The organism is Sanguibacter sp. Leaf3 (assembly GCF_001425965.1).
Taxonomy (GTDB): domain Bacteria; phylum Actinomycetota; class Actinomycetes; order Actinomycetales; family Cellulomonadaceae; genus Sanguibacter; species Sanguibacter inulinus.
The window spans coordinates 171,699-227,270 of the sequence record NZ_LMRH01000003.1 but is presented as its reverse complement, the minus strand read 5'-3'; the positions used below and the strand labels follow the sequence as shown (position 1 = coordinate 227,270).

The following is a 55,572-nucleotide window of genomic DNA, read 5'->3' as shown; positions in this document are numbered from 1 at the left end:
GAGCGGGTGCAGCCCGGGGCAACGGATTTGTCAGCGACCGGCGAGCGGGTGAAGTGCCTGGTCAGACCCTCATGACCTCCCGGCACCGGTCGATCATGAGGGGACGAGGTACGAGCTGGGAGGCAACCGATGTCCGGGATCCGGATCGAAGCAGGCACGACGAGCGTAGGCACGACAGGCGGCAGCGCGACAGCCACGAGCGGGTCACCCGCGCAGCAGGCGTACGACAGGGCGGTCAAGCAGCTCTCCGCCGCGCAGAAGAAGCTGTCGCAGGACGTCTTCGACAAGGCGCCCCAAGCGACGATCGAGGTGGACCAGGCGGCCGTGGAGGCGGCCGCGCTCTCCCTCGCAGCAGCGACCACTGCCCTCGCCCGAGAGCAGGAGAAGGCTCACGAGGGCCAGACGAGCCGGGCCGCGACGCCCACACCTGCCCAGCAGACCGAGGCCCCGTCGCGGGACCGCAGCCGCACGGGAGACATCGACCTCTACGCCTGACGTCGCCAGGGTCCGACCCGCCGGGGCGCGGTCCCGGCGGTGACCACGCACCCCGCCTCAGCACCTACGGTTAGCCGGTGACCTCACCCCGCGTCCTCCAGGACCTCACCCCCCTCGAGCAGCTGCGCGCCGGTCGCATGCCTCGTCGTCTCGTCCAGCTCGTGCTCGGGCTGGTGCTCTTCGGGGTGTCGCTCGCCATGGTGCTGCGCAGCGGTCTGGGGCTGAGCCCCTGGGACGTGCTGCACCTGGGCATCTCCCGCAGCACCCCGTTGTCCATCGGGACCGTCGTGGTCCTCATGTCCCTCGCGGTCCTGGCGCTGTGGATCCCGCTGCGTCAGGCTCCTGGGCTCGGCACCCTCGCCAACGCCCTGCTCGTCGGGGTGGTCATCGACGCGTCGCTGCGCCTGGTCCCCGAGGTCGACGGCCTCGCGCTCCAGGTACCGATCCTGGTGGCGGGCGTGGTGCTCAACGCCCTGGGCGGAGCGCTGTACATCGGGGCCCAGCTCGGCACCGGGCCGCGCGACGGGCTCATGACAGGGCTGTCGCGCCAGACCGGGCTGTCGCTCCGGCTCGTCCGCACAGGCATCGAGGTCACCGCGCTCGTCGCCGGGTGGCTGCTCGGCGGGACGGTCGGTCTCGGGACGGTCCTCTACGCGATCGCCGTCGGACCTCTCGTGCAGCGCTTCCTGCCGTGGTGCGTCGTCACGGTCACCCCGCCGACGCGACGCAGCGAGGGATAGAGAAGGCTCCAGAGAGGCCACAATCTCCATCACCCGCTACGCCATCTCTCTGCTTTAGTAACACCCTGCGTGTTACTATTGCAGCATGAAGACCGAAGTCGTGGTCCGCGCGAATGACCTGGCTGCGAGCCAGTGGGGTCTTCTCACGTCCGCCCAGGCCCAGGCAGAGGGCGTGACCCGGATGCAGCTGACCCGCCTGGTCGAGTCTGGCATCCTGGACCGCCTAGAGCACGGTGTGTACGCCACCCCCTCGGTCCAGGGGGACCCGCTGCTCTCACTCCGATCCTCCTGGCTGACGCTCCGGCCTTCGGCACGAGCCGAGGAGAGACTCGCCGACCTGACATCTGCGGGCGTCGTGTCGCACGCCTCAGCAGCGCAGCTGCACGGCATCGGCGACCTCTTGGCTGACGAGCACGAGTTCCTCCTGCCGGAGCGGTTCCAGTCACGGCGGACAGGTGTCCGTGTCCGCAGGACCCTGCTCGGCAGGTCCGAGGTGACTCTCTCGTCTGGACTTCCCGTCACGACCGCAGCTCGGACCATCTCCGACCTGCTGGACGACGGTCACGACCTCGACCACATGGCCTCGCTGACCGCCGAAGCGCTCCGCAGAGGACTTGTCGACCGACAGTCGCTCGCGCCAGCCCTGGACCACGTCGCGCCCAGGCGAGGCAGCCGTGACGGTCAGGAGCTGACGGCTCGCCTCATCGACCTCTCCGACATGCCCCCTGCCGAGCTCACCTCAGCCGAGACGACCCGTCGTCCCTCAGGACATGCGATCCCCGACGACATCTTGACGATCCTCAGGACACTCTCGGACCCCGAGCTTCAGCGGATGGCGAAGGAGGTCCAGCAGTCGACTGCGAAGATCACGGCGGGAGTCTTCACGGCCTCGGACGGGCTCTCGGTTGCGCTTGAACCTTCTCGCCAGGCCGTCCAGAGACTTAGCGAACGCGTGTCCAGATGGGCTGAGGTCCCGTCCAACCGCGATGCCATCGCACGACTCCGAGATGTCCTCGGCACCTTCGTGGTGGCGTCCGGCGGGCGCGCCGGAGGCGTCTCGGAGGGCACCTCGGCCGACGGCTCGAGTGTGGAAGCCGCAGCTCGACCGACTGGATCTCGATGAGCTCCTCGGGGTACGAGACCGGGTCCGCTCTCTGGAGGGCGGTCTCCGACAAGGCTCGTCATCGGTCGAAGACCACCTCGAAGCCCGCTTCCGAGTACATCAGGCTCTTCACCTTCTCTCGCTTCGTCGCGCGGGTCTTCGCGGCAGCAGGCTCACCGTGGGTCCTCAAGGGTGGGACGGCGATGCTCCTCCGGGTGGACGATGCTCGGCACAGCAAAGACGTCGATCTCCTCCGGAGCCTGGGGAACCTCGACGACGCGGTCTCCGCACTGAGGACTGCTCTCGACACCCCGATGGACGACCACTTCCGGTTCGTCGTCGAGGCGGTCAGGAACGCGGAGCGAGACAACGTCCAGCCTCAGGTCGACGGTTGCCGGGTCATGATCGTCGCCTACTGCGGGATCAAGATGGTCGACAGGTTCGGCGTCGACCTGGTCACGGGGTCTCTCATGACGAGCGATCCCGAGATCGAGCGCGCCCGCTCGCCGCTGGACATCCCAGGGGTCGAGGCACCCGTCGTCCGGCTGTACCCGGTGGTCGACCACATCGCCGACAAGGTCTGCGCGACCGAGACTGTGTACAACAGGGGACGGGGGTCGAGCCGACCACGCGACCTGGTCGACCTGGTGGTGTTCGCACGGACCCAACGGATCGACGGTACCGCTCTGCGCGACGCGATCCGCGGAGAGCGAGTGATGCGATCGCTTCCGGAACGCAGCGCCTTCGCGGTACCCGAAGAGTGGAGACGGGACTACCCGCCTCTGGCCACCTCGACGAGGTACACCTCAGACCTCCCGACGGTCGAGCTCGCGACAGCACTGGTCGCCCGACTGCTCGACCCAGCGTTCGGCTCCACGAGCGTCGGTCGTACCTGGGACCCGGACCGCCTCGAGTGGACCTAGGCCGTTCCCAGCGCTCAGCTGCGATCAGCCCGCGTCGCGTGCTGGGAAGGTCGCCCAGATGTGCTTCTCGTCGTGGCTCACGTACCAGCCGCACTCGTCGGAGACACGGGCGACGAGGACGAGTCCGAATCCACCCTCGCCCGGCTTGCGGCCCGCCGCGCGTGTGGGGACGGAGTCCTTGGCACGGTCGACGACGTCGAGAAGGAACGTCTGCCCGTCGGTGCTGAGGACCACCCGGGCCGACGACCGCGCGTGCTTGAGGGCGTTGGTCGCGAGCTCGCTGCTGGCCAGGAGCATGTTGCGCACGGTCGAACGGTCGGGCAGGGGCCGCTCGGTCGTCGTCGCCGAGACTGCATCGGTCAGACCGGCGCGCATCGTCCCGAGCGCGTCGTAGGAGCTGAGGGTCCACGTCGAGACCACGTCCGGCAGCCGGGGTGGCAGCGCGAAGGGGATCGGGCTCATGCTCACCTCGAGTCCTGCGAGAACGGGATGCGTGCCCCGTCGCTCCGGGATCGCCTGCTGACCATTATGGTCGCACGACCCACGGGGCCACGCGCGACGGCCTCGCAGATCATCCGCGGCCCGTGAGCCGGTCCCAGAACCCGCGTCTGCGCGGCGTCCAGCCCGCCTGCTCGAGCACCTGCCGCACGGGCGTCTTCATCTCGTCGGCGTCGAAGCGCCACCCGAAGGAGTGCCCGGCCTGACCGTGGTCTGTCGCGAGCGGCGCGAAGCTCTTGTTGAAGCTCTTCGACCTGACGGTCCCGCGGAACCTCGACGTGCTGACGCTCGCCCCACCGGCGCCGACCCGGGCCTGGGTCGCCGAGGTGTGATCGACGAGGGTGTACGTCGAGTCCTCGTGCAGGCTGACCTCGAGCCTGTAGTCACGGTCGATCGTGCCTGCCGAGACGAAGCCCACCCACCGCGCGTCGGCGTAGTCCCACGCCCCTGTCACCCCGTCGGCCGACGGCGTGAAGGTGAAGGGGACCTCGTCGGTGCCGAGGGCGAGGATCTGTCCGACGACATGCTCTCGAGGTGCGCTCATCGCTCCATGGTGGACGGGAGCGCGTCATGGGGCCACCCGTGAGCGGTGCGCGCGGTCCGCAGGTCGGCCCCAGGTCCGCAGTCGCCGGTCCTACGGATCCGTCCCACCCAGGTCCACCCCTCCCAGATCTGGTGCGGTCAGGCGCCGGTCACGCGTCCTGGAGCGCAGGTGCGCTCGGAGCGGCAGGCGCCTGCACCCCCGCACCCGTCACGTCCCCCGTCAGCCCAGCCCGCGCACCCGACGCCGTCAGCGCCTCCAGCCCGCGCCGGTGCGCCCAGTACAGCCCGAGGCCGGTGAGCAGCACTCCCCCGACGAGGTTCCCGGCGAGGACCGGCAGCTGGTTCCACAGCCACCAGTCACCCACGGTGACGTCGGCGCCGAGCATCATGCCCGCGGGGATGACGAAGACGTTCACGACGGCGTGCTCGAAGCCCTGGGCGAAGAACGTCGTCACCGGGAGCCACATGGCGACGATCTTGCCGCCCGTCGACCGCGAGGTCATCGCCATGACGACCCCGAGGGTCACCATCCAGTTGCACAGGACAGCCTTGACGAACACCAGCGCGAGGCCGCTCGCACCGAGGGCCTCGTAGCCGAGGGTCTTGGTCTCGGCGATCTGCACGAGGTTCACCACGAGAGGGTTCTCCGTGTCCGTCCCCATCCGGCTGATGACCGCGACGTACATCGCCGCGTAGCCGGCAGCCCCCACGACGTGCCCGGCGAGGACCAGACCGAAGCTGCGGAGCATCGCCCCGACGCTCGCCCGGCCCTCGAGGACCGCGAGCGGGATGAGCGCGAAGCTCCCTGTCACCAGCTCGAGGCCCAGCAGCACGATCATGACGAAGCCGACCGGGAAGACGAGCGCCCCGACGATCGGCTGCCCGGTCTGGACTGTCGCCTGGTAGGCGAGGGTCGTGGCGCACGCGAGGACCGCACCGCCGAGCACCCCTCGCACGAGCAGCTCGGTCATGGACAGCGACGCCTTGGTCGCCCCGGCGTCGACGGCGGTCGCGAGGACCTCGTCAGGCTTCACGTAGGTCATGGGTGACTCCCTCTCGGAACGGACGGCAGCCACCGTCGTGCTCTGAGCCTGGTCCGGGAGTCGACGCGCGTCGTTGCGCGGCGGTGACCGGCGCGTAAAGGTCTCCTCATCGCCGTCTGGGACCGCTGTGAGGTCGGCCGTCCCCTGCGGGCCCTGCGGGCCCTGCGGAGTATGAAACCCGGGATGAAGTCCGGCCCTCGCGCGCCCCGAGGCCCCAGCGGGTCACGAGCATAGGTGGGCGCCGAGACCTGGACGAGCCGCGAGACGGCCTTCTCAGAGTGCGACGCGCGTCGATCTCGGCCGGACCGAGACGTGACCCCACTCTGGAGGAGCAGCACCCGTGAAGCCACCATCCACGACCGAGACGTCGCGCACCGCGCGCCGGTCCGTCCGACCTGCCGCCGTCGCGGCGACAGCCCTCAGCCTCGCGCTCGGCGGCCTGACGCTGCCCGGCGCGGCCTGGGCAGCCCCGGCACCCGAGGCATCGACCTCGAGCTTCGGGCTCGGGGCGCAGGTCGCCGGGACCGTCCCCGACGGCATCTGCGCGGTCCGCGCGACAGTCGTCGGCGGTGCCGGCGGACGCTCGGCCGCGGGTGCCAACGGCACCGGGTCGAACGGCGCCGGGGCCGCGATCACCGCGACCTTCGCGGTGACACCCGGGACCACCTTCAGCGGGACCGTCGGCGGAGGCGGGCGTGAGAACGTCAACGCGGCTGGCGGCGCAGGCGGCGTCAACGGCGGCGGGACCGGCGGCACGGCCGTCTCCCAGCACGGTGGTGCTGGTGGAGGCGGCTCGACAGTCCTGTTCCTCGGCGGGACCACCCCCGACGACGTCGCCGTGCTGGCGGGCGGCGGCGGCGGCAGCGGTGGCGGGCACTCCGTCACCACCGACGGTTTCGGCGGAGACGCTGGCCTCCCGGCCGGTGCCGGTGAGGTCGCGGCAGGCGCCGACGGCACCGACGGCTTCGAGGGTGGACCTCAGGTCGGCGGCGGTCAGGGCGGTCGCGACGGCCAGCCCGGCGCGGGCGGCGTGCACAGCACCGACCCGACCCTGAACGGCCAGCCGGGATCCGGCAGTGCCGGTGGTGCCGGTGCAGCCGACCCGAACTACGACGCCGGAGGCGGCGGCGGTGCCGGTCTCACCGGCGGTGGCGGCGGCGCGTCGACCATCATCAAGAACAGCGACAACGGGATCAACACCGTGGCCGGCGGCGGCGGTGGCGGTGGCTCGTCCTTCGTGGCGGGCACAGCCTCCGACGTCACCTCGGCGGCCTCGGGCCGTCAGACGGGGACCGGCAAGGGCGCCGACGGCTCGATCGAGCTCGACTGGGTCGAGTGCGGCTACGACCTCGCCGTGACCAAGACCGCCTCGGTCGACGGCGCTCCGACAGGCTCGCCCGACCGGGCACCTGTCGGCTCGACGGTCACCTGGGCCGTCACCGTCGTCAACAACGGCCCCGAGGCCATGACGCGCGGCGACATCCTCACCCTCACGGACACGCTCCCGGGCGACGGCGCCACGTCGGTCACCTCGGTGGTCGTCGCGGGCGGCACCAACGACACCTTCGAGCGCGGGCCGCTCTCGTGCGATGCCGTGGTCGGTTCACCCCTGCCGAGCACCGTGACGTGCTCGCGCGAGCACGCACTCCTCGGTGGCGCGGCTGACGGTCGCCGTGGGCTCGACGTCGGCGAGAGCGTCACGATCACCTACACCCAGGCCGTCACGGACACCCCCGGGACGACGCTCGAGAACACCGCGACGGTCCAGGACCGCGGCGACCAGGACGACAACAGCGACACCTCCGTCGTGACCGTCGTCGGACCGCCCACGGCCACCGACGACTCTGACCTCGGCAACACCATCGGCGAGACCGTCCGCGTCCCGGTGCTGGGCAACGACACCGCGACGACCAGCCCGCTCGACCCCACCACGCTCGTCCTGTGGGACCCGGCCACCAGCACGTCGCCCGGTCTGCAGCTCGTGGTCCCCGGCGAGGGCACCTGGACCGTCGAGGGCAGCGACGTCGTCTTCACCCCCGTCGCCGGCTTCCTCACCGACCCGACCCCGGTGTCGTACAGGATCTCTGACGAGGACGGCCTCACGGCGACGGCCGTCGTCACGGTCGACTACGTCCCGGCCGCGGCCGACGACTCCGACCTCGGACACGCCATCGGCGTCGTCGTCACGGTCGACGTGCTGACCAACGACACCGGTGACCTCGTCCCGAGCACCGTCGTGCTCGTCGACGGCAGCGCCCGCACCGACCGTCTGGTCGTGCCCGGCGAGGGCACCTGGACCGTCGTCCCGACGACGGGCGCGGTGGTCTTCACCCCCGAGGCAGGCTTCCTCACCGACCCAACCCCCATCACCTACGAGGTCACCGACACGACGGGCGACACCACGAGCGCCCGGGTGACCGTCGGCTACGTCCCCGACGCGACCGACGACGTCGACCACGGCAACACCATCGGCGAGGTCGTCACGGTCGACGTGCTGACCAACGACGCGGGCGACCTCGACCCGACGACCGTCGTGCTGGTCGACGGCGAAGAGCGCGTCTCCGAGCTGGTCGTCCCCGGCGAGGGCACCTGGACGGTCGACCCCACGACCGGAGCGGTCACCTTCACCCCGGCGGACGGTTTCACGGGGAACCCGACCCCGGTGACCTACGAGGTCACCGACTCGACGGGCGACCTCGTCTCGGCGACGGTCACCGTCACGTACCTCCCCGTCGCGACCGACGACGCGAAGCACGGCAACACCGTGGGCTCGCCCGTCGTCGTCGACGTCCTCCCGAACGACACGGGCTCGGTCGACCGCAGCTCGCTGCGGCTCGTCGACCCGGTGACGGGTGAGCGTGTCCTCACGGTCACGGTCCCCGGCGAGGGCACCTGGACCGTCCAGCTCGAGACCGGCACGGTCACCTTCGTGCCCGAGGACGGGTTCACCAAGAACCCGACACCCGTCACCTACGAGGTGCTCGGGACTGCGGGCGACCCCGTCTCCGCGCTCGTGGTGGTCACGTACCTGCCGCAGGCGCAGGACGACGTCGACGTGGACAACGTCCGCGGCACGCCCGTGACGGTCGACGTGGTCGGCAACGACACGGGCACCCTCGACCCGAGCAGCGTCAGGCTCGTGGACCCCGCGACGGGTGAGCTCGTCACGACGCTCACGGTCCCCGGTGAGGGGACCTGGACGGTCGACCCCGAGACGGGTGCTGTGACCTTCGTGCCGCTCGCCGGCTTCGAGGGCGACCCGACCCCGGTGACCTACCAGGTGACCGACGTCGAGGGGAACCTCACGTCGGCGACCATCACGGTGACGTACCTGGCCGAGGCGCCCGCCCCGACCCCGGCGCCCAGCACCCCGGCAGCACCCGCGGCGCCCGCCGCGCCGGCAGCACCGGCATTACCGGCCCGTCCCGGAGCCGCTCTCGCCACGACCGGCACCGAGGTGCTGGTCGCCTCGGGCACGGCCCTGGCGCTCGTGCTGGCAGGCGCAGCCGGCCTGGTCCTGCGTCGTCGTCGGACGACGCGCTCCTAGTCCCTCACCAGGACACCGCCCAGCACGACGAAGACTGGCAGGCCTGAGCCTGCCGACGACGACCCTGGTGCACCGGTTCCCCCCGGCACACCAGGGTCGTCGTGCGTGCCAGGGTCGTCGCGCGAGTCAGGTCGGTCGTGCGTCTGGCGGCCGTCGCACGTGTGGCGGTCGTCGTGCCTCCGGGAGCACGAGCCCTCCCACCGGTCTCGGCTCAGGCCCGGCTCTCGTCGTCGAGCCTGGCGAGGCGGCTCTCGTCGTCGAGCAGCCCCAGCCGGCGCGCGACGGCCAGGGCCGACGAGCGCGACCCGACCCCGAGCTTGCGGTAGAGCGTGCGCAGCTGCGACTTCACGGTGTGGTTGCTCACCACGAGACGCTCGGCGATCTCCGTCGTCGACCCGGTCCGCGCGAGCTCGCGCAAGATCACCGTCTCCCGCGGGGTCAGGACCGGCACGTCACCGCTCGACGGGACGACCTCGGGCCACGGCTCGCCAAGGATCGCCTCGGCTTCGACGAGCCCGTGCCGGCCGGCGAGCCCACGCAGCCTCTCGCGGTCGTCAGCGCTCAGGACGATCACCGGCAGCCGGAGGCCGTGGACCCCGAGCAGCGCCGAGGCGCGGGACAGCGCCGCGACGGCCTCGGTCTCGTGCCCGGTGGCGAGCGCGGCGACAGACTCGAGCAGGGCCCGGTCGGTCTGCGTGCGGATCGAGGAGAAGGGCGCCCCGGTGCTCTGCGCGAGGGTCGCGAGGGTCTTCTCCGGCAGCCCGGCGGCGAGCTGGGCCCTGGCGAGGGCGACAGCCGCCGCGGCATCCTTGGCAGCGTCGGGCGGCGACACGAGGACCGTGTGCGCACGGCCAGCGGCGACGAGCAGGAGCGCCCGGGTCGCCACGAGCGTGGACTCCGTGGCCGGGTGCGCCGACCGCCGCGCCTGGTGGGTGGCACGGGTGGCCTCGAGCCTCTCGAGCGCTGCGTCGGCGCCACGAGCGAGGAGGTCGACCAGCGCCTGCACGTGGGCGATCAGCGGCCAGTGCTCGATGGTCTCCAGGTGCCGCTCGAGCAGGTCCAGGTGGTGCTGGGCCGTCTCGACGTCGAGGTCCTCGACCGCGAGCAGCGCCTCGGCGACCTGCAGCAGCGAGCCCGTGTACCCGTCGACCCAGCCCTCCGGCCACGAGCGTCCGCGGGCGTCCTCGACGAGGGCCCGCGCCCGTGACATCGAGCCCTCGAGCGCGTGGGTGCCAGCCAGCAGCGCGAGGTTCGGCAGCGCCGCCAGCGCGGTCGTCGCCTCCCCGAGCCCGCGCTCGAAGGCGGCGACGGCGTCGGTCGAGCGGCGGGCGTGCAGGAGCGCGACGCCGCAGTGCGCGTAGACCTGCGGCAGGAGGTCGAGGATCTGCGCGTGCTGCTCGGGCGTGAGGTCGTCGATGCGGCGGACCACGTCGTCGGCGGCACCTGCCGCGGCGCCGCCCCGCCCGGTGAGGCGCAGGGCGATCATCTCGACGGCTCGCAGGACCAGCCGCTCCTCGGGCGGGACCGTCGACCTCGCGACGCGCGCCGAGGCGACGGCCAGCCCGAAGAGGGCGATCGCGCGTGCCCGGCCCCGCCTGTCGGCGTTGAAGCCGAGCGCCACGAAGAACACGAGCAAGGGGTGGCGGCGGAGCCTCACGAGCCCGAGCGGTGAGACGGTCCGGCGCACGGTCCCGGCGAACTCGGTCAAGAACCCGCGCCAGTGGTTGCGGACGATCGTGTTGGCCAGCGGGACGTCGCCCGCGTCGACGGCCGCCTCGAGGGCCTCGACGGGCCGGTCGTGCGTGTCGGCCCACAGCGCGACCCGTCCGCGCAGCTCCGCGAACAGCTCGGGCGAGGACCGCCGGAGGTCGGCCCTCAGGGCGGCCCTGACGACGGTCGTGTACGTGAAGACCCGCTCGTGCCCCGGCCGGTTCCACGTCCCGAGCCCGAGCGCCTCCGCCTGGTCGAGGAGCGCCGCGGCGTCTGCGCGGCCGGTGAGGTCCTCCGCGAGGTCGACCGAGACGGCGTCCGCGACGACGGTCCTGCGGAGCAGACCGACTACGTCGGGCTCGAGGCTCGTGACGGCCGAGAGCACGAGCGACTCGACAGCCTGCTCGGGGTCCAGGTGGCCTGTGTGCTCGTGCTCGAGGGCGAGAGCCCGCGTGACGAGGGGCGAGCCGCCGGTCGCCTGCCGCGCCGTCGCCGCCGTCTGGTCGTCGACGCCGAGGAGCCGCGCGGTCTCCGCGGTCGACAGCGCGAGCGCGTCGGCGTCCACCACGCGCACGTCCAGGCGCAGGCGCAGCTCGGGTGCGGCGAGACGCGACGCGGACCGTCCGGCGACGATCGCACGGACCGTCGGGACTGCCCCGAGGACGTGGAGCAGGTCGGCGGTGGTCTCGTCGTCGAGCCTGTCGACGGTGTCGAGCACGAGGGTCACCGGACCGACCTGCTCGAAACCCCGGACGAGGAAGGCCCTGACGTCACCGACCTCGCGCATGGAGGCCGATGCTGTCGCGAGGAGGTCGCCGGGCCCGACGAGCCCGGCGTCGACGAGCCGTCCGGCGACGCCGGCCCAGAAGCCACGGCGGGTGACGTCACGGTCGCCGAGGTCGTACCAGGCGCCGCGCAGGTCCGGGTCTGCCGAGGTCTGGGCCCACTCCGCGAGGAGGACAGTCTTGCCACCGCCCCCGGGACCACGCACGACGACGAGCGCCGAGGCGTCGTCGAGCAGACCGACGAGGTGCGGGCGCGGGACGACCCACGACGGCAGCCGGGGTGCCCCGTAGACGCGGCGGGTGCCGGTCATGCGTCCACCGGGTCCGTGCGGCCGGGCGCCTCGGCCTCACCTGCTGCAGCGGTGCCGTGCCGCGCGTCGTGGTCGAGGCCCGCAGCTGGGCTGGGATCTCCGGCCGCGCGGGCCCGCCGGACCAGGAGCGCCCCGACGAGGGCGACCACGGCAGCGACCGAGGCCGTGACGAAGAGCGCCGGGTAGCCGCCGAGCCGCGCGATGACCACGGCGGCGACGGCAGGCGCGACGGCCTGCGGGATGTTGGTCGCCATGTTGTAGAGGCCCAGGTCTTTGCCGGCCGACGCGCCGCCGTCGGGGAGCACCTCGGTCACCAGGGCGCTGGACGCCGCGAGGTGCGCGCCGAAGGCCAGCCCGCGCAGGGCCGCGAAGACCGCCATCCCGGCGACGGTGGGCGAGCCGAGCGGGACGAAGAACGAGACCGCGAGGAGCCCGCACGCTCCGACGAGGTAGGGGATGCGGTCGCCGGTCCTGTCGCTGAGCCAGCCTGTCACCGTGATGCCCACCAGCACGGACAGCAGGCCGACGACGGTGAGGGCCCCGATCGCGCGGTTCGCCTCGTCCGTGCCGAGCCCGACGTGGTCGGTGAGGATGAACAGCTGGTACGCGAAGACGAGGTGGTAGGCGAAGACGAAGAAGAAGCGCGCGACGAAGGTCCGGGTGAAGGCCTGGGTGCGCCACGGCGCGACGACGAGCCGCACGACGGCAGGGATCGCGCGACCGCCCCGGAGCGCCAGCTTGCCACCCTGTGCAGGACCGTCCGGCGAAGGCCTGCCCGACGCGGGTGCTCTCGATGCAGGGACGGACACCGGGCGGGCGCGGGCACCGACGGCGAAGACCGCCGTCGCGACCAGGACGCAGAGCCCGAGACCGAGGTAGACCGTCCCCGGCTGGTCCGCGCGCGGCCCGGCGAGCACGACCGCCGCACCGCCACCGAGCACCCCTCCGGCGCCGACGACGGCGAGGACCCGGCCCCGCCTGGACGGTGGGACCTCGTCCGGGACGACCGCCGAGGACGCGACGTCGACGGCGTTGAGCGCGAACTGCGCGACGACCCACAGCGCGCCCAGCAGCACGAGGGAGCCGGCCCCACCCATCGCGAAGAGCGCCGCGGCGGAGACGAGCGCACCGCCGACCATCCACGGGACCCGGCGACCGTACCGGCTGCGCGTGCGGTCGCTCAGCGCACCGACCAGAGGTTGGGACGCGATCGCGACCACGAAGGAGACCGTCGTGACGAGGGCGAGGTTCTCGACCTTGCGCGACGGGTCGATGCCGGCGACCTGGTTGGGCAGCAGCACGACGAGGACAGCCGCATAGCTGGCCGCGAGCGCGAGCGACACCACGGACAGAGAACCCGCGAGCGCTCTCGTCCGCCCCGTCGTCGTCGCCCCGGTCAGCACCGGTCCACCCTAGGCGTCAGATCCGTCCGCGTCGCGCGGCTGTCCGTCGTCCGGACGCGTCGTCGCATCACCCGGGCGGGGCCACGGGCGCCCCTCGAGGGCCTCGATGCCCCGGTTGAAGCGCTCGAGCATCCGCGCGAAGTCGGCGGCCTCGTCCTCGGTCCAGCCCGCCATGACCCTGCCGAGCGACTCGACGGTCCTGTCGCGCGCGTAGGCGAGCCTGGCGGCACCCTCGGAGGTCATCGCGAGCTTGCGCGCCATCCCGCCGTCAGGGTCGGGGATCCGTTCGATGAGGCCGGCCTTGAGCATCGCGGCGGTCTGCCGGTTGACGGTCGAGGTGTCGAGGCCGAGGGCTGCGCTCAGCTCGCCGATCGACAGCGGTCCGTCGAGGTCGATCCGGGTCAGCACGACGTAGGCGCTGCGGTCGACCTTCTTGTGCGCGTCAGCCTTCCGGGGTCCGTCGAAGATGCTGTGCCTGTTGAGCAGCACCATCTCGAGCTCGATCAGCCGCGCGGGCTCCACCATGGGACTCGGCCATCCTCTCCTCGGTCCGTGGCGCCGTGCGACGGACCTGCAATATGCATGTTACATGTCGTGTGTATAGTGCACATCGAGCACGGCGACACCCGCCGGGCGCACAGCACCACCCGACGACAGGACCTCACCCGATGAGCGAGACCACCCCGAGCCCGAGCGCACGCCCCGGCATCATCATCGCGACGCTGGCACTGGCTGGCATCGTAGCCGCGCTCATGCAGACGCTCGTCGTCCCGCTGATCGGCGACCTCCCCACCCTGCTCTGGGCGTCGGCCTCGAGCACCACGTGGGTCATCACCGTCACGCTGCTCACGGCGGCCATCGCGACCCCCGTCGCCGGGCGTCTCGGCGACATGTACGGCAAGAAGCGCCTCATCCTCGCCTGCACGGCGCCGCTCGTCCTGGGTTCCGTCGTGTGCGCGCTGTCGTCCTCCGTGGTGCCGATGGTCGCCGGTCGTGGGCTCCAGGGGCTCGGCATGGGGATCGTGCCGCTCGGCATCAGCCTGCTCCGCGACGTCCTGCCCGCCCAGCGCGTCGGCTCGGCCATCGCGCTGATGAGCGCCTCCATGGGTGTGGGCGGAGCCCTCGGCCTGCCGTTCTCCGCGGCGATCGCCGAGAACGGCAGCTGGCGCACGCTCTTCTGGGTGGCCGCAGGCCTCTCGCTCGTGGTGGCCGGCATGGTCGTCGCCTTCGTGCCGCAGGGTGTCGCCAGGGTCCGCCCCGGACGCTTCGACCTCGTCGGTGCCCTCGGCCTGGGCGCCGGGCTCGTCGCGCTCCTGCTCGCGATCTCGCGCGGATCCGACTGGGGCTGGGCGAGCGGCACCACGATCTCGCTGTTCGTCGGCGCGGTCGTCGTGCTCCTCGTGTGGGGCTGGTGGGAGCTGCGTACCCGCGACCCGCTCGTCGACCTCCGCGTGACCGCCCGTCCCCAGGTGCTCATGACCAACCTCGCGTCGGTCCTCGTCGGCTTCGCCATGTACGCGCAGTCCCTCGTGCTGCCCCAGCTGCTCCAGCTCCCCGTCGAGACGGGCTTCGGCCTCGGCCAGTCGATGATCGCGATGGGGCTCTGGATGGCTCCGGCCGGTCTCATGATGATGGCGATCGCCCCCGTGGGAGCGAAGCTCTCCGCCACCCGCGGCCCCAAGACCACGCTCGCCCTCGGCGCCCTGGTCATCGCCCTCGGGTACGCCTCGTCCATGCTGCTGCTCGGCTCGACCTGGGGCGTCCTGGTCGTCACCCTCGTGTGCAACAGCGGTGTCGGCCTCGCCTACGGCGCGATGCCCGCCCTCATCATGTCGGCCGTGCCGCAGGACGAGACCGCGGCGGCCAACAGCTTCAACGCCCTCATGCGCTCGATCGGCTCATCGGTCGCCGCCGCGATCATGGGCATGATCCTCGCCCACATGACGATGGACTTCGGCGGCACGGCCCTCCCGACCGAGACGGGCTTCCGGACAGCGCTGCTCATCGGAGCCGGTGTGGGCCTGGCAGCGTCGGTCGTCGCCTTCCTCATCCCTGTGCGCCGGGCGAACGCCACCGGCGAGCCCGAGCAGGCCGTCGAGAAGGTCACCCAGGCGGCCTGAGGCAAAGCCTCAGCAGCGCCCTCCTTGCACCCCACACTCCACCCCGGGCACCCCAAGTCGCACCCCGACCCTCGAGGTCGTACGGACACGCCAGATCTTCGCCGAAAGTCAGTCTCTTCGGCGTGTCTGTACGACCTCGAGGAAGTTCAGACGACCTCGCCGCATGGTTGGCGATGTCCACGACGTCCGTCACGTCGCGATGACACGACGTCTCGACGCAGCACGAGGACGCGCCCGCTCAGGACGTCGGCTCGACCAGCCCGCCGTCGCCGGCGACCAGGTCACCGCACGAGACCTCCTGGGCTGTCGTGACGACGGGGTCCGTCGCCGCGGCACCCTGGGCCACGACCTCGACAGCCCCGTTGGTCGCAACCTCGCCCGCAGAGTCCAGGTCGACGAGGGTCCTGGTGACCGTCCAGCCGTCGCCCTCCTCGGTCGCGAGCAGACCGGCGAGGTGCAGCACGCCGTCGACGTCGGTGCACCCGACCCCTGTCCCCTGGTCGCCGAAGCCGCGGTCGAACACGTAGGGCTGGCCGCCCTGGTCGACGGTCTGCGTCACGGCGCACCCGTCGAGGGAGAACAGCTGCGCCTGCCGTCCGAGGTCCACGAGGGCGATCGGCGTGAGGTCGGCGCCCACGGTGTTCACCACGGCCGACGCACCGATCGGGCTCGCGGAGTCGATCGGTGCCGAGAAGGTCGCCCCCGAGGCTGTCGTGATGCCGAAGGTCCGCTCAGCCCCGGCGGTGATCCACGCGGTGTCGGCACGCCCGTCACCGTCCACGTCCACGACCTCGCTGATCGCGGCACCGTCCGGGATCCCGCCGTCGGTCGCGGGGCACCCCTCACCCACGCCGGTGCTCGGCGCGGGCTCTCCGGTCGCGCTGGCGGACGGGGCCGGGGTCGTCGCGGGGTCTGAGGCAGCGGCGCTCGTGGTCGCCGACGGAGCCGGGGCCGACGACGTCGCGCCGCCCCCGCCGTCGTCGTCAGAGCTGCAGCCTGCGAGGAGCAGACCCGCCGCGGTGAGCGCGGCGGTGACGGCGAGGGACCTGCGGTGCACCGCAGACCCAGGACGCTGACGGACGGGACGGACCGGGGCGATGAGAGAAGTACGCACGTCTTCGGTCTATCACCCCAGCCCAGACCCCGCACCCGAAGGCCCGAGCGCCGGCTCAGCCGACCTCGACCTGCGCCGCCCGCGCAGACGCCTGCACCTTCCTGGCACCGTCGCCGTCCTGACCGCGACGCTCGAGCCCCGTCGCGACCAGGAGCGCGACAAGAGCCACGAGCGTGATCCCGGCCCCCGCCCACAGCGGTGACAGGTACCCCAGACCCGCACCGATCGTCAGGCCGCCGACCCACGCCCCGAGGGCGTTGCCGATGTTGAAGGCCGCGATGTTGGCTGCCGACGCCATGGTCGGCGCACCTGCGGCGTGGCCCATGATCCGCAGCTGGAGCCCGGGGACCGTCGCGAAGCCGAAGGCCCCCATGAAGAACAGCGACACGACAGTCACGACCTGGCTGGTCGCCGTGAGCGCGAAGACCGCGAGGACGACTGTGAGCACGGCGAGCAGGACCAGCAGGGTCCGCGTGATCGACCGGTCCGCGGCCTTGCCGCCGAGGTAGTTGCCGACGAACAGCCCGGAGCCGAAGACCACCAGCAACCACGGCACGGTGCTCGACGCGAAGCCGGAGACCTCGGTGAGCGTGTAGGCGATGTAGGTGAAGCCGCCGAACATGCCGCCGAAGCCGAGCACCGTCACGAGGATCGACCACCACACCTGCGGCTCGCGGAAGGCTCGGAGCTCGGCTCGCAGCCGCGGCGGCACGGCGTCGTCGGCGGTCGCGGGGACGAGCGCGACGATCCCGACGAGGGCGACCACGCCGATCACGGTGATGGCCCAGAAGGTCGAGCGCCAGCCGAGCTGCTGCCCGAGGAAGGTCCCGAAGGGGACCCCCAGCACGTTGGCCGAGGTGAGCCCTGCGAACATCATCGCGATCGCCCCCGCACGGCGGTCCGGGGCGACCATGCTGGTCGCCACGACGGCCCCGATGCCGAAGAAGGCCCCGTGGCACAGTGCGGCGAGGATGCGCCCTGCGAGCAGCAGCTCGTAGGTGGGCGCGAGCGCCGAGAGCAGGTTCCCGGCGATGAACAGGCCCATCAGCCCGACGAGGACCTTCTTGCGGTCGAGCCGGATCACCGCCGCGGTGAGGCCGATCGCCCCCACGGCGACGGCGATCGCGTAGCCGGAGATGAGATACCCGGCGACGGTCTCGGTGACCGCGAAGTCCGCGGCGACCTCGGGCAGCAGCCCCATGATGACGAACTCGGTGAGCCCGATGCCGAACCCTCCGACGGCGAGCGCGAGCAGACCTAGTGGCACAGGGCCCCTCCTTCAGACGAGGACGAGAGGGGTCCACCAGACGGTGCACGAGGCGATACCCCGCGTCCGCACTAGTTGCAGACGCGTTCTAGATAGTTGCACGCGCGCACATTCGACGCAAGCCTTAGACTGGAGGGGTCGCCCACCCCCCGACTGAGGAGACGCCATGGGAATCGCCGACGACGCCGTCGAGATCCGCGCCGAGGGCTGGCGCACGCTCGCCGCCCTGCACGGCATCATCGAGTCCAGGCTCGAGCGCGCCCTGGCTGAGGAGCACCGCATCTCGGTCGTCGAGTACACGGTCCTCGACGCGCTCTCCCGCCAGCACGGTTGGCACATGCGCATGCAGCAGCTCGCCCGCGCGGCGGCGCTCAGCGCGAGCGCGACCACGCGCCTGGTCAACAGGCTCGAGGAGCGCGGCCTGCTCACGCGCATCCTCTGCCAGGACGACCGTCGAGGCATCTACACCGAGCTCACCCCGGCAGGCGAGGCGCTCCTGCGCCAGGCGCGCCCGACCCACGACGCCGCCCTCGCCGAGGCTCTCGAGACGGCTCAGCAGACCCCCGAGGTCGCGCCGCTCGTCGAGGCCCTCGCCGGGCTCCCGGTCCTCAGCCGCACCTGAGCGCGCGCCACGGCAGGACGCTCCCCGCACGGCTGGGCACGGCCACGCACGCCGGGCGGACCGGGCAGGTCCCCGGAGGGACCCCGCCCCGTCCGCCCTCTCAGACCAGCTGTCGACGCTCGATCGCGTCGAAGGTCGCCAGCCCAGACCCCAGCACCCCGGCACGCTGACCGAGCGAGGCTGTGACGATCTCCGGCACAGCGGCGACGTGCGACAGGACGTCGAGCCGCGACCTCAGCGCGTCGACCAGCACGGCCCCCGACGCCGAGAGCCCCCCGCCGAGCACGACCCGAGCGGGCGAGAGCAGCGTGATCGGCCCGAGCAGCCCGTGCGCGAGCCAGTCCATCGCCTCAGCCCACACGCCGTCTGCCCGCGGGTCGGAGCCGAGCGCTGTGACGACGTCGAGCGACGTCGCGTCAGGGTCCCCGGTGAGCGCGCCGTAGGCCCGACCGATCGCCCGTGCCGAGGCGTACATCTCGAGGCAGCCCGTCTGCCCGCAGGGGCAGGGACGACCGCCCTGCTGGACAGGGATGTGGCCGATCTCGCCGGCCTGGTGCAGACCGCCGGAGACGACCTCACCACCGGCCACGACGAGCGCGGCCATGCCCGTGCCGATGAAGACGGCGAGCAGGTCCGAGGCCCCGGCACCCGCACCGAGCCTGTGCTCGGCCACACCCGCGGCCGTGACGTCGTGGTGCAGGACCACGTCGAGCCCGAGCAGCGCGGAGAGCCTCGCGGCGACGGGCTCGTCGGCCCACCCGAGGTTGCTCGCGAGCCGCACGACACCCGTCGGGCCCTCGATGATCCCGGGGACCGCGAGCCCCACGGCGCACACCCGCGACCTGTCGACGTCCGACAGCCCGGCCAGCAGGAGCCTGCACAGCGAGGCGATGGTCGCGATCGTCGCCTCGCCGTCGCGCTCGGGCGTCGGGAGGTCGGCCCGCACGAGCGGCGCCCCCAGGCGCGCGTCGAGCACCTCACCCCGCGCGTTCGTCCCCCCGATGTCGAGCGCGAGGACGAGCCCCTGGTTCACAGACCCTGCCAGGCAGGCTTGTGCGCGTAGGCGTGACGGTAGTAGTCCGTCAGACGCAGCCCGGCGGCCGCGTCCTCGTCGAGCAGGACCGTGACGTGGGGGTGCATCTGGGTCACGGAACCCGGGCAGAGCTGGCTGACGGGACCCTCGACCATCGCGGCGACGGCCTCGGCCTTGCCCGCGCCGGTCGCGACGAGCACGAGGTGGCGGGCCTCCATGATCGTCCCGAGGCCCTGGGTCAGCACGTGGTACGGCACGTCGTCGACGTGGTCGAAGAACCGCGCGTTGTCCTGCCGGGTCTGCTCGGTGAGGGTCTTGAGACGGGTGCGCGAGGCGAGCGACGAGCCCGGCTCGTTGAAGGCGATGTGCCCGTCCGACCCGATACCGAGCAGCTGGAGGTCGACGCCGCCGGCCGCGCGGATCGCCTCGTCGTAGCGCGGGCCGGCCGAGGCGATGTCGTCCGCCCCGCCGTCAGGGCCCTGCACGCGGGACTCGTCGATGTCGACGAGCCCTGTGAGCTCGCGCCGGATCACCTCGCGGTAGGACTCGGGGTGGCCGTGCGGCAGACCCACGTACTCGTCGAGCAGGAACGCCCGGGCGTGCGCGAGGCTCAGCCCCTCCTCCGTGTGCCGCCGGACGAGCTCGCGGTACACGGGCAGGGGTGACGAGCCTGTCGCCAGGCCGAGAACGGGTGCCTCGTGGGTGCGCAGCAGGTCCTCGATCGCGTCGCCCACCACCGTGGCGATCTCGTCTGCGCTCTTCAGGATGACGATCTCCATGAAGGGTCCTTCCGTCGTGCATCGGTGCGGCGCGTCGGCGTCGCGGTCGGTGGGGGGTGTCTGTGGGGGCTACGACAGCCCGAGCTCTCGGCCGAGCACGTGGGCCGCGGCGCCGGCGAGCACGCCGTCGTGCCCGAGGGCCGACATCCGCAGCCGCACGTGCTGGTCGCCGAAGGGCCGCGTCAGCGCGAGGACCGTGGACTCGGCGGCCTGGAGCAGCGGACCGTTGAGCAGCTCGTCCGGGCCGGAGAGCACGACGTCACGCAGCCCGAGGGCCTGGGTGACGGGTGCGAGGATCTTGCCGAGCTGACGACCGGCAGCCGCCAGGACCCCGGCGGCCTCGGCCTCGCTGAGCCCGTCGATGCGTGCCCGCAGCCGAGGCGCGGAGACGAGGGCCTCGAGGCAGCCGCGGCGTCCGCACGAGCACTCCGGGCCGTCGGCGAGCACGTTGACGTGCCCGATCTCGCCCGCCGTGCCGTCAGGTCCGCGCAGCAGCGCACCGTCGACGAGGATGCCCGCGCCGACACCGTGGCCGATCTCGACCAGCAGCAGCCCGTCGCCCGACCCCTCGCCGAAGGTGTCCTCCGCGAGCGCCGCGGTGTCGGCGTCGTTCGCGACGTAGGTGGGGTGGCCGAGCGCCTCTTCGATCTCGGTCCGCAGGTCGAGGTTGGTCCAGCCGAGGTTGGGCGCGCGTCGGACGACCCCGTCGAGGTCGACGACCCCCGGTGTGCCGACGCCGATGCCGAGCACACGACCGGGTGCGGTCTCGACGAGGCGGCGGGCGAGCGCGATCGTCTTGTCGACGGCCGCCTGGCCCACGGCGCCGTCGAGGTCGACCTCGGTCGTCTTGACGCGGGTACCGGCCAGGTCGACGAGGGCGCCGCGCAGGACGGTGTCGTCGGAGAGGTCCAGGCACACGGCGTAGCCCCCGGCGACGTTGACGCCGACGAGGGTCGCGGGCTTGCCCATGTGGGTCCCGGGGCGGACACCGAGCTCGAGGACGAGACCTGCCTCGAGGAGGTCGCTCACCACGTCGGAGACGGTCACGCGCGCGAGCCCGGTCATGCGTGCGAGGTCTGCCCGGCTGTAGGAGCCGTCCTCGAAGAGGTGCTGGAGGATCAGAGACCTGTGGTGCTTGCGGGCGTCAGACGGCAGGAGCTTGCCGGGCGCCGAGCCCGACCTCGCCGTCGGGCGGCGGGTCTCGGCGGATGCGGGGTTGCGTGCCATAATACTAAGTACACCTTACATACTTAGTCGCTGTCAATCGCTCTCCGGCGACTGGTCCACCAGCCCTCTCGACGTCCTGAGGTGACATCGTGACCCTTCCTCTCATCCCTGCTCCGCAGTCCTCCATCCTCCGGGTCGGGCCCGGCGAACCGCTCACAGCGTCGCACGTCGACGCCCTCGCCGACGCCCTCACCCCCTGGGCCCCGCGCGCCGCAGCCGCCGCGCGGCAGACCCTCGCCGACCTCCCCCGCACGACAGGCGGCACAGTCGACGTGATGGTCAGCGCGACCCTGGACCCGTCCCTCACCGACGAGGGCTACACGCTCGACCTCGCAGCAGGTTCCTGGGCCCTCACCGCGGCCGACGAGGCCGGGGCCTTCTGGGCGGTCCAGTCGCTCGCCCAGCTGCTCCGGGACGGCGCCGTCCCCGACCTGCAGATCTCCGACGCCCCCGCCTACCCGGTCCGCGGCATGATGCTCGACATCGCCCGCTTCTACTTCGGCCCGGACGAGATCCGCCGGGTGATCGACCTCGCGGCCTCGTACAGGCTCAACCAGCTGCACCTGCACCTCAGCGACGACCAGGGCTGGCGTCTGGAGATCCCGAGCCGCCCGCTGCTGACGAAGATGTCCGCGGCCCAGGACGTCGCCGGCGGCCAGGGCGGCTACCTCACGCTCGAGGACTACGAGCAGCTCCAGCGCTACGCCCTCGACCGCCACGTGGTGATCGTGCCCGAGGTCGACCTGCCCGGCCACACCCACGCCGCGCAGGTGGCCTACCCCGAGATCTCACCCGACGGGGCCGAGCGCGAGCCCTACATCGGCACAGAGGTGGGCTTCAGCTCGCTGCACCTCACGTCCGACGAGGCGTGGGACTTCGTCGACGACATCGTCGCGACCCTCGCCGAGCACACCCTCGGCGAGTACGTCCACCTCGGCGGCGACGAGTCGCTGACCCTCACGCGCGAGCAGTACGTCACGTACATGGAGCGCCTCGGGGCCGTCGCCGAGAAGCACGGCACCAAGGCCGTCTTCTGGCAGGAGGCGGCCGGCGCTGCGCTCCCGCCGGGGACGCGCCTGCAGTACTGGACCTCGCAGATCGAGACCGACCACATCGCGCAGGTCGCCCGCGACCACGACGTCACCTTCATCGCCTCCCCCGCGACCCGGGCCTACCTGGACCAGAAGTACACGGCCGACTTCCCGCTCGGTCTCACCTGGGCGGCGATCGTCGACGTGCGCGAGGCCTACGACTGGGACCCTGTCGCCGAGCTCCCAGGTGTCCCCGCGGAGTCGGTCGTCGGCGTCGAGGCCTGCCTGTGGACCGAGACACCGCGGTCCTTCGACGACCTCACCATGCTGGTCCTGCCGCGCCTGCCGGCGGTCGCCTCGGTGGCCTGGGGCTCCCCGAAGGACTACCCGGCCTTCGCGTCGGCCCTCGCCCAGCACGGGCACTGGTGGGACGCCGACGGTCTCGTCTTCTACCGCTCAGAGCAGGTCGACTGGACCTGACGCCTGGCCCGGCTCGCGCCGTCCGCCGTGCAGCACGGCCACCACGGTGAGTGCCCCGTCGAGGACGACGGCGTCGGCGCGAGCCCCGGGCTCCAGATGACCGACGTCGGTCCGGCCCAGGACCCGGGCCGGCGTCGTCGTCAGCGCCGCGAGCGCGTCCTCGAGCGGGACACCTGCGGCGACCGCACCGCGGAGCGCGACGTCGAGGGTGAGGGTGCTGCCGGCGATCGACCCGCCCTCGCGCAGGCGCGCCACCCCGTCGACCACGTCGACGACGAGCGACCCCAGCAGGTACTCGCCGTCGGCCACCCCTGTCGCCGACATCGCGTCGGTGACCAGGACGGTCCGGCCCACCCCTGCTGAGCGTGCCGCGTGCTGGACCGTGAGCGGGTGCAGGTGCACACCGTCGGCGATGAGCTCGACCGCCACGCGCGGGTCTTCGAGCAGCGCGAGGACAGGCCCGGGCACCCTGTGGTGCACGGGCAGCATCGCGTTGAACAGGTGCGTCGCGAGCGTGACCCCGGCGTCGACGGCAGCCGTCGCCGTCGCGGCGTCGGCGTCGGTGTGACCGATGGCCGCCACGGCCCCGGCCTCGACGATCCTGCGGACGGCGTCGAGACCGCCCGGCAGCTCGGGCGCGATCGTCACGACCTTGACGACCCCGGGCCGGGCGCCGAGCAGAGAGTCGACGTCCGCGAGCGCGGGCTCACGCAGGAGGGTCGGCTCGTGGGCGCCCTTGTGCAGGGGGCTCAGCCACGGGCCCTCGAGGTGGACCCCGGCGATCTCGCCGCTCTCGACGAGGGGGGCCAGTCCGACGATCGCGTCGCGGAGGGCCGGCAGGGGCGCTGTGACCAGGCTCGCGACGATCGTCGTGGTGCCGTGGGCCCTGTGCGTCGCGGCGACCTTCCGGGCGCTCGCAAGGAGGTCCGGTCCGTCGCCGAAGGACGCACCTCCGCCCCCGTGGCAGTGGACGTCGACGAAGCCGGGGACGAGCGTCGCCTCGCCGAAGTCGACGTGCTCGGCCGAGGCCCACGCGGCGTCCGGCTCACCCTCGCCGACGGCGACCACGAGGCCCTGGTCGACGACCATCCAGCCGGGGCTCAGGGTCCTGCGCCCCGTGCGCAGGGAAGCGGCCGAGTACACGGTCGGGGACAGTGCACCGGGGACGGCTGGGGCGGGGGCGCTCGACATGCCCTCACCCTAGCGACACCGCACGTCCTCGCTTCCAGGACCGGCTGCCCGTCGAGGGCCCCCGACCCGTTCTCCTGGGCCGCTGAGAGCCGCTGAGGTGTGGGATACCCTCGGTCCAGAGACTGTGTCGGCGGAGGGGGGGACAACCGTGTCACCGGGACACGATGCACTGCCCTCGCCCGACGGCGTCCCACCGCCGACCGGTGCGCTCCCGACTCTCGACGGTCCCCCCGGGTCGGTCTTCTCGGGGTCCGGGGTCGAGACCCTCACGGCGACCCAGACCATCTTCGACCTGCTCTCCGAGCTCATCGCGACCTCGACCACCAGCCTGTGGGGCGCGCACCCCGGGGCCGGCTTCGGCGCAGACCACATCGACACGTGGTGGGGGCCGGTGTCCGAGATGGCCGGCCGCGACGTCGAGGTCCGCACGATGCTCCAGCACAGCACCCGCACCCAGACCGCCACGCAGAGCTATGCCGCGCTCGCCCTCCCCGCCGGGGTGCTGATCCGCACGGTCCCGATGATCCCCGCGCGCACCCTGATCTTCGACGGCGTCGTCGCGATGGCGACACGCTTCGTCGAGGGCCGCTCGGCCGGTGCCCTCGTGATCCACGAACCGGGTCTCGTCGCGTACCTGGAGCGCGGGTACGACGCCGAGTGGGCGCTCGCTCAGGACTTCCCGGCGCTCGTCGACGCCGAGGGGCGTCCTGTCGAGATCGACCAGACCGCACGGACCGTGCTCGCGCTGCTCGCCGACGGCCACAAGGACGAGGTCGTCGCCCGCCGGCTCGGGTGCTCGGTCCGCACGGCGCGCCGGCACATCTCCTCGCTCATGGAGCTGCTCGAGTCGGGCAGCCGGTTCCAGGCCGGGGCACGAGCCGCCCAGGCCGGCCTGCTCGACCGAGACGCCCCGTTCGACTGACACGCTCAGGCGGCTGGCACGCTCAGCCCGGCTGGCACGCTCAGCCCGGCCGGCACGCTCAGCCCGACCGCCCGCTCCGCTCCTCAGGCACGCGGATCGGGCGTCGTCGAGGCCTCCCGTCAGCAGCGTCCACACGTCTCACCCGGCGCAGGACGGTCCCGCTGCCTAGAGTCGTCCGCGTGACCCCAGCCGACGCGCCCCCGCGGACCTCCCCCGCCGTCATCGCGGGGGACGTGGTCCGTGCGCTCGTCGCCGTGAGCATCGTCGTCGGCACTGTCCTCTACGGCCCTGTCGGCGCGGCGCTGCTGTCCCTCGTCCTGCTGGGCTCGGTCGTCCCGCGCGCCCTCGGCCTGCACGGCTACGGCGACCCGGCTCTCGGCCTGGTGCTCTCGGCTGCTGCATGGTCCGGGCTCCTCGACCTCTACGAGGCGGTGCCGTGGCTCGACCTCGTGATGCACCTGGTCGCCACAGCGGCCCTCGCGGCGCTCGTCTGGCTCGTCCTTCGCCGCACAGGCGCTGTCTCCGGTCCCGGCGAGGAGTCGCTGCGCCGCCCGAGGCTCGGCGTCGTCGTCTCGGTGACGGGGCTCGGCTCCCTGCTGGCGCTGCTGTGGGAGATCGGCGAGTGGGCCGGCGCGACCTACGTCGACGGCTCGATCAACGTCGGCTACACGGACACTGTCTCCGACCTCGCCGTCGGCACCCTCGGGGCCCTCGTCGCAGGCCTCGTCCTCGCGAGGCGCTCGTGACCCGCCGGCCCGGTGCTGCGGACATCACCGTCGTGGTCCCCGCGCGGGACGACGCGGCGCACCTCGCGCGGTGCCTCGACGCGCTCGCACGCCAGTCGCACCCGCCCTTCGAGGTGGTCGTCGTCGACAACGCCTCGACCGACACGACTGCCGAGGTCGCGCGGGCGGCCGGTGCTCGGGTCGTCCACGAGGACCGCGTCGGCATCCCGGCTGCGGCGTCCCGGGGCTACGACGCCGTCGAGGGCGGGATCATCGCGCGGTGCGACGCGGACAGCCTGCCCCCGGGCGACTGGCTCGCGCGGATCGCGTCGGTCTTCGACGCCGACCCGACGCTCAGCGCGGTGACGGGCGCCGGGACCTTCTACGACCTCCCGCCCGTGCGCGGCCACCTCGCGCGCGTCTTCTACATGCGCGGGTACTTCTGGGGGATGCGCGCGGCCGTCGCGAACGTGCCGCTGTGGGGCTCGAACATGGCGCTGCGCGTCTCGGCGTGGCACGGCGTGAGGCACCTGGTGCACAGGGACGACCCGCAGGTGCACGACGACACCGACCTGAGCTTCCAGCTCGGCAGCTCGGCGCGCGTCAGGTACGACCGCGCGCTGACCGTCGGGGTCTCCGGCAGGACCTTCCAGTCACCGGCGAGCCTGGCCCGCAGGTTCCGCTGGGCCCGACGCACCCTCGAGGTGAACTGGGCCGTCAGCCCGCCGTGGGAGCGCTGGACGCACAGGATGCTCGATCCCGCTCCCGACCGGGGATAGTGCCGGCGGGCGAGCGGTGCGAAGATTCCGGCATGGGAATCCAGAGCACTCTCGCCGAGGGCGAGCACGTCGTCCTCAACCTCCGCACCCACGTCAAGGCGCTGTTCGGGGCGATCGCGCTCTTCGTCGTGCTCCTCGCGGCCGCGGTCGCCCTCGTCGTGCTGCTCCCGGAGAGCTCCGCGCGCGGCTGGATCCTGCTCGCGGGTGGTGTCGTGCTGCTCGTGGTGCTCGTCGGCTGGGTGCTGCTGCCCTTCCTGCGGTGGGTGACCTCGCGCTACACGGTGACCAACCGTCGGCTCATCACCCGCAGCGGCATCCTCACGCGCACGGGTCGGGACATCCCGCTCTACCGCATCAACGACGTGTCCTACGAGAAGAGCCTCACCGACCGCCTGCTCGGCTGCGGCACCCTCGTCATCTCGGACGCGACGGACAAGGCGGGGGTCACGCTGCACGACGTCCCGCGGGTCGAGCAGGTCCAGGTGGTCCTCCACGACCTGCTCTTCTCGGCCGACGACGGCTCGGACGACGGCGAGTTCCCGCCCCGCGAGCCGCGTCGCCGTCTTCGCTGACGAGACGCCCGTCTCACTCCTCGGGCAGAGCCTGGACCGCCTGGTGGATGCCGTCTAGATTCAGGGACACCATCCAGAGCGGTTGAGAGTCCTGGCTCGACGACACCGCAGCAACCCCCCACTATGGAAGCCTCCTGATGGGTGCGGGTGCTAACGCCAGGTCCGATGGAGTGAACTCATGACGGCTTCCGACGTCCCACCGACCCCCGCCGGGGGCAGCTCCGCGACCGCCCCGCCGGGGCGGCCCGCAGCGCGCCCGTCCCGGCAGCGCCCGACGATCTCCTTCGAGCTCATGCCGCCCCGCAACCCTGCCGCGGCGCCGAAGTTCTGGAGCACGGTCGACCACCTGATCGCCGCCAGGCCCGACTTCGTGTCGGTCACCTACGGCGCAGCAGGTGGGGACCGGACCACCGCGCAGACCGTCGTGAGGCGCATCCTCGAGCACGCCCCGGTGCTGCCGATCGCGCACCTCACCTGCGTCGGCGCCTCCCGCGACAACGTCGCCGAGGTGATCGACGAGTTCCTCGCCGAGGGTGTCCGCAGCTTCCTCGCGCTCCGCGGCGACCCCCCGCGCGACCAGCCCGACTGGGAGCCGCACCCCGAGGGCATCAACTCGAGCGACGAGCTCGTCGCACTGCTGCGCGAGGTCGAGGCCCAGCGCTGCGCGGACGACCCCTCCTCCGCCCTGCGCTCGGCCGCCCGTCCGCTGACCATCGCCGTCGCGACCTTCCTCGACGGCAACGCGGCAGCCGGCACCACGCGGTCGCAGGAGGTGCAGCGGCTGCTCGAGAAGCAGCAGGCCGGCGCCGACTTCGCGATCACCCAGCTGTTCTACGAGGCCGACAGCTATGTCGGCTTCGTGGACGAGGCCCGGCGCGCGGGAGTCACCCTCCCGATCCTCGCCGGCCTGCTCCCCATGACCGACCCAGCGCGCCTCGCTCGGGTCGAGACCCTCACGGGCGTCCCCGCCCCGAGGGCCCTCGTCCGCGACCTCGAGTCCCTCGCCGACCCCGCCGCGCGGCACGCCCGCGGCATCCGGGCGTCGGTCGAGCTGGCCGAGGCCGTCCTCGCAGCCGGAGCCCCGGGCCTGCACGTCTACACCTTCAACAAGCACGAAGCCGCACTAGACCTGCTCGAGGGCGTACACCTCGGCGGCGGACCAGCGCACCCGGCACCTGCCGACGCTGGTCCCGACCTGGCCAGCGGGCCGTGGGTCGGCGCATCCCAACCAACCGCAGCACTGATCTAGAGGGATGACCCATGACGACACGTACTGAGCTCAGCTCTATCCAGCAGAACCCGACCTTTGTCACATTCCCGGCGGCGACCATCCTCGGCTACCCCCGCATCGGACCGCGCCGCGAGCTCAAGAAGGCCGTCGAGTCCTTCTGGGCCGGCCGCATCGACGCCGACCAGCTCGAGGAGACCGCAGCCTCCCTGCGCAAGGCGACCCGCGACCGTCTCGTGGCGCTCGGCCTCTCCGCGACCGACGGCGCCGTGCCCGAGACCTTCTCCTACTACGACCAGGTGCTCGACACCGCTGTGACCGTCGGGGCCGTCCCGCCCCGTTTCGCGACGGCCGACGGCGACCTCGACCTCGCCGGGTACTTCCGCGCGGCACGCGGCGAGGGCGACGACGCCCCGCTCGAGATGACCAAGTGGTTCGACACCAACTACCACTACCTCGTCCCAGAGATCGGGCCGTCGACGGCCTTCCGCCTCGCCTCCGACCGCGTGGTCCGACAGCTCACCGAGGCGCTGGCCGACGGCGTGACGACCCGGCCCGTCCTCGTGGGACCGGTGACCTTCCTGCTGCTGAGCAAGGCCGCCGACGACGCCCCCGCGGGCTTCGAGCCGCTCTCGCGCCTCGCAGACCTGCTCCCCGTCTACGTCGAGCTGCTCCGCGCTCTCGCCGCCGCCGGAGCCACGTGGGTCCAGCTCGACGAGCCGGGCCTCGTGACCGACACGATCGACGTGCCGCTCGGCGACGTCCTGACCGCGGTCACCAAGGCGTACACGGTGCTCTCGACCGACCTCGCCCGCCCCGAGCGCCCGGCGATCCTGCTCGCCGCCCCCTTCGGCGACCTCCAGGAGGCGCTGCCCGTCGTCGCCGGGACCGACGTCGAGGCCCTCGCGATCGACCTCGTCAAGGGCTCCGCACCCACCTCGCCCGTCCGCGGCCTCGAGACCAAGACCCTCGTCGCCGGGGTCGTCGACGGCCACAACATCTGGCGCGCCGACCTCTCCGCGAGGCTCGAGGTGCTCGAGGCCCTCGAGGGCCTCGGCGCCGGGGCAGTCGCCGTCGGCACGTCGACGTCGCTCCAGCACGTCCCGCACGACGTGGCCGACGAGCCCACGCTCGACCCGACCCTCGCGACGTGGCTCGCCTTCGCCGACCAGAAGGTCACCGAGGTCGTCACCCTGGCAGAGGGCCTGCGCGAGGGCCGCGAGGCCGTGCACACCGAGCTGCTCGCCGCGAGCGAGGCCGCGGCCTCGCGGGCCACAGCCGCCGGCGTTGCCGTGGCCGCGGTCCGCGAGCGCACAGCCGCGCTGACCGAGGGCGACTTCCACCGCGGTCCGGCCCAGGAGCGTCGCGACGCCCAGCAGGAGCGCCTGAACCTGCCGCTGCTGCCGTCGACCACGATCGGCTCGTTCCCGCAGACCGTCGAGATCCGCAAGGCCCGTGCCGCGCACGCCAAGGGTGAGCTGTCCCTCGAGGCCTACGAAGACGCGATGCGCGCCGAGATCCAGCAGGTCGTCGAGCTGCAGGAGCGCATCGGCATCGACGTGCTGGTGCACGGCGAGGCCGAGCGCAACGACATGGTGCAGTACTTCGCCGAGCTGCTCGACGGCTTCGCCGTGACGCAGAACGGGTGGGTGCAGTCCTACGGCTCCCGCTGCACACGCCCGTCGATCCTCTGGGGAGACGTGTCGCGCCCGGCGCCGATGACGGTCCGCTGGACCGAGTACACGCAGTCGCTGACGTCAAAGCCCGTCAAGGGCATGCTCACCGGGCCGGTGACGATCATGGCCTGGTCCTTCGTCCGCGACGACATCCCGCTCGGCGAGACCGCCAACCAGATCGGTCTGGCCCTGCGCGACGAGATCGCCGACCTCGAGGCTGCGGGCATCGCGATCATCCAGGTCGACGAGCCTGCGCTGCGCGAGCTGCTCCCGCTGCGCCGCGCCGACCAGCCGGCGTACCTCGACTGGTCGGTCGGGTCCTTCACGCTGTCGACCGCGGGAGTCCGCCCGGACACCCAGATCCACACGCACCTGTGCTACTCGGAGTTCGGCGAGGTCATCGGCGCGATCGACGCCCTCGACGCCGACGTCACGTCGATCGAGGCGGCCCGCTCGCGGATGGAGATCTTGCCCGACCTCCAGGCCTCCGGGTTCTCCCGCGGGGTCGGTCCGGGTGTCTACGACATCCACTCGCCGCGCGTCCCGTCGCAGGAGGAGGTCACCGAGCTCCTCGAGCTCGCCGTGAAGTCCGTCGACCCGGCGCTGCTCTGGGTCAACCCGGACTGCGGTCTCAAGACCCGCGGCTACGCCGAGACGACCCCGTCCCTCGAGCACCTCGTGGGCGCGGCTCTCGCGGTACGCAACCAGCTGGGCTGATGGCAGCAGCGGTCGGCCGGCTGACAGCAGGAGCGTCGGCTGGCTGACCGCAACAGCGGTCGGCTGGCTGGCTGACTGCAGGAACGGCTGGCTGCAGGAAGGGATCCTCCTGCAGCCGGCCAGCGAAGGGCCCGTCGTCAGACGGGCCCTCCGCCAGAGCGGCACCTCGTCAGGACGGGACGACCGCCAGGCAGACCTCGGTCACCCAGGCGCTCGGGTCAGGGTCCTGCGCCGGACCGACCCTGTAGATGTTGAACATCTCCCCTGTCGTCAGCCCGTGCTCGGCCACGTACGCGCCGAGCGCTCCCATGACGCCTGTCATCTGCTCGTAGCCGCCCAGCAGAGTCGCGGTGACGACGTCGCGGGCCGGCTGGACCCTGCAGCCGAGCGGGGCCACGGGGTCGAAGGGGCCAGTGACCTCGACCCACACCTCGACGTCGACGTCCCTCTCACGGAAGCCCTCGTCGTAGAAGGTCGCACCGGCAGCACCGCCGGGGGCGAAGGGTGCCCCCGAGCGGCCGACGAGCGGCATGATCTCCTGCCACAGCAGCCCTTCGTCGGCATAGGTGGGGAGCCGGCGTCGCAGCGTCGCGAGCGTCGTCTCGGGCAGGTGGGTCGTGCGTACCTCGATGTTCTCGGTCATGCTGACCATCTCCTCCAGTGCGGGACCTACACGGTCGAGGGCGAGGAACCGCGCGTCCACCTGGTCCCGGTCCGCCTGGAGCTCCAGGCGGCGGGCGGCGATCGCGGCCTCGACCCTCGAAGGATCGCCGGCGACGTCGAGCAGCCGCGCGGTCGCCTCGATCGAGAAGCCCGCATCGCGCAGCAGCACGACCCGTCGCGCCTCGTCGAGCTGGGCGGGTGCGTAGTAGCGGTAGCCGGAGAACGGCTCCACCACGACTGGCGCCAGGAGACCGTGCTCCTGGTAGTGCCGCAGCATGCGCACGCTGATCCTCGACAGCGTCGAGAACACCCCGATGCGCAGCAGCCCGTCGTCTGGTCGATCCATGTCCACACCACACACCCTGACACCGTGGCAGAGACAAGACCAGAGACCTGCGGGTCCGCAGGCACGTGACCTGCGCTCCCCCTCGTCTCACGTCGCGCGCCGAGGATGTCGCACTACTGTGGACTCCATGTCCTCCCCCACGGCAGACGGCACGTCTGCCACGAACGACCGCACCTCCCCGATCAAGGTCACGCTGTCGAGCGCCTCGGTGTACCCCCGCAAGGTGGCCTACGCCTTCGAGCTCGCCGCCGAGCTCGGGTACGACGGCATCGAGATCATGGTGTGGGGCGACTCGGTCACGCAGGACGACAACGCCCTCGCGCACCTGTCGCAGCAGCACGGTGTCGAGATCCGCAGCATCCACGCCCCGACTCTGCTCGTCAGCCAGAACGTGTGGGGCGGGCGTCCCGCACCCAAGCTCGCGAAGGCCGTCGACATGGCGCAGTCCCTCGGAGCCGGCACAGTCGTGGTGCACCCGCCCTTCGCGTGGCAGCGCAGCTACGCGCGGCAGTTCGTCGAGCAGGTCCGCCAGCTCTCCGAGGAGTCCGGGCTGACCCTCGCCGTCGAGAACATGTACCCGTGGCGGTCGAAGAACCGCGAGTACGGCGCGTACCTGCCGGGCTGGGACCCCTCCGAGCACTCCTACGACGCGGTGACCCTCGACCTCTCGCACGCGGCGACAGCCCGTCAGGACAGCCTCGAGATGGCCAAGGTCTTCGGCGACAGGCTGCGCCACGTCCACCTGGCCGACGGCAGCGGCTCGGGCAAGGACGAGCACCTCGTCCCGGGACGGGGCACGCAGCCCTGCCAGGAGCTGCTCACCCACCTGGCACGGACAGGCTGGGAGGGCGACGTCGTCGTCGAGATCGGGACCCGCAAGGCACGCACCGCGACCGAGCGACGTGACGACGTCGCGGCGTCGCTCGCCTTCGCCCGCACGCACCTGGCCCACGACGTCACCACCCTCGTGGACAGGCCGCCGACGCACCACCGCCCCAGCGACGCCTGGTAGGAGTCCGTCTACGACGGGCTCAGGACGAGCACGGGGACTGGTGCATGGGTACTTCTTCCCTAGCATCCAGGCCGTTCCCGGGCTGTTCTCCCCCTAGGGTGGGACCACCGTCAGACGGCGGACCCCCGAGCTCGTTGGAGACCTGATGCGACCGATCACGCGCCCCACCACCCTCGCGGCCCTGTCGCTCGCAGCCGTCCTCACGCTCTCCGCGTGCAGCGGTGGTGACGACGAGTCGACCACACCGTCCTTCTCCGCAGCCGACGCCACCACGGACGGCGGTGAGGCGACCACGGAGGACGAGGCGACCGAGGACGTCGTCGAGGAGGAGCCGACCGAGGACCCGACCCCGACCGAGCTGGCCGTCGACTACGACGTCGCCGCCGTCGACTTCGGTGCGCCCGGCGCGGTCACCGGCCCCGGCACCCCGCTGACCAAGGGGCAGCCTGCGTGGCTCAACCAGACGGCGACCTACGGCGAGCAGGAGCTCACCGGACCGACCGCCGTGAGCGTGCTGGACGTGCGCGCTCTCGAGGCGTCGATCTTCGACCAGTACAGCAACGCCGAGGACTTCGCGGGGTACACCCCGTACGCGATCACCTTCCAGCAGCAGTGGTTCTACGACGTCCCTGCCGAGTACGACCCGACCACGCTGGACCTCTTCCCGATCAAGGAAGACGGCTCCGACGCCGAGTACCTCACAGGTCAGTTCGGCTTCGGCGCAGCCACCAACTCCTGCGGCCTCCAGCTGCCCGAGTACGACGAGGAGACCAAGACGCTCGTCTCCTGCATCATCGGCCTCAGCAAGGACCTGCCCGTCACGACCGCCAAGTACAACGGCGAGACGTACACGTCGATCATCGCCTCCGCCGACAACGCGTACTTCAACCAGCCGCTGTCCTGGGGCTGACGATCTCCGGCGCGCGACCGGACCCCCGGGTCGGTCGCGCGCCGGTCGCTGCGCCTGCGCGTCCAGGCTGCCTGGTGCTCCAGGCAGCCTGGACGCGCCAGCCGGCACGGTCTCACCTGGTGCGGGCTCGGGCCGCACCCAGCAGAGCGAGTGCTCCTGCCCCGGCAGCCAGAGCCGCCGCCGTCCACAGCGTCACGTCTGCACCGCCCGCGTCGTAGATGCGTCCGCCCGAGAACGCCCCGACCGCGATGCTGGCGTTGAACACCCCGGCCCAGAGGGCGTTGACGCTCTCCGCCTGGTCGGGAGCAGCACGAGACATCCCGGTCTGCGTGGTGACCGACACCCCACCGTAGAAGAACCCCCAGAGCACCATGAGCACCGCTGCAGACAGCACGGTCGAGACTAAGAACGGTGCACCGCCGAAGGTCAGCGCCAGCCCGGTCGCGAGGGCCACGGCGACAGCGGTGGGCCTGCGCCCGACCCTCGGCCCGATGACGAAGTTGCTGAGGATCCCGAGCACCCCGAAGACCAAGAGCATGGTCCCGACGACGGTCGGGTCGAGGTCGGCGAGAGACTCGAGGGTAGGCCGCATGTAGGTGTATGCCGTGAAGTGGGCGGTAACCAGGAGAGCGGTCACGCCCAGCCCGTACCTCACGGCGCGCCGGCCCAGTGCTGCGGTCAGAGAGGCGCGCGGGGCGGCTCTGTCAGCAGACATCGACGGGAGGACGACCGCCAGGGCCACGACGAGCAGCAAGGAGACTGCCGAGAGGACCCAGAACGAGGCTCTCCACCCTGCGAGCGCACCGATGTAGGCCCCCGCCGGCACGCCCACCGCCGAGGCCACCGCCACCCCGCCGAAGACGATGGTCATCGCGACCCCGACGGACCGCGGCGCCACGAGGCGAGGGGCGAGGCTAGGAGCCATCGCCCACACCCCACCCATCCCTACCGCCAGGAGGACACGCGCAGCCGACATGACGGCAAAGCTCGTGGAGACCGCCGTGAGCGCGTTGGCGATCGCGACGACGAGCATCAGGACGACCATCGCCGTCCGCCGGTCGGTCCCCCGGACGAGCATCGGAGTCAGCGGCGCCATGGCTGCCGCGACGAGCCCGGTGATGGCGAGCGACAGGCCCACCGTCCCCTCGCTGGCCCCCAGACCCGTGCTGATCGGGGTGAGGAGACCGACAGGGGTCATCTCTGCGGCGACCACCACGAAGGTCGTGAGCCCGAGGAGGACGACAGCCGCCCACCTGTCCCGCGAGCCGCCTGTGTCTCCCGCGGCGGGAGGTCTCGTCAGCACAGCGTGGTGCCCGTCTCGTTCAGAGGCCTCAGCGGCCGGGGTCTGGCTCATGTCGTCCTCCCGTCTGGTGGCCACGTCACGGACGGTCCACCGCAGGGACCTCGAGCGTGGTGTGCCCGAGCTGCCGCATGAGGTCGGCGATGTCGAACCAGGCCGACCGCTCGACGATCATGTCGTCGTCGCCGAACCTGTCGATCCCGATCGCTGTGAAGTCGGCGCGCTGGCCCGAGGGCGGCAGTCCACGGAACGCTCCGGTCTGAGTGCCCTCGCACCTGACCCGCGTGACGACAAGATCGCCCTGCTCGACCTGCTCGACGACGTGGTCCTCCATGTCGGGGAAGGCGGTCCTGAAGGCTCGGACCCAGGTGCGGACACCGTCGGGGCCGTGCAGGTCGAACTGGGGCCACGAGAAGTCGGCCGCGAAGACGTGGTCGGCCAGCTCGGGGCGATCATTCGTGATGATCTCCTCGAACAAGATCGCGGCGCGCTCAGAGCGGCTCATGGTGGTGATCTCGCGTGCGAGGTCGTGGGTCATCTCTCCTCCAGAGGGTTGTTCTCACCAGACCTGGACCGGCTGGTCCACGCCGTCTTCAGACGACCGCGACCGCCTCGATCTCGACGCGCAGCCCCGGCAGCGCGAGGGCGGCCACCCCGACGAAGGAGCTCGCCGGCAGGCAGTCCTCGACGACCCACGCGTCCCGTACCTCGCGGACCGCTAGATATCCCTGGAACCGCCAGGCTCGGATGACGTGTGAGGGCAGGGGAGACAGACGTGGGTTCATGGTCGAGAGGCATGCGTCAGAGAGTAGGACCGCAGCGTCCGGTTGGCAACCGAACAGTTGGTTGGGGTGGTGTCGACGCCCTGCCACGGGTCCAGGCACGGCATTCTCACCACCGGAGATCGCGAAATTCAACCCCTTCTAAAACCATTCCGCGCGAGACCTTGGTCCCGGTGCAGCAAGGACCAGAGACAAAGAGCTGACGACAGAGGAAGTAGCGCTTCAGGTGACAAGAAGTCGCCTGAATGAACTCCTGCGGAAGTTGTTGCACGGGTGTTTTATGAGGGTTATGGTCAACCCAACCAGACGGTTGCCAAGGGGATTGCCGTCGAGATCAGCAGCCCCCGTACCCAGAGGAGCCTGTGATGTCCCACATCTCTCACGTCGACACAGCACACCCGCCGTCGGTCTCTCAGAACTCCGGTGCCGATCGGCCGAAGGACCCAGCATGAGCACCGTGGTCGTCTTCGGAGCCGGGGGGCGTTCGGGGCGGGCCTGCACGCTCGAGCTGCTCGACGCGGGCCATCAAGTGGTGGCAGCCGTCCGAGACACCTCGCGGCTGAGCGACCCGCTCGACCCCAGGGCCAGCGTCGTGACGGCTGACGCCTTCGACGCAGAGTCGGTCGCCGAGGCTGCCGGCGGGTGCGACGCCGCGATCAACGCCGTCCGCCTGCCTGGCTCCATCCGTGCCGACAGGCTCGTCACGCTCGACTCGAGCATCCGTCGCGGCCTCGCAGACGCACAGGTGGCTCGGTTGGTCACCGTCGGCGGCGCCGGAGCCCTGCACCTCTCGTCGGGCGAGCGGTTCTGGCAGCACCCGCTGTTCCCCGTCACGACGCTTCCCCGGGGGATCGCCCACGCCCTCCTCCGGGACCACCTCGAGTCCGGGCAGCCGGACAACCTGTCGTGGTCGTACCTGGTCCCGCCACCGCTGTTCACCCCCGACGGAGCCCGCACAGGCAGCTATCTCTCGCACCCGCCCGGAGTGGCCGAAGAGGAGCACCTCGACCGCTCGGTCTCGTACGCCGACTTCGCGATCGCCCTGTCCGACAGCGCGGTCCACCCGGGGCCCAGCGGTGTGGCCCTCGTCTCCGGTCCGTCAGGACGCTGACACGTCGACGCCGACCCCTCGCTCCGACCACCCGCCTCGGCCCGCACACGACAGCACCTCTCAGGGAGCCCCACATGATCACCGCACTTCTCGCCCGACTCGCCACCCACGGTGATCTCGAGGCGATCGTCCATGCGGAGTCGTCCACCACGTATGCCGAGCTCGCGGACCAGGTGGACACCTACGCCGACCAGCTCAGGCTCCACGGGATCATCGCCGGACGGGTCGTGGCCCTCGAGGCGGGCCACTCCTCCGAGGCGGCGGCAGCGCTCCTGGCACTGGTCTCGCTCGGCGCAGTCTGCGTCCCCATGACAGATCTCCCCGCCGCGAAGGCAGAGGAGTTCCGCGAGGTGGGCGAGGTCGAGAGTGTCGTCTCCCTGAGCCCGACTGACGGCAGGATCGTCCACAGGTCGACAGGCGTCACCGCCGCACATCCCCTGTACGCCAGGCTCGGCAGCCTCGGGCACCCCGGTCTGGTCCTCTTCAGCTCCGGGACCACCGGACGCGCCAAGGCCTCGGTCCTCGATCTCGACAAGGTCCTGGCCCGCTACCTCGACGTGCGGCGCGGGTACCGGACGCTGTCGTTCCTCAACCTCGACCACATCGGGGGCATCAACACCCTGCTGCACACCCTCAGCCAGGGCGGCACGCTCGTCACGATCCCTCAGCGCACACCCGACCAGGTGTTCGCCACGATCGCGGAGCACCGGGTCGAGGTCCTCCCGACCACCCCGACCTTCCTCACCATGACGCTCATCGACGGTGCGCACCGCCGGCACGACACCTCGTCGCTGACACTCATCACCTACGGGACCGAGCCCATGCCGCCGCAGACGCTCGGACGGATGGCGACCGACCTGCCCGACGTCCGCCTCAAGCAGACCTACGGTCTCTCCGAGCTCGGCATCATGGCGACGAGCTCGCGGGCGAACGACTCGCTCTGGGTCCGTCTCGGAGGCGCAGGCTTCGAGCACAAGGTCGTCGACGGCGTCTTGTGGATCAGGTCGGAGATGGCCATGCTCGGGTACCTCAACGCCGAAGCCCCCTTCGACGACGACGGCTTCTTCAACACCCAGGACGCTGTCGAGGTCGACGGCGAGTACCTGCACATCCTCGGACGCACGTCTGAGCTGATCAACGTCGGCGGGGAGAAGGTCTACCCCAACGAGGTGGAGTCCGTCCTCCTCGAGATCGACAACATCGCCGACGTCACGGTCTCTGCGCTCGCGAACCCCGTGACGGGCCACGTGGTCCAGGCCGTGGTCTCGCTCGTGGAGCCCGAGGACCGACGCGGTCTGCGTGCCCGGGTCGACGCGCACTGCCGGACCCGCCTCGACGCCTACAAGGTGCCCGCGAAGATCGTCGTCGTCGACAGTCCGCACCACTCGGACCGCTTCAAGAAGAGGCGGGCGTGATGACCCGCGCCGACCCACCCGTCGCAGTCGTCACCGGTGGCAGCCGAGGACTGGGCCAGCACATCGTCGAGAGCTTCCTCGCCCAGGGGTACAGGGTGTCCACCTCGAGCAGGACGCAGACAGACTTCACGTCCCAGATGCTCCAGGACCACCCCGACAGGTTCCACTGGACCGAGGTCGACCTCGAGCAGGGCGACGCGGCCAAGAGCCTCGTCCGGTCGGTCGTCGCGCGCTTCGGGCGGATCGACGTCCTCGTCAACAACGCCGGCTACCTGCACCAAGAGCTTCTCCTCACCACGCCCCGCCGCCAGGTGGACTCCCTGGTAGCGGTCAACCTCGTCGCCCCGATCCTCGTGGCACAGGCGTGCGCACGTGCCATGACGGTGTCAGGCGGTGGGCGCATCCTCAACGTCTCGTCCATCAACGCCGTCCGCGGTCACCGGGGCGTGTCGGTCTACTCCGCCGCCAAAGCAGGGCTCGACGGCTTCACCCGGAGCCTGGCGCGCGAGCTCGGGCCGATGAACATCCTCGTCAACTCGGTCGTCCCGGGGTACTTCGACAGCGACATGACCTCCGGGGTCACCCCGGAGAACCGCACCCGGATCGAACGCCGGACACCGCTCCGACGACTCGGGACCGTCCAGGAGGTCGTCGCTGTCGTCGACTTCCTCGCCTCGCCCGCCGCCTCGTTCATCACCGGACAAACACTCGTCATCGACGGAGGACTGACATGCTGACCAACACCCCGACCGCACGCATCATCGAAGAGGAGATCCGCGTCCTCCTGGCAGACACCCTGGACGACGACCCCATCGGTCCCGACGACAGGTTCGGCGACCTCGGCCTCAACTCGTTGATGCTGGCACGCCTCGTGATCGCCCTGGAGGACGAGACAGGGCTCGACCCGTTCTCGGGCGACACGTCGATCGTCGACGTCCACACCGTCGGTGATCTCGTGGGGGCCTACGAGCGAGCCTTGGCATCGCGGGACGAGCAACCCGAGCCGACCGAGGACGCCTCGTGAACGGCTCCGTCCTGACCTTCACCACCATCGAGGACTATCTCGGTCCTGCTGAGACCAGGTTCTTCGGGGCCGGCTACAGGCGGGCGCGGTACGACTACTCACCGTTGACCTTCGACGGCTCTTCTGTCACCGGGGTCCTCGGCGTCGAGTACCCGACCGACTGGTCCCGCAAGAAGGTGGGGAGCGACCTGCGGCCCCACCTGTCGACGGTCGACACGATGCTCGTCGGGGCTCAGCTGGCCGACGCGCTGCTCTGCCTGGCCCGGGGCCTCGACGACGACGCTCGGGCCCGGTCCCGCATCACCGGGCTCGTGCTCCAGGCCGGCACCCGCCCCGAGGAGGACCTCGATGCGATCCCGTTGTCGGCGTCGATCAAGCGTTCGGTGGCCGGCCCTGGGGACGGCGAGACGACGACGACCGTCATCGCCTCCGTCGGGGCCATGCGCGTGAGGTGTCAGGTGGTCCACCCGGACCGTCCGCAGACCGACGTGCGCCGGACCACCCTCCCCCTCGAGGACGTCCTGGGCCAAGGTCACTCCCGACTCTGGGGCGACGGGTACCGCCGCCGCCAGCAGGACATCACCGGCGTCACCGCCGACGTCGGCGCGCTCACCGCCCTGGCGGTCCTCGACGTCACAGGACGTGACGGCAGCACACCGCACGGCATCGAGGCCGAGGAGAGCCCATTCCCAGGGCTCGTCGACGTCTTCGTGAGCTCGCTCCAGCTCGCACAGGTGCTGCTCTACGAGATGGACGGGGTCTCCAGGGCCGAGTCAGCCACCTTGTGGATGCAGCAGACCACCCTCACCCGTGACGAGAGCCCGCCCGAGAGGTCCGAGCCTGCTCCGATCGGTGTGCACGTGACGAGCGCCGAGCTCTTGACGGTCCACGGGGCCACGTGGCGCAACATCCAGTTCACGGCCCGCTCAGCAGGCATCACGCAGCGCAGCACCTTCGCCCACAGGCTCCCGTAGCCCACCCCGCGCTGGGTGCTCGACCCGGCCTCCACCACTCTGAGAAGGAACGACCATGAAGATCTCTGTCTCCGGGACGTACTCGTCGGGCAAGACCTCGACCGTCCTCGCCCTGTCCTACTACACGGGTATCCCCCGCACCCTCGCCAAGACCATCCGCGAGATCATGCCCGAGGCTGTCCCGGGCAAGAGGCTCTCGGAAGTCACCCCGGCCGAGTACCTCCAGCTGGCGATGCGCCGGCACACCGGCCGCGCCGTGGCCGAGGCAGTCCTGGGCGACACCTTCCTCTCGGACGGTTCGTCGCTCCAGGAGTGGATCTACGGTGCGGCTCGGGTGCGGTACGGGATGAACCCGAGCGCGACCGCTCAGATGCTCGACGAGATCGACCCCGCCGACCTCACCGACGAGATGCGGTTCTTCGACCAGGTGATCTCTCAGTACGGTCACGCGTTCCGCCAGCACGTGAGGTCCACCTTCGACGCTGTCGTGCACCTCGAGAACGAGCACGCGATGACCGACGACGGGCACCGGCCGATGAACGAGAAGTTCCGTGAGTACTGCGACCAGATGCTCGCGCAGACGATCGACGACCTGAAGATCCCACTCTGGACCATCCGGGGCACGATGGAGGAGCGCCTGGAGGAGATCGTCTCGACCTTCGCGTTCCCGGTGGTCATGCCGATGGACGAGGCCCTCGCCCGCATGCGGGCGGACTATGCCGCGATCGACCTCCGGCTCGAGCACGACCGCGCCGGCGTCGCAGTCCCATGAGGACCCGGACCACGCTCGTCTGCCTGTCTTACGCCGGGGGGACGGCGTCCCGTGTCTACGAGCGGTGGGCTGCGGCGATGCCTGAGGTCGAGGTGGTCCCCGTCGACTACCCCGGACGCGGCACGCGCTCCGGCGAGACTCCGGCGACATCCCGGCAGGAGCTCGTCGCCGACCTCGCCGAGAGAGTCGGGCGGCACGTCTCGGGCCGCCCGTGGGCGGTCTTCGGGCACAGCATGGGAGCGCGGGTCGCCCTGCGGGTCTCGCGCGTCCTCTCTGCCGAGGACCCGTCAGCCGGGCCCCGGGTGCTCTTCGCCTCAGGGAGCCGAGGGCCAGGGGCGAGGCCCCCTCGCGGGCTCGACGCCGAGGTCACCGACGACGAGCTCTTCGAGCAGGTCGTGGGCTGGGGCGGCATCCCGCCCGAGCTCGTCGACAGGCCGAGCCTGCGGCCGTTGGTCGTGCAGAACCTGCGAGCCGACCTGCGGCTCGCCGTCGACGTCCCGGGCCAGGGCGCTGACGACGTCCCGCTCACCGGAGACCTGCACGTGCTCTCGGGAGCCCAGGACCCTCTCGTGCCTGCGGGGCACCTGGCAGGGTGGCACCAGACGACATCGGGGCGCACTGTGGTCCACACCTTCCCGGGGGACCACTTCTTCATCGGCGAGCACGCCCAGGTCCCGATCCCGCTCGTCCGCGAGTCACTGCGGTCCCTGTCCGGTGGGCCCGCGCCGAGACCTCTCGTCCACCTCGGAGGGGGCGCGCGGACGTGACAGGCCCTCCGCAGAGCCGCGACGCAGACCCTGAGGACGGTCTGACGGCTGGCCATGGCCGCGGAGGCGACGGCGTCCCGGGGATCCGCCGTGTCGCACCGCTGGGCTCCGCAGCCGTCGACACGACGCTCCCGGGGACGCCAGCAGACCTTCTCGGCCCCGAGAGGGACGGGACCGAGCGGATGGTGCCCTCCAGGCTCGCCGAGTTCGCGGCAGCGCGTCGCTGCGGGCACCTGGCGCTCGAGGGCCTCGGGGTGCGCCCCGTCGGCATCCCGCGGGGTGTCCGCGGGCGCCCCTTCTGGCCGGTCGGGGTGATCGGCTCCCTCACCCACTGCGGCGGGTACGCGGCGGCAGTCGTCGCAGACGCGCGGGACCTCGCAGGCCTGGGGATCGATGCTGAGCCCCACGCACCGTTGCCGCCCAAGGTCCTCGAGCACGTCAGCGGACCACCGGAGATCGACGACCTCGCCACGCTCTCGGCTGTGTCACCAGGGATCGCCTGGGACCGCATCCAGTTCTGCGCGAAGGAGGCGGCCTTCAAGACGCTGTCCGCGTCAGACCAGCGCTGCTCCAGGCTCGTGGACCTGCAGGTACGGATCGAGCTCACCGGGACCGTCACGGTCGTCCCGCGTCTGTCCGGGCCAGGACGCTCTCCAGGGGCCGGCAGAGGAGACCGCCGCCACGGATGGTGGGCCGTCGAACTCGGCCGCATCGTGGTCTGCGTAGCCCTCGAGCACGACCAGCGCGCCCTCACGAACCTGTAGCGCCTCCCGGACGGCGCGTGGCAGGGTCATCACGGTCCGGGTCATCACGGTCCGGGTCATCACGGCCCGGGTCCACGCCACCTCGACCATCGCCCTCCACTCGGCCCGCCATGCGTGCCGGGTCGAGCACGAAGACCGCGAGCACGACGAGGGCGACGGCCCCGGCGACCGCCAGCCCACCACGGGTCTGCAAGAACAGTGCGACGTGCCCGAGGCCCGGCACGTGCCAGACCTGCCGTCCCGCCGACGAGACGACGTACGGCTCGGGGTCGTCGACGGTGTTCGCGTCGCCGCGGAGCACCAGCGCGGTCGAGCCGCCGGGACCCGCGGTGGTCGAGACGACCCGGTGAGTGACGAGCCCGAGGTCGCGCGGGCGCTCCACCGTGACGATGTCACCGACCTCGAGCTCTGCAGCGGGGGTGCTCCTCGAGAAGACCACGGACCCGACGGGGAGCGCTGGTTCCATCGACCCGGAGACCACCACCAGGGGCCGGACGCCGAAGATCATCGACCCGACGAAGACGACGAGGCTCGCGACCCCCAGGACCGCGGAGCCCGTGAGCACTGACGACCGGACCGCGCCGAAGGCTCGCACAGCGGTCCACCGACGAGGCTGCGTGGGCCGACGGTGCCTGGCCGGCAGCCCTGCGCCGCCCGTCACGGGGTCACCGATGTCGCGTCGATCCTGAGCGAGAGCGCTGCCTGACCACCGTTGAGCGCCTCGACCCCGGGCTCGTCGAGGTAGTCGATCGTCAGGGTGATCTGCCGCTCGGAACCTGCAGGTCCGGTGGTGTAGGGCTCCCCTGCAGCGAGAGATCCAGATCCCCGTGCCACCAGGCGCCCGACCGAGCCGCGTGCCTGCTCCCACGGGACGTCGGAGAACAGGACGACCCCGTCCTGGTCCTGTGCGCTCAGCCGGAGATGGGGTGTGATGTTGGGGATGGCCTCGGCGACAGCCCCGTCGCCACCTCGTGCGACGACCTCGAGCACAGTGTCGGCGTCGAGGGTAGGCGTGTTGTTGAAGACCTGCACGACCGTGCTCACCGACCGACCGGGGACGAGGGTCCCCGCGCCCTCGACCAGCCACTCGACCCCCGCCTCGCCGTCCGCCGGCTCAGCCGTCCCGTCGGCAGCGACCACACCGATCGCGAAGGTGTGCGGGAACCCGATCCCCGCTCCGGCGAGGCCCAGGGTCGCCTCGTCCGTGTACGACGCGCTCGAGACGACCGTCCCGGCGACGAGGAGCACCCCGGTGGCCGCACCCAGGCGACGACGTCCCGTGCGGGGCTGGAGCCTCTCTCGCCCCGTCATCGGGCGACCGCCGTGAGATCGGTGGTGACCAGCCGACCTCCGCTGCTCCCGTTGCCGATGCCCGAACCGACGGGGCTGCCGATCGCCCCTGCCACGTTGAAGCCCCTGCCCCAGAAGAGCCCGGCGGTGTCCTGCCAGATGAAGAAGCTTGCGCCTGCCGCGAACTGCACGACCCCGCTGCTGATCACCTGGACCTCCAGGGGGAGGTAGCCGTTGTCGAGCGGCGCCCCATAACCCCAGAGCCGGCCCTCCGAGTCCAGCATCGCGACACCTGTCTGGCCGAACTGCATCGAGGTGATCCCTGAGAGCCCAGGCACGATGCCCGGGTCGCGCGCCGCGAGGTCGTTCACCACCGGACGCCCGCCGACGAAGGCGGAGCCGAGTCCCCAGCTCAGGAGCTGTCCGTCCGAGAGCAGCGCTCCGCCCATGTTGATCCCTCCGTCGACCGCGGTGATGTAGGGCTCACCCGCCCCGACCCGAGACTTCGTCCACGGGTCGAGCGCGACGATCCGCCGGGGGGTCACGTCGGCACTGCCGAGCCCGGCAGGAAGGCTGTTGGCGAGCCACCCTCCCCAGTACCAGACGTCCCCGTTCTCGAGCATCAGGTAGAAGTTCGTGTTCGCCCCCTTGAGGTAGACCGGACGGTTGCCTGGGACGGACGGGTCTGGCAGCCCGACGACCTGGCTCGCACCGGCACCGAGGTTCCCGCCAGAGCCTGTCGTCTCTCCCCAGTGCCACACGGTGCCGTCGTCGCGGATGCCGGCAGCGGCGCTCTCGGTCGAGGAGATCGTGACGATCCTGTCCAGCACAGGCCCAGTCCCGTTCGACGGAGTGTCGATCCGCACCCGCTCCGGGGTGTCGTTCGGCTTGAGCGCGTCGGTCCCGTCACGGCCAGGGAGGAAGCCCCACCCCCAGACCATCCCCTGGTTGTCGAGGGCGTTGGCGTTCTGGAAGGTTCCGGTCACCTGACGGATCGAACCTGCCGGCAGAGGGACCCGTTGCGCTCCGCGGGAGACTCCCGGGCTGGCCGCACCGCCGTTGATCCCGAGGTTCGTCCGGCCCCAGACATAGACGTCGCCTGACCCTCCGAGGCCCAGACCCGTGTCGAACATGCGTGAGTGCGCTGACAGGCCGACGTGGGACGGCGGGACCGTCGTGGCCGCCAGAGATGCCGTCTGCACGTGCACCTGGTCCCTGTAGGCGGCACTCGTGGTCGTGGACCAGACCAGGAGGAGGACGAGGAGGAGCGCCGAGGAGGCGAGGCCCCCAGCCCCCCAGCGCAGCCTGTGCTGCCGTCTCGTCTCAAGCATTCGGGCTTCTCCTTAGACGACGTGCAAGAACGGATCCGAGCAGGACGAGCACGAGGGCAGCACCAGCCGCTGACACCTGTGCACCCGTGCTCGCGAGGCCCAGCAGCGGACCGGGCTCCTGAGGGCGGACCGCAGCGGACCGCTCGACTCCGTGGGGACCGCTGTCGGCAGCACGGTCGGTCGGGACCTGGAAACGGAGGACGAGCTCTCCGCCCGCCCCCTGGTACTCGTCACCTGCGGCGAGCGGCAAGGTCAGCACGCCGGTGAGGTGATAGGTGGACCCGGGAGCGAGGTCGGGGAGGTCGAGAGTGGTGCCTGGCAGTGCCGCGGCACTCGTCGTCGGGAGGACCGACGCACCCTGGTCGTCTACCAGCTCGAGCTCCACGGGAGCCGCACCGCCGGTCAGGCGTCCCGACAGGTCCAGGACCGTGATCTCGAGAGGGACCGCGGTCTCTGTCACGCTCGTGACCGACAGGTCGAAGGACTGAGACTCCCCTGGCGCCGGCGCCTCGAGGGAGACCGTGGTCGTCCCCGGGTCGATGAGGTCGGCCGCCGATGCCGGGGCGGCAGCGACCGAGAGCAGGACGAGCCCGAGGGCGGCGCTGCGCAGGGCGGCGCTGCGCAGGGCGGTGCTCATCGGCTCTGCCCGTCCACGAGCAGACCGATCTGGGTGGACTTCCCTGCCACATCCAGTCCAGAGCCTTCGGCGATCAGCACGGACACGGTGACGAGGCGCTCCTCACCAGGCGCGACGCCCTCGAAGGCCAGGCGTTCCTCGACCACCTGCGCAGGGGGCGCGTCGGCGAGGACCGGGGTAGGTGCCCCGTCGAGGTAGACCGTGAAGCGGAGCGCGTCGAAGAGGTCGGCGGCGACGGGATCTGGGTCGTAGACGGCGAGGATGAGGTCCCCCGAGACCCCCGGGGCCCTGTTCACCAGCACCACCTCGAAGTCCACAGGTGAGCTCTCGGACAGCTTGGAACCGTTCTCCAGCGTGAGAGCCACGGCCTCCTGAGGCGACGCCCCGTCGTGCAGCAGGCTGTCGGACCCACGGACAGCGATGTCGAACCTGGCGGGGTTGCCCAGACCTGAACCGGCCGCACCGGTCCCGAGGGTGAGCACCGCCCTGTCGGTGTAGGCCGCGGTGGTGATCGCGACGCCGACCAGGACAGGGACGAGTGCAGCACCAGCCAGGGCCAGACGCGTCCGACCGGAGCGAGGTGGCTGGTTCATGCGTTGACCGCGACGAAGGCGAACTGCACGTCGGTCGCCGCGAGCTGCCACTCGTTCCCGAGCGTGGCCGGCATCTCGATCGTCACGTCCAGGACGGTGCTCCCGCCCGCAGGCAGCGCAGTGCCCCAGGTGTAGGTGCTGAGGTCGCGTGCAGGAGTCCGGTCGAGCAGGACGGTCTCACCGTGACGGACCGTGAACACGAGCTCGTCGAACAGCTCCGTCCGGTTCCCGGTCACCGGGTCGACGCCGTCGGACCGTGGATCGGGGTCGACGATCGTCAGGCTGAGCGAGGCGGCGACCCGAGGGCTGGCGTTGAGCGCCGCGACACGGACCGCGAGCGCTCCCCCCGGAGCCAGGAGGGCCCCTCCACCATGACCGTCGAAGAGCGTGATCGTGAGCGCCTCGACGTTCCCCTGCTGCCAGTCGGTCGGCACGGGGGACCACTCCGGGGTCGCGCTCCCGGCGACGAGGATGTCGAAGGTGCTGCGAGAGCCGTCCATCGTGACGAGGGTGTCGGCGACGTCGGCGAGCGTGGCCGCCGAGAGCAGTACCCCCGCAGCCACGAGGACGCCACCGGCAGCCATGATCCGGACCCGCCCGCTGCGTGCAGGGGCGCAGGTCCCGTCCGTGCTGTGCATCGGGCTGGTCTCTCCTCTCCGTCGGGCGGACTGATGGCCGGGCAGCACCTGCCCTGGTGCTGCCCGGCCCGAGATCACTGCTGCGTCGAGGCTGCGTCGAGGTGCGCCTGCACGTAGAAGACCTGCCCCTGCAGCGTGTTGTTCGCGGCGTCTGAGCCCTGGTCAGGGAGGGTGACCGACAGGTCGAGGACAGAGCCTTCTCCGGCCAGCAGCTGACCCAGGGCGATGCCGGCCACGGCGGCCTGGGGCACATCCGTGACGAGCGCTGTGCCGTCGACGCTCAGCGTGTAGCGCAAGGCGTCGGCGATCCCCGTGTCGGAGGTCGAGCCAGGGCGGTCCTGGAGGGTGAAGGTCAGGTCAGCGCCCAGCACCGGGCTCTCGTTGCGGAACGGGATCGAGACGGAGAGGGTGTCTCCGGGAGCGATCAGGTCGCTGCCTGGCAGGGTGATGTCCACGCCCTCCGTCGTGGCGGCCTCCTGCCACGATCCGGGGACCGGGGTGCCCTCGTCGTCAGTCCCCACCACCTGGATGTTGAAGCGGTTGTTCCCACCGATGCCGGAGTCGTCCGAGCCGCTGGTGAGGTTGAGGTTGGCGAAGTCGGTGAACGCGGCTGCCGTCACGAGCGCGGCGACGCCGACAAGAGATCCTGCGGCGAGGTACATGCGCTTGCGGCCGTGCGAGGTGTTCTGCGTGCTCATGGTGTCTGTCGTCCCTGCTCCACCGAGGTGGGGTTGTCGGCCGTGGCCGTCCTCCGCTGCCGCACCGGATGGTCTGCGGCTGCGCTTCTCTCGTGAGGTCGCGTGACCATGGGGCTCCTACCGAACTCCCCTGACGTCTCGGGCGAGCTGCTCGTACAGGCTCGACCGCGGCGCAGGGATGGCGTCACGATCCCAGGAAGTCACCGACGACCTCCCACTCTGCTGACCCACGAGGGTTTGACGTGGAGCGCCGACCGGGGTGGGTGTCACAACTAGGTGGTTGGTTCGTGACAGCGAGTGCAAGAGCGAATGCCATGGGTACGAACGACGGCACCTCATCTGCCGACCCGACCGTGAACTGCACCCGTCTCACGCCGACCGGTGGCCGATCGGCGCGTCGGCGCGTCGGTGCGTCGGTGCGTCGGTGCGTCGGTGCGTCGGTGCGTCGGTGCTCACGCGATCTCCACATCGGCACCCTTGGCAAAGATATATCGTCGATATATCTTTGACTCATCGGTCGAGCTGGCGATCCACCCCGGCTCCCCCTCCCGGTCCTCCTGCAGTCATCGCGACGCAGAGACCGCACCGAGCGCGGCACCGCGCCCCCCACCTTCATCACGGCTGAACCCGAGGAGACCCTCCATGCGTCCCGACATCACTCGCACCTGGCGCGGACAGCGCCCCACGACCGACGACCGCGCCCCGTGGGGCCGCGACCGGACAGACCACCCCGACGGTCACGAGAGGCCCGACGAGGCCCACCACGACCACCACGGCCGCCCGAGCGGTCGCACCCGCCCTGACGGTCAGGGCACCCCCTTCCCGGGCCACCGCGGCGGGTTCGCCCGTGCCGGCGGCAGAGACCGGGGCGACACCCCGGGCGGGTCCGGCCCCGGCTTCGGCGGACCGCGCGGCGGCGGGGCCGACGACGACCACGACGGCCGTGGCGGCCGAGGTGGCTTCGGCGGTCGAGGAGGTCACGGCGGACCGCGCGGGCCGCGCCGCGGCCCCGGCTCACGAGCCGGTCGCGGTGACATCCGCGGTGCCATCCTCATGCTGCTCAGCGAGCAGCCGATGCACGGCTACCAGCTCATCCAGGAGATCACCGAGCGCTCCGGCGGCCGGTGGTCGCCCAGCCCCGGCGCGATCTACCCCGCCCTCAACCTGCTCGAAGACGAAGGGCTCATCACCATCACCGCCGACTCGGGCCGCAAGCTCGCGAGCCTGACACCCGAGGGGACGGCGTACGTCGAAGAGCACCGCGAGCACCTCGTCGCCCCGTGGGATCGCGCCACAGGTCAGACCGCCCACCCCGCCCGCGCCCTCCGCGAGGCGATGGAGGCACTCGGCAGTGCCGCCCACCAGATCGCCCGTACCGGGACCGAGGACCAGGCCACCCAGGCCGTCCGCGCCCTCGAGAAGGCACGGCGTGAGCTCTACCTCGTCCTCGCCGGCGAGACGGTGCACGCGGAGCTGACGACCGGCGAGGGTGCCGCCCCGCGCACCGACGAGAAATAAGGACTTCAGTCCCATAGCACCCGAAAGCCTCTCCGAGATACTGTCCGTGATATCACCCAACACGGACGGAGCGGCTAAATGGTACTGAAGCTTCGTGTGATCGGGCTCGTCGCGGCGGTAGCGCTGTCGACCGGGGCACTCTCTGGCATCGGATCAGTCATCACCGCCGCTCCTGCGTCAGCGGCCTCCTGCACGGTCACCCACCTCGGATGGTGGTCGGTCAAGAACTCCACCTGTTCCTCGGCACGTCACTTCAACGTCATCAAGGGGACCTCGTACAAGTACGCGGTGTGGGTCGGCAAGGGAGGCACGTCGTCGCAGACCGCCTGCTGGTCCAACGCCACGACGTATGGTTTCGACGTCAAGATCTGATGGACCTTTATCTCACCCATCCGTCCGGCGGCCTTCGGGCCGCCGTTCTGGCGTGTGCGCTTCTCGTCACGGCGACCGCCTGCGACTCGTCCGACGGAGCCACGTCGGGGCAATCAGCCCAGACAGCCCAGGAGCTGCCCACATTCAGCGGCCCATGGGCCGGAGAGTTCACAGAAGCCTTCACCGGAGCCTCTGCCGAATTCGTCCGGACCATCCTCTCGGACGGCTTGATCACCGATCAAGAGCTCTCGGAGACGCGCGACCGATTCTCCGGGTGTCTCACTGCCTTCGGCATCACCGAGATCACGTTCGACGCCAACGGTGCGTTCTCGTTCACCGCCCCCGACGACGCAGAGCAAGGATCCGTAGAAGATCACGTCTCGACCTGCTCAGCCGAATCTGGCGAGGATACGGTCGGCGCCTTGCACTCTTGGGTCAGACGCAACCCCGAGAACCTCGACGAAGCGACGATCCTGGCTGCGTGCCTGGTGCGAGAGGGCGTGGTCGACCCGTCGTTCTCGGCCGAGGACTACACGAACGCAGACGGAGACCTTCCCCTCCTCGAGAGCGTCTCAGCCGGCCTCGGGCAGGCGGCATTCATGCTGTGCAACAACGACCCTCTCGGGTTGTTCGCACCTGGTTCGGCACCGGGCGCATGACCAGTGACCGACGAGTGAAGACGGGGCTGGCCGCGCTCGGCGGGATAGTGGTCGCCGCTCTGGGCGCGGGCGCGGGTGTCGCCTTCTCGGCATCCGCTACGCCTGCCTCGCTGGCGAGCGCCGCACCTGTCGGGTCTGTGCCGGTGACCGAGCGCCAGCTCACCGACCCCCGGACGGTCGAGATCGCGCTCACCGTCGGCGGCGACACGTCGGTGTCTTCTCCGGCCTCTGGACTAGTCACCACCTGGTCCTGCGCCGCAGGCTTGGAGCTGGTGTCCGGTCAGGGCTCTCTGTCCGTCGACGGGGTGCAGACGCTGAACCTGGCGACCACCGTCCCGCTGTGGCGCGACCTCGAGCTGGGCACCACAGGCCCAGACGTCACCGCTCTCCAGACGGAGCTGGCCCGGCTCGGTCAGTCAGTGCCTGTCGACGGGACCGTCGGGAGCGCGACCCTCGACGCCACCGTCGACCTCTTCGCGATCGCCGGTGACCCCGCCCCGGACCGCGACGTGATCCGCGCGGCCCGAGTGCTGTGGTTGCCCGGAGAGACCGTCACCGTGTCCACGTGCGACAGCAGCACAGGCGGCGTCGTCTCGGCTGGCGACCCTGTGGCCACACTGACCGGCGGGCTCACAGGGGCCGTCGTGGCTCGGCTCCCCGTCGGAGCCGTCCCCGGTGCACGGAACCTGGAGATCGACGACCTGACAGTGCCGGTCGGAGACGAGGGCCGGGTGACCTCGCCCGAGGCGCTAGCCACCATCTCTGGGTCGGACTCGTTCTTGCAGGCCGTGCGCGGGGCAGAGAGCTCCATCCAGGGTCGACTGGCCCTCGCCGAGCCGGTTACCGTCTCGTCAGTCCCACCGGGCTCCCTCTACGACCTCGACGGCCAGGCCGCGTGTGTCCTCGGGGACGGGATCCCTACAGCCGTCCAGGTGGTCGGATCCGAGCTCGGGCAGACCTTCGTGACCTTCGAGACCCCCACGTCGCCGAGCCTGGTCGCGCTCAGCCCGGAGACCGGCCCAGCATGCAGGTGACCCTCGACGCTGTCGGTCACCGCTTCGCCGACGGCCCGTGGCTGTTCCGTGGCCTGAGTCAGACCCTGCTCCCGGCACGCGTGTACGCGTTGACCGGACCGTCCGGTTCCGGCAAGAGCACGCTGCTCAGCCTGCTCGCCGGCTGGGCCCAGCCGACCCAGGGACGCATCCGCCACGACGGTGTCGATCGCGTGGGCTGGGTCTTCCAGAACCCTCATGGCGTCCCAGGACGCACGGCTCGTGACCACGTCGCACTGCCGCTGCTGGCACGAGGGTCTGCGCCAGCCTCGGCCGACCTCGACGCGGCAGGCCTGCTCGACCGCTTCGGGCTGGGCGGCGTGGCCGACCAGCCGTTCCGGTCGTTGTCCGGGGGTGAGGCGCAACGCCTCATGCTCGCGCGGGGCGTCGCTGCAGGTCCCAGCCTGTTCCTGGTGGACGAGCCGACAGCCCAGCTCGACCTGGCGACAGGCGCGGAGGTGAACGCGGCGCTGGGTCAGATCGCCACCGAGGGGACGATCGTGGTCGTCGCCACGCACGACTCACGGACCCGGGACGCGTGCACCGACCACATCGACCTGCACGACTACCAGGACGGTCGCCCATGACCCCCGCGGCGATCTGGCGGGAGGTGTGGCGCGACGTCGTCAGCGGGACGAGCCGGACCCTCACGTTCGCGCTGATCCTCGCAGCCGTGGTGCTCGGGCTCGGCGCAGCGGACGTCGTGACGGTGCGGGAACTCACCGCTGCCGCCGAGAGGTTCCAGGCCGCGGGAGCCTCGATCATCACGCTCGACGCACCTGGCCGGATCGATCCCGCGGCGTGCTCCGCCCTCGCCTCGGTCTCCGGGGTCCGGGCCGCAGGGGCAATCCGTGCCGGGACCGAGTCGCTCACCCCGCTGGCACTCCCGTCATCCACGATCCCGGTCATCGAGGTCACGCCCGGTCTGCCCGAGGTACTGAGGACGCAGATCGGCAGCGCTGGCGTGATCCTCTCGGAGCAGGCAGCACAGACCTTGACGGTGCGCCCCGGGAGCGAGCTCCAGACCTCCGAGACGACCGCGACGGTGGCTGGGGTCTATGCCTACCCCGAGGACGGACGCCGCCCGGGCCTCGGCTTCGCCGCTCTCGTCCCGACCACCGACGCTGCAGCCTTCGACGAGTGCTGGGTCGACATCTGGCCGACGTCTCCACAGACACCCGCTCTGCTCCAGACCACCCTGCTGCCCGACGATGAGACCGCAGCTGGTCGGAGCCCGGCGCTGACGCAGCTCAACAGCACGCTCGGCACAGCATTCGACGGCAGGTCGCGCCTCGATGCCCGGGTCACGCGGCTCGCGCCCTGGGGCGTGCTCGGGATCGGGGTCGGGCTCGGATACCTCTCGGTCCGGCTGCGTCGCGTTCCTCTGGCGTCGGCGCTGCACGCCGGCACGACGCGGCAAGACCTCGGGGCGGTCGTCATGCTCGAGACGCTCTCATGGACGCTGCCAGCGACCTTGCTCGCTGCTGTGGCGATCGTGGTGGCGACCACGCTCGGCGGAGACCTCGACGCGACGCACACCGCGGTCCTCGGTTCGCGCACTGCGGTCGCCGGGATGGCCGGGCCGCTCCTCGGATCGGTCCTCGGCTTCGTCCTGACGAGAGAGCGGCACCTCTTCCGCTATTTCAAGGACCGCTGACGACGCCGTCGCAGGACCGTGCGGACCACCCGACCACACTCAGCCGTGCCGTCGATGGCCGGCGCACCCTGGAGACACATCCACGGCGCGGGCCCTGGACCGCTGTGACCAGCGCGATGCCGCCGATCCCCGCCTGACGGGAGATAATCGTCCACATGCCTATCGATCCTGCCGAGCTCGCTGCTGCCATCCGGGTGCTCGAGGCCGCCGACGAGCTCGAGCCGGAGCACCCCGACAAGATCGCGCTCCAGCGCGCGACAGCCCGTCTGTACAAGACGGTCAAGAAGCAGCGCCGCGACACCGCGAAGAACGCGATCCGCTCGGCGGACAACGCCGTCATCTCTGCGACCGCGACAGGTGCCCCCACCCGCATCGACGACGAGACCCAGGGCCTCGAGCTGCTGCCCGTCGCGACAGGTCACTCCGCGGGACGCCTCATCAAGTCGCAGGCCTGCTACGTCTGCAAGCAGCAGTACCACGACGTCGACGTGTTCTACCACCAGCTCTGCCCCGAGTGCGCGGCCCTCAACAGGTCACGCCGTGATGCGCGCACGGACCTCACCGGCAAGCGCGCGCTGCTCACCGGCGGTCGAGCCAAGATCGGCATGTACATCGCGCTGCGGCTGCTCCGCGACGGCGCCCACACGACCATCACCACACGGTTCCCCAACGACGCGATCCGCAGGTTCAAGGCCATGGAGGACTCCGCCGACTGGATCCACCGCCTGCGCATCATCGGGATCGACCTGCGCGACCCCGCCCAGGTCGTCGCGCTGGCCGACGACGTCGCGTCGCAGGGACCTCTCGACATCCTCATCAACAACGCCGCGCAGACCGTGCGCCGCTCCCCCGGCGCCTACGCACCGCTCGCCGCAGCAGAGGACTCCGAGCTCCCCTCGGGCTACCTCCCCGAGACCATCTCCTTCGGGCGCAGCCACGACACGCACCCGGCGTCGCTCGAGGGCAGCGTCCCGGCCGAGTCCACAGCCGTCGCGCACTCGTCGGTCACCTCGGCCGACCTGCTGACCAAGCTGGCGCTGACGGCAGGGTCCGCCTCGATGGAGCGCGTCGCCAACGCGACGGCGATCGACGCCGGCGGCCTGGTCCCCGACCTCGTCTCGACGAACTCGTGGGTGCAGAACGTCGAGGACGTCGACGCCCTCGAGCTGCTCGAGGTCCAGCTGTGCAACAGCACGGCGCCGTTCATCCTCATCAGCCGGCTGCGTGAGTCCATGCGCCAGGCCGAGGCCGACCGCACCTACATCGTCAACGTCTCGGCGATGGAGGGGCAGTTCTCCCGCGGCTACAAGGGTCCGGGCCACCCGCACACGAACATGGCGAAGGCCGCCGTCAACATGCTCACCCGCACCAGCGCGCGCGAGATGTTCGAGACCGACCAGATCCTCATGACGAGCGTCGACACGGGCTGGATCACCGACGAGCGTCCGCACACCACCAAGGTGCGCCTGGCCGAAGAGGGCTTCCACGCCCCCCTCGACCTCGTCGACGGAGCGGCGCGGGTCTACGACCCGATCGTGCGCGGCGAGCTCGGTGAAGACGTCTTCGGCTGCTTCCTCAAGGACTACAAGCCCTCCGCCTGGTAGCCCTCACGCACGGGGGGGCGACGGCCCGCGGAAACACGCCCGTCCATGATGGTGGACAGCCGCGCTCCCGCTAGGCGGTCTCCTGCTGGGCGGCACCCCGCGCGAAGGACCCGGCGATGTGCTCGACGATGCGCACGTCCCCGTCGAGCCAGGGGACGTCGAAGAACTCGTCAGGGCTCAACCACCGGAGCTCGTCGTGCTCGACCAGGGGTGCGGGGTCACCGTCGACGACCCGTGCGAACCACAGCCGCATGACGTGCCTGTCGGTGATGACCCAGCCGCCGGAGTCGGGTCCGACAACCTCGTCGCCCAGCTCGACGGTCACTCCCAGCTCTTCGCAGATCTCGCGGTGCAGCCCCTGCTCGGGGGTCTCGCCAGGGTCGACCTTGCCGCCGGGGAACTCCCAGCGGCCCACGAGGTGGGCCGGCCGAGACCGTCGCGCGCCGAGGAACACCGTCGGGCGCGCGAGGTCGTCGACGATCACAGCGGCGACGACGAGGACAGGTCTGTGCATGCAGACAAGTTTCTCAGGTCTGTGTGTCCGGCGGGTGACGCGTCCGCGCCTGGCGAACACCCGCCGTGCAGACGGCTGGTGCCCCGGAGGGCGACCGGTCAATCTTCGGTCGAGTACAGACCTGCGGCGCGAGCCCACTCGACGGCTTCGGCGCGCGTCGAGACTCCGAGCTTGCGGTAGACGCTGCGGACCTGCGACTTCACGGTGTTGCGCGTGACGTACAGCTTCGAGGCGATCTGCTCGAGGGTCACTTCTTCGGTGAGGTTGGAGAGCACCACACGCTCACGTCGCGTGAGCGAGCCGGTCGCTACCTTGGCGGATCCCGAGATCTCCGTCGTCGTCATTCTTCCTCCAACATTTCCCGGCGGTCCAGCGACTCTGGATCATGTGCCCGGGTACTTCGACTTCTGGTCGAGGCGTGAAGAACAGCTGGTGCCACGTGGTCGCCCCCTACCACTCGCCGGCTCGGACGAGCCGAGTCGACACCTACACGGCATGGTCCTGACCGACGGGCTGTTCGGTGCAGTGATCAACTACATCGAACGGAGATCGCCATTCAGTACCCATACCATGGAACCGCTGCTGT

At 71.2% G+C, this 55,572-nt stretch carries 56 protein-coding genes and 1 riboswitch; of the genes, 31 read left to right on the top strand and 25 right to left on the bottom strand.

The features are described from left to right. Positions 1-129: 129 nt before the first annotated feature. The 4 genes from ASG53_RS14430 to ASG53_RS14415 all read left to right on the top strand — a co-directional run bounded on the left by ASG53_RS14430 (position 130) and on the right by ASG53_RS14415 (position 3,260). The gene (locus tag ASG53_RS14430) at positions 130-495 is read left to right on the top strand and encodes a hypothetical protein (protein ID WP_056134863.1); all 366 of its coding nucleotides are present in this window, start codon (positions 130-132) and stop codon (positions 493-495) included. Between the two features lie 77 nt (positions 496-572). Continuing rightward, complete coding sequence (gene yczE / locus ASG53_RS14425; protein WP_056134860.1) at positions 573-1,235, top strand: membrane protein YczE; 663 nt, start codon at positions 573-575, stop codon at positions 1,233-1,235. 85 nt (positions 1,236-1,320) lie between these two features. Next, complete coding sequence (locus tag ASG53_RS14420) at positions 1,321-2,358, top strand: type IV toxin-antitoxin system AbiEi family antitoxin domain-containing protein (protein ID WP_056134858.1); 1,038 nt, start codon at positions 1,321-1,323, stop codon at positions 2,356-2,358. Then, on the top strand, positions 2,355-3,260 hold the full coding sequence (locus ASG53_RS14415) for a nucleotidyl transferase AbiEii/AbiGii toxin family protein (protein ID WP_056134855.1): 906 nt from the start codon (positions 2,355-2,357) through the stop codon (positions 3,258-3,260). The genes ASG53_RS14420 and ASG53_RS14415 overlap by 4 nt, the downstream gene beginning before the upstream one ends. 24 nt (positions 3,261-3,284) lie before the next feature. Here the strand turns inward: ASG53_RS14415 and ASG53_RS14410 are convergent, their stop codons facing one another. The 3 genes from ASG53_RS14410 to ASG53_RS14400 form a co-directional block, all read right to left on the bottom strand. Next, positions 3,285-3,722 (bottom strand): ATP-binding protein, encoded by a 438-nt coding sequence (locus ASG53_RS14410; RefSeq protein ID WP_156382821.1) that lies wholly within the window; start codon positions 3,720-3,722, stop codon positions 3,285-3,287. A 109-nt stretch (positions 3,723-3,831) separates the two neighbouring features. Continuing rightward, complete coding sequence (locus ASG53_RS14405) at positions 3,832-4,302, bottom strand: hypothetical protein (RefSeq protein ID WP_056134851.1); 471 nt, start codon at positions 4,300-4,302, stop codon at positions 3,832-3,834. A 148-nt stretch (positions 4,303-4,450) separates the two neighbouring features. Next, the gene (locus ASG53_RS14400; protein ID WP_056134848.1) at positions 4,451-5,344 is read right to left on the bottom strand and encodes a formate/nitrite transporter family protein; all 894 of its coding nucleotides are present in this window, start codon (positions 5,342-5,344) and stop codon (positions 4,451-4,453) included. A gap of 340 nt (positions 5,345-5,684) precedes the next feature. Between ASG53_RS14400 and ASG53_RS14395 the strand changes: the two genes are divergently transcribed. Beyond that, a complete protein-coding gene (locus ASG53_RS14395) occupies positions 5,685-8,891 on the top strand; it encodes an Ig-like domain-containing protein (protein ID WP_056134845.1) in 3,207 nt (1,068 codons plus the stop codon). A gap of 211 nt (positions 8,892-9,102) precedes the next feature. On the opposite strand, the gene ASG53_RS14390 is transcribed toward ASG53_RS14395, so the two are convergent. From ASG53_RS14390 to ASG53_RS14380, 3 genes are read right to left on the bottom strand one after another with little or no spacing between them, the layout of a single operon-like run. After that, complete coding sequence (locus ASG53_RS14390; RefSeq protein WP_056134842.1) at positions 9,103-11,697, bottom strand: LuxR C-terminal-related transcriptional regulator; 2,595 nt, start codon at positions 11,695-11,697, stop codon at positions 9,103-9,105. Beyond that, positions 11,694-13,100 carry an MFS transporter gene (locus ASG53_RS14385; RefSeq protein ID WP_056134841.1) on the bottom strand — a complete coding sequence of 469 codons (1,407 nt, stop codon included), beginning with the start codon at positions 13,098-13,100 and terminating at the stop codon, positions 11,694-11,696. Before ASG53_RS14385 ends, ASG53_RS14390 begins: the two co-directional genes overlap by 4 nt. A 9-nt stretch (positions 13,101-13,109) precedes the next feature. Continuing rightward, a complete protein-coding gene (locus ASG53_RS14380; protein ID WP_056134838.1) occupies positions 13,110-13,625 on the bottom strand; it encodes a MarR family winged helix-turn-helix transcriptional regulator in 516 nt (171 codons plus the stop codon). Positions 13,626-13,768: 143 nt separating this feature from the next. On the opposite strand from ASG53_RS14380, the gene ASG53_RS14375 reads away from it, so the two are divergent. Beyond that, positions 13,769-15,220 carry an MFS transporter gene (locus ASG53_RS14375; RefSeq protein WP_056134835.1) on the top strand — a complete coding sequence of 484 codons (1,452 nt, stop codon included), beginning with the start codon at positions 13,769-13,771 and terminating at the stop codon, positions 15,218-15,220. A gap of 238 nt (positions 15,221-15,458) precedes the next feature. On the opposite strand, the gene ASG53_RS14370 is transcribed toward ASG53_RS14375, so the two are convergent. Next, positions 15,459-16,334: a hypothetical protein gene (locus ASG53_RS14370; RefSeq protein ID WP_156382820.1), complete on the bottom strand. Its 876-nt coding sequence runs from the start codon at positions 16,332-16,334 to the stop codon at positions 15,459-15,461. Positions 16,335-16,389: 55 nt separating this feature from the next. Beyond that, a complete protein-coding gene (locus ASG53_RS14365) occupies positions 16,390-17,601 on the bottom strand; it encodes an MFS transporter (protein WP_056134830.1) in 1,212 nt (403 codons plus the stop codon). Between the two features lie 166 nt (positions 17,602-17,767). On the opposite strand from ASG53_RS14365, the gene ASG53_RS14360 reads away from it, so the two are divergent. Beyond that, positions 17,768-18,223: a MarR family winged helix-turn-helix transcriptional regulator gene (locus tag ASG53_RS14360; protein ID WP_056134827.1), complete on the top strand. Its 456-nt coding sequence runs from the start codon at positions 17,768-17,770 to the stop codon at positions 18,221-18,223. A 100-nt stretch (positions 18,224-18,323) separates the two neighbouring features. Here ASG53_RS14360 and ASG53_RS14355 read toward each other — a convergent pair whose 3' ends face one another. The 3 genes from ASG53_RS14355 to ASG53_RS14345 form a co-directional block, all read right to left on the bottom strand. Next, a complete protein-coding gene (locus ASG53_RS14355) occupies positions 18,324-19,256 on the bottom strand; it encodes an ROK family protein (RefSeq protein ID WP_056134825.1) in 933 nt (310 codons plus the stop codon). Then, positions 19,253-20,035, bottom strand: coding sequence for a glucosamine-6-phosphate deaminase (nagB, locus tag ASG53_RS14350; RefSeq protein ID WP_056134822.1), 783 nt, complete (start codon positions 20,033-20,035; stop codon positions 19,253-19,255). Before nagB ends, ASG53_RS14355 begins: the two co-directional genes overlap by 4 nt. A gap of 69 nt (positions 20,036-20,104) precedes the next feature. Continuing rightward, positions 20,105-21,262, bottom strand: coding sequence for an ROK family transcriptional regulator (locus ASG53_RS14345; RefSeq protein WP_056134819.1), 1,158 nt, complete (start codon positions 21,260-21,262; stop codon positions 20,105-20,107). An 89-nt stretch (positions 21,263-21,351) separates the two neighbouring features. Here ASG53_RS14345 and ASG53_RS14340 point away from each other — a divergent pair, with 89 nt between their 5' ends. Continuing rightward, positions 21,352-22,773, top strand: a complete 1,422-nt coding sequence (locus tag ASG53_RS14340) for a family 20 glycosylhydrolase (RefSeq protein WP_056134817.1) — start codon at positions 21,352-21,354, stop codon at positions 22,771-22,773. Here the strand turns inward: ASG53_RS14340 and nagA are convergent. Next, positions 22,750-23,964 (bottom strand): N-acetylglucosamine-6-phosphate deacetylase, encoded by a 1,215-nt coding sequence (gene nagA, locus ASG53_RS14335; protein WP_056134814.1) that lies wholly within the window; start codon positions 23,962-23,964, stop codon positions 22,750-22,752. The genes ASG53_RS14340 and nagA overlap by 24 nt on opposite strands. A gap of 148 nt (positions 23,965-24,112) precedes the next feature. On the opposite strand from nagA, the gene ASG53_RS14330 reads away from it, so the two are divergent. The 6 genes from ASG53_RS14330 to metE all read left to right on the top strand — a co-directional run bounded on the left by ASG53_RS14330 (position 24,113) and on the right by metE (position 30,583). Continuing rightward, a complete protein-coding gene (locus ASG53_RS14330; protein ID WP_056134812.1) occupies positions 24,113-24,886 on the top strand; it encodes a helix-turn-helix transcriptional regulator in 774 nt (257 codons plus the stop codon). A 179-nt stretch (positions 24,887-25,065) separates the two neighbouring features. Continuing rightward, complete coding sequence (locus tag ASG53_RS14325) at positions 25,066-25,632, top strand: hypothetical protein (protein WP_235533950.1); 567 nt, start codon at positions 25,066-25,068, stop codon at positions 25,630-25,632. Beyond that, on the top strand, positions 25,629-26,390 hold the full coding sequence (locus ASG53_RS14320) for a glycosyltransferase family 2 protein (protein ID WP_235533949.1): 762 nt from the start codon (positions 25,629-25,631) through the stop codon (positions 26,388-26,390). The genes ASG53_RS14325 and ASG53_RS14320 overlap by 4 nt, the downstream gene beginning before the upstream one ends. 32 nt (positions 26,391-26,422) lie before the next feature. Then, positions 26,423-26,962 carry a PH domain-containing protein gene (locus ASG53_RS14315; protein WP_056134809.1) on the top strand — a complete coding sequence of 180 codons (540 nt, stop codon included), beginning with the start codon at positions 26,423-26,425 and terminating at the stop codon, positions 26,960-26,962. Positions 26,963-27,028: 66 nt separating this feature from the next. Beyond that, positions 27,029-27,134, top strand: a riboswitch (SAM riboswitch). Between the two features lie 6 nt (positions 27,135-27,140). After that, positions 27,141-28,211, top strand: a complete 1,071-nt coding sequence (locus ASG53_RS14310; RefSeq protein ID WP_056134805.1) for a methylenetetrahydrofolate reductase — start codon at positions 27,141-27,143, stop codon at positions 28,209-28,211. An 11-nt stretch (positions 28,212-28,222) separates the two neighbouring features. Next, positions 28,223-30,583, top strand: coding sequence for a 5-methyltetrahydropteroyltriglutamate--homocysteine S-methyltransferase (gene metE / locus ASG53_RS14305; protein WP_056134802.1), 2,361 nt, complete (start codon positions 28,223-28,225; stop codon positions 30,581-30,583). 169 nt (positions 30,584-30,752) lie between these two features. Here metE and ASG53_RS14300 read toward each other — a convergent pair whose 3' ends face one another. After that, complete coding sequence (locus ASG53_RS14300) at positions 30,753-31,592, bottom strand: MerR family transcriptional regulator (protein WP_082544089.1); 840 nt, start codon at positions 31,590-31,592, stop codon at positions 30,753-30,755. Positions 31,593-31,719: 127 nt separating this feature from the next. On the opposite strand from ASG53_RS14300, the gene ASG53_RS14295 reads away from it, so the two are divergent. Further along, a complete protein-coding gene (locus ASG53_RS14295) occupies positions 31,720-32,604 on the top strand; it encodes a sugar phosphate isomerase/epimerase family protein (RefSeq protein WP_056134799.1) in 885 nt (294 codons plus the stop codon). 145 nt (positions 32,605-32,749) lie between these two features. After that, entirely contained in the window at positions 32,750-33,514 is a 765-nt protein-coding gene (locus ASG53_RS14290; protein WP_056134797.1) for a hypothetical protein, read from the top strand. A gap of 112 nt (positions 33,515-33,626) precedes the next feature. Here ASG53_RS14290 and ASG53_RS14285 read toward each other — a convergent pair whose 3' ends face one another. From ASG53_RS14285 to ASG53_RS14275, 3 genes are read right to left on the bottom strand one after another with little or no spacing between them, the layout of a single operon-like run. After that, complete coding sequence (locus ASG53_RS14285) at positions 33,627-34,868, bottom strand: MFS transporter (RefSeq protein ID WP_082544088.1); 1,242 nt, start codon at positions 34,866-34,868, stop codon at positions 33,627-33,629. 25 nt (positions 34,869-34,893) lie between these two features. Continuing rightward, on the bottom strand, positions 34,894-35,352 hold the full coding sequence (locus ASG53_RS14280) for an ester cyclase (RefSeq protein ID WP_228086717.1): 459 nt from the start codon (positions 35,350-35,352) through the stop codon (positions 34,894-34,896). Positions 35,353-35,407: 55 nt separating this feature from the next. Then, positions 35,408-35,599 carry a Rid family hydrolase gene (locus tag ASG53_RS14275; RefSeq protein ID WP_056134794.1) on the bottom strand — a complete coding sequence of 64 codons (192 nt, stop codon included), beginning with the start codon at positions 35,597-35,599 and terminating at the stop codon, positions 35,408-35,410. Positions 35,600-36,044: 445 nt separating this feature from the next. On the opposite strand from ASG53_RS14275, the gene ASG53_RS14270 reads away from it, so the two are divergent. The 8 genes from ASG53_RS14270 to ASG53_RS14235 all read left to right on the top strand — a co-directional run bounded on the left by ASG53_RS14270 (position 36,045) and on the right by ASG53_RS14235 (position 42,423). After that, on the top strand, positions 36,045-36,707 hold the full coding sequence (locus ASG53_RS14270; RefSeq protein WP_056134791.1) for an NAD(P)-dependent oxidoreductase: 663 nt from the start codon (positions 36,045-36,047) through the stop codon (positions 36,705-36,707). Between the two features lie 74 nt (positions 36,708-36,781). Continuing rightward, complete coding sequence (locus tag ASG53_RS14265; RefSeq protein WP_056134788.1) at positions 36,782-38,122, top strand: class I adenylate-forming enzyme family protein; 1,341 nt, start codon at positions 36,782-36,784, stop codon at positions 38,120-38,122. Next, positions 38,122-38,859 carry an SDR family NAD(P)-dependent oxidoreductase gene (locus tag ASG53_RS14260; protein ID WP_056134785.1) on the top strand — a complete coding sequence of 246 codons (738 nt, stop codon included), beginning with the start codon at positions 38,122-38,124 and terminating at the stop codon, positions 38,857-38,859. Before ASG53_RS14265 ends, ASG53_RS14260 begins: the two co-directional genes overlap by 1 nt. Further along, entirely contained in the window at positions 38,853-39,146 is a 294-nt protein-coding gene (locus ASG53_RS14255) for an acyl carrier protein (protein ID WP_056134782.1), read from the top strand. The genes ASG53_RS14260 and ASG53_RS14255 overlap by 7 nt, the downstream gene beginning before the upstream one ends. After that, the gene (locus tag ASG53_RS14250; protein ID WP_056134779.1) at positions 39,143-40,120 is read left to right on the top strand and encodes an AvrD family protein; all 978 of its coding nucleotides are present in this window, start codon (positions 39,143-39,145) and stop codon (positions 40,118-40,120) included. Before ASG53_RS14255 ends, ASG53_RS14250 begins: the two co-directional genes overlap by 4 nt. A 55-nt stretch (positions 40,121-40,175) precedes the next feature. After that, entirely contained in the window at positions 40,176-40,892 is a 717-nt protein-coding gene (locus tag ASG53_RS14245) for an AAA family ATPase (RefSeq protein ID WP_082544085.1), read from the top strand. Then, positions 40,889-41,659 carry a thioesterase II family protein gene (locus ASG53_RS14240; RefSeq protein ID WP_056134775.1) on the top strand — a complete coding sequence of 257 codons (771 nt, stop codon included), beginning with the start codon at positions 40,889-40,891 and terminating at the stop codon, positions 41,657-41,659. Before ASG53_RS14245 ends, ASG53_RS14240 begins: the two co-directional genes overlap by 4 nt. Next, entirely contained in the window at positions 41,656-42,423 is a 768-nt protein-coding gene (locus tag ASG53_RS14235; protein ID WP_056134772.1) for a 4'-phosphopantetheinyl transferase family protein, read from the top strand. The genes ASG53_RS14240 and ASG53_RS14235 overlap by 4 nt, the downstream gene beginning before the upstream one ends. On the opposite strand, the gene ASG53_RS14230 is transcribed toward ASG53_RS14235, so the two are convergent. The 7 genes from ASG53_RS14230 to ASG53_RS14200 form a co-directional block, all read right to left on the bottom strand. Beyond that, a complete protein-coding gene (locus ASG53_RS14230) occupies positions 42,410-43,018 on the bottom strand; it encodes a signal peptidase I (protein ID WP_056134769.1) in 609 nt (202 codons plus the stop codon). The two genes, ASG53_RS14235 and ASG53_RS14230, sit on opposite strands and share 14 nt — an antisense overlap. 62 nt (positions 43,019-43,080) lie before the next feature. Further along, positions 43,081-43,734: a hypothetical protein gene (locus tag ASG53_RS14225; RefSeq protein WP_056134766.1), complete on the bottom strand. Its 654-nt coding sequence runs from the start codon at positions 43,732-43,734 to the stop codon at positions 43,081-43,083. Beyond that, a complete protein-coding gene (locus tag ASG53_RS14220; RefSeq protein WP_056134763.1) occupies positions 43,731-45,044 on the bottom strand; it encodes a hypothetical protein in 1,314 nt (437 codons plus the stop codon). The genes ASG53_RS14225 and ASG53_RS14220 overlap by 4 nt, the downstream gene beginning before the upstream one ends. Continuing rightward, complete coding sequence (locus ASG53_RS14215; protein ID WP_056134760.1) at positions 45,037-45,681, bottom strand: hypothetical protein; 645 nt, start codon at positions 45,679-45,681, stop codon at positions 45,037-45,039. The genes ASG53_RS14220 and ASG53_RS14215 overlap by 8 nt, the downstream gene beginning before the upstream one ends. Further along, positions 45,678-46,274: a hypothetical protein gene (locus tag ASG53_RS14210; RefSeq protein WP_056134757.1), complete on the bottom strand. Its 597-nt coding sequence runs from the start codon at positions 46,272-46,274 to the stop codon at positions 45,678-45,680. The genes ASG53_RS14215 and ASG53_RS14210 overlap by 4 nt, the downstream gene beginning before the upstream one ends. Beyond that, positions 46,271-46,912, bottom strand: coding sequence for a hypothetical protein (locus tag ASG53_RS14205; protein WP_056134752.1), 642 nt, complete (start codon positions 46,910-46,912; stop codon positions 46,271-46,273). The genes ASG53_RS14210 and ASG53_RS14205 overlap by 4 nt, the downstream gene beginning before the upstream one ends. A gap of 74 nt (positions 46,913-46,986) precedes the next feature. Then, complete coding sequence (locus ASG53_RS14200; protein WP_056134750.1) at positions 46,987-47,610, bottom strand: hypothetical protein; 624 nt, start codon at positions 47,608-47,610, stop codon at positions 46,987-46,989. Between the two features lie 642 nt (positions 47,611-48,252). Between ASG53_RS14200 and ASG53_RS14195 the strand changes: the two genes are divergently transcribed. The 7 genes from ASG53_RS14195 to ASG53_RS14165 all read left to right on the top strand — a co-directional run bounded on the left by ASG53_RS14195 (position 48,253) and on the right by ASG53_RS14165 (position 54,472). After that, positions 48,253-49,128, top strand: coding sequence for a PadR family transcriptional regulator (locus ASG53_RS14195; RefSeq protein WP_056134747.1), 876 nt, complete (start codon positions 48,253-48,255; stop codon positions 49,126-49,128). 78 nt (positions 49,129-49,206) lie between these two features. Continuing rightward, the gene (locus ASG53_RS14190; RefSeq protein ID WP_156382819.1) at positions 49,207-49,500 is read left to right on the top strand and encodes a hypothetical protein; all 294 of its coding nucleotides are present in this window, start codon (positions 49,207-49,209) and stop codon (positions 49,498-49,500) included. Further along, complete coding sequence (locus tag ASG53_RS14185; RefSeq protein ID WP_056134741.1) at positions 49,500-50,159, top strand: hypothetical protein; 660 nt, start codon at positions 49,500-49,502, stop codon at positions 50,157-50,159. Before ASG53_RS14190 ends, ASG53_RS14185 begins: the two co-directional genes overlap by 1 nt. Before the next feature lie 14 nt (positions 50,160-50,173). Then, on the top strand, positions 50,174-51,193 hold the full coding sequence (locus ASG53_RS14180; protein WP_156382818.1) for a peptidoglycan-binding domain-containing protein: 1,020 nt from the start codon (positions 50,174-50,176) through the stop codon (positions 51,191-51,193). Then, positions 51,184-51,798 (top strand): ABC transporter ATP-binding protein, encoded by a 615-nt coding sequence (locus ASG53_RS14175; protein WP_056134735.1) that lies wholly within the window; start codon positions 51,184-51,186, stop codon positions 51,796-51,798. Before ASG53_RS14180 ends, ASG53_RS14175 begins: the two co-directional genes overlap by 10 nt. After that, on the top strand, positions 51,795-52,868 hold the full coding sequence (locus tag ASG53_RS14170; RefSeq protein WP_056134731.1) for a hypothetical protein: 1,074 nt from the start codon (positions 51,795-51,797) through the stop codon (positions 52,866-52,868). The genes ASG53_RS14175 and ASG53_RS14170 overlap by 4 nt, the downstream gene beginning before the upstream one ends. Positions 52,869-53,023: 155 nt before the next feature. After that, positions 53,024-54,472 (top strand): SDR family NAD(P)-dependent oxidoreductase, encoded by a 1,449-nt coding sequence (locus ASG53_RS14165; RefSeq protein ID WP_056134728.1) that lies wholly within the window; start codon positions 53,024-53,026, stop codon positions 54,470-54,472. 70 nt (positions 54,473-54,542) lie between these two features. Here the strand turns inward: ASG53_RS14165 and ASG53_RS14160 are convergent, their stop codons facing one another. After that, positions 54,543-54,986 carry a (deoxy)nucleoside triphosphate pyrophosphohydrolase gene (locus ASG53_RS14160; RefSeq protein ID WP_056134725.1) on the bottom strand — a complete coding sequence of 148 codons (444 nt, stop codon included), beginning with the start codon at positions 54,984-54,986 and terminating at the stop codon, positions 54,543-54,545. Between the two features lie 98 nt (positions 54,987-55,084). After that, positions 55,085-55,330, bottom strand: a complete 246-nt coding sequence (locus tag ASG53_RS14155) for a LuxR C-terminal-related transcriptional regulator (RefSeq protein ID WP_056134721.1) — start codon at positions 55,328-55,330, stop codon at positions 55,085-55,087. Between the last annotated feature and the right edge of the window lie 242 nt (positions 55,331-55,572).

Excerpts from the sequence above, each read along its gene's own strand:
- ASG53_RS14315 (WP_056134809.1), top strand. The coding sequence starts at position 26,423 with ATGGGAATCCAGAGCACTCTCGCCGAGGGCGAGCACGTCGTCCTCAAC.
- ASG53_RS14285 (WP_082544088.1), bottom strand. The coding sequence starts at position 34,868 with ATGAGCCAGACCCCGGCCGCTGAGGCCTCTGAACGAGACGGGCACCAC.
- metE (WP_056134802.1), top strand. The coding sequence starts at position 28,223 with ATGACGACACGTACTGAGCTCAGCTCTATCCAGCAGAACCCGACCTTT.
- ASG53_RS14210 (WP_056134757.1), bottom strand. The coding sequence starts at position 46,274 with ATGAACCAGCCACCTCGCTCCGGTCGGACGCGTCTGGCCCTGGCTGGT.
- ASG53_RS14265 (WP_056134788.1), top strand. The coding sequence starts at position 36,782 with ATGATCACCGCACTTCTCGCCCGACTCGCCACCCACGGTGATCTCGAG.
- ASG53_RS14310 (WP_056134805.1), top strand. The coding sequence starts at position 27,141 with ATGACGGCTTCCGACGTCCCACCGACCCCCGCCGGGGGCAGCTCCGCG.
- ASG53_RS14155 (WP_056134721.1), bottom strand. The coding sequence starts at position 55,330 with ATGACGACGACGGAGATCTCGGGATCCGCCAAGGTAGCGACCGGCTCG.
- ASG53_RS14300 (WP_082544089.1), bottom strand. The coding sequence starts at position 31,592 with ATGGATCGACCAGACGACGGGCTGCTGCGCATCGGGGTGTTCTCGACG.
- ASG53_RS14220 (WP_056134763.1), bottom strand. The coding sequence starts at position 45,044 with ATGCTTGAGACGAGACGGCAGCACAGGCTGCGCTGGGGGGCTGGGGGC.
- ASG53_RS14255 (WP_056134782.1), top strand. The coding sequence starts at position 38,853 with ATGCTGACCAACACCCCGACCGCACGCATCATCGAAGAGGAGATCCGC.
- ASG53_RS14380 (WP_056134838.1), bottom strand. The coding sequence starts at position 13,625 with ATGGTGGAGCCCGCGCGGCTGATCGAGCTCGAGATGGTGCTGCTCAAC.
- ASG53_RS14170 (WP_056134731.1), top strand. The coding sequence starts at position 51,795 with ATGACCCCCGCGGCGATCTGGCGGGAGGTGTGGCGCGACGTCGTCAGC.
- ASG53_RS14275 (WP_056134794.1), bottom strand. The coding sequence starts at position 35,599 with ATGAACCCACGTCTGTCTCCCCTGCCCTCACACGTCATCCGAGCCTGG.
- ASG53_RS14390 (WP_056134842.1), bottom strand. The coding sequence starts at position 11,697 with ATGACCGGCACCCGCCGCGTCTACGGGGCACCCCGGCTGCCGTCGTGG.
- ASG53_RS14240 (WP_056134775.1), top strand. The coding sequence starts at position 40,889 with ATGAGGACCCGGACCACGCTCGTCTGCCTGTCTTACGCCGGGGGGACG.
- ASG53_RS14345 (WP_056134819.1), bottom strand. The coding sequence starts at position 21,262 with ATGGCACGCAACCCCGCATCCGCCGAGACCCGCCGCCCGACGGCGAGG.
- ASG53_RS14430 (WP_056134863.1), top strand. The coding sequence starts at position 130 with ATGTCCGGGATCCGGATCGAAGCAGGCACGACGAGCGTAGGCACGACA.
- ASG53_RS14290 (WP_056134797.1), top strand. The coding sequence starts at position 32,750 with ATGCGACCGATCACGCGCCCCACCACCCTCGCGGCCCTGTCGCTCGCA.
- ASG53_RS14405 (WP_056134851.1), bottom strand. The coding sequence starts at position 4,302 with ATGAGCGCACCTCGAGAGCATGTCGTCGGACAGATCCTCGCCCTCGGC.
- ASG53_RS14205 (WP_056134752.1), bottom strand. The coding sequence starts at position 46,912 with ATGCACAGCACGGACGGGACCTGCGCCCCTGCACGCAGCGGGCGGGTC.
- ASG53_RS14410 (WP_156382821.1), bottom strand. The coding sequence starts at position 3,722 with ATGAGCCCGATCCCCTTCGCGCTGCCACCCCGGCTGCCGGACGTGGTC.
- ASG53_RS14165 (WP_056134728.1), top strand. The coding sequence starts at position 53,024 with ATGCCTATCGATCCTGCCGAGCTCGCTGCTGCCATCCGGGTGCTCGAG.
- ASG53_RS14195 (WP_056134747.1), top strand. The coding sequence starts at position 48,253 with ATGCGTCCCGACATCACTCGCACCTGGCGCGGACAGCGCCCCACGACC.
- ASG53_RS14415 (WP_056134855.1), top strand. The coding sequence starts at position 2,355 with ATGAGCTCCTCGGGGTACGAGACCGGGTCCGCTCTCTGGAGGGCGGTC.
- ASG53_RS14420 (WP_056134858.1), top strand. The coding sequence starts at position 1,321 with ATGAAGACCGAAGTCGTGGTCCGCGCGAATGACCTGGCTGCGAGCCAG.
- ASG53_RS14360 (WP_056134827.1), top strand. The coding sequence starts at position 17,768 with ATGGGAATCGCCGACGACGCCGTCGAGATCCGCGCCGAGGGCTGGCGC.
- nagB (WP_056134822.1), bottom strand. The coding sequence starts at position 20,035 with ATGGAGATCGTCATCCTGAAGAGCGCAGACGAGATCGCCACGGTGGTG.
- ASG53_RS14260 (WP_056134785.1), top strand. The coding sequence starts at position 38,122 with ATGACCCGCGCCGACCCACCCGTCGCAGTCGTCACCGGTGGCAGCCGA.
- ASG53_RS14400 (WP_056134848.1), bottom strand. The coding sequence starts at position 5,344 with ATGACCTACGTGAAGCCTGACGAGGTCCTCGCGACCGCCGTCGACGCC.
- ASG53_RS14375 (WP_056134835.1), top strand. The coding sequence starts at position 13,769 with ATGAGCGAGACCACCCCGAGCCCGAGCGCACGCCCCGGCATCATCATC.
- ASG53_RS14270 (WP_056134791.1), top strand. The coding sequence starts at position 36,045 with ATGAGCACCGTGGTCGTCTTCGGAGCCGGGGGGCGTTCGGGGCGGGCC.
- ASG53_RS14190 (WP_156382819.1), top strand. The coding sequence starts at position 49,207 with ATGGTACTGAAGCTTCGTGTGATCGGGCTCGTCGCGGCGGTAGCGCTG.
- ASG53_RS14175 (WP_056134735.1), top strand. The coding sequence starts at position 51,184 with ATGCAGGTGACCCTCGACGCTGTCGGTCACCGCTTCGCCGACGGCCCG.
- ASG53_RS14200 (WP_056134750.1), bottom strand. The coding sequence starts at position 47,610 with ATGAGCACGCAGAACACCTCGCACGGCCGCAAGCGCATGTACCTCGCC.
- ASG53_RS14280 (WP_228086717.1), bottom strand. The coding sequence starts at position 35,352 with ATGACCCACGACCTCGCACGCGAGATCACCACCATGAGCCGCTCTGAG.
- ASG53_RS14160 (WP_056134725.1), bottom strand. The coding sequence starts at position 54,986 with ATGCACAGACCTGTCCTCGTCGTCGCCGCTGTGATCGTCGACGACCTC.
- nagA (WP_056134814.1), bottom strand. The coding sequence starts at position 23,964 with ATGTCGAGCGCCCCCGCCCCAGCCGTCCCCGGTGCACTGTCCCCGACC.
- ASG53_RS14185 (WP_056134741.1), top strand. The coding sequence starts at position 49,500 with ATGGACCTTTATCTCACCCATCCGTCCGGCGGCCTTCGGGCCGCCGTT.
- ASG53_RS14225 (WP_056134766.1), bottom strand. The coding sequence starts at position 43,734 with ATGACGGGGCGAGAGAGGCTCCAGCCCCGCACGGGACGTCGTCGCCTG.
- ASG53_RS14215 (WP_056134760.1), bottom strand. The coding sequence starts at position 45,681 with ATGAGCACCGCCCTGCGCAGCGCCGCCCTGCGCAGCGCCGCCCTCGGG.
- ASG53_RS14245 (WP_082544085.1), top strand. The coding sequence starts at position 40,176 with ATGAAGATCTCTGTCTCCGGGACGTACTCGTCGGGCAAGACCTCGACC.
- ASG53_RS14295 (WP_056134799.1), top strand. The coding sequence starts at position 31,720 with ATGTCCTCCCCCACGGCAGACGGCACGTCTGCCACGAACGACCGCACC.